The following is a 54995-nucleotide window of genomic DNA, read 5'->3' as shown; positions in this document are numbered from 1 at the left end:
AAGCGCCCGCGACAGCAAGATGGCGGGTTGATCCCTCCAGAAGGCCGTGTGAAATAAAAGGACAGGCATCGTTCCTGCAAAATGCAACGATGCCGCACAGCGTTTCCCTCATCAACACCATTGCCGCCGGCCTCGGCCTGGCGCTGGTGTTCGGTTTCCTGGCTGCCAAGCTGCGGTTGCCGGCGCTCGTGGGCTACCTCCTGGCGGGCGTGATCATCGGCCCGTTCACTCCCGGCTTCGTGGCCGATGCGGGCATCGCCGCGCAGCTCGCCGAAATCGGCGTCATGTTGCTGATGTTCGGCGTCGGCCTTCACTTTTCCCTCGACGACCTCCTGGCCGTGCGCAAGATCGCGCTGCCCGGCGCACTGGCGCAGATCGCCGTCGCCACGCTCCTCGGCGGCGGCCTTGCGATGTGGTGGGGCTGGAGCCCCGGCGCCGCGCTCGTGTTCGGCCTTGCGCTCTCGGTGGCCAGCACGGTCGTGCTGCTGCGTGCGCTCGAGAGCCTGGGCATCCTCGATTCGTTCACCGGCCGCATCGCCATCGGCTGGCTCGTCGTCGAAGACCTCGCCATGGTGCTCGTGCTGGTGCTCATGCCCCCGCTGGCCGGCGCGCTCGGCGGCACCCCCGACAACGGCGGCGGCCCCGCGGACCCGCTCTGGCAAACCCTCGGCCTCACGCTGCTGCAGGTCGGCGGCTTCGTCGCGCTGATGCTGGTGGTGGGGCGGCGCGTGTTCCCGTGGATCCTCTGGCAGGTCACGCGCACCGGCTCGCGCGAGCTCTTCACGCTGTGCGTGGTGGCCGCGGCCGTGAGCATCGCCTTTGCCTCGGCGGCGCTCTTCGGCGTGTCGTTCGCGCTCGGTGCCTTCTTTGCCGGCATGGTCATGCGCGAATCGCAGTTCAGCCACCGGGCGGCGCAGGAGTCCCTGCCGCTGCGCGATGCCTTCGCCGTGCTGTTCTTCGTGTCGGTGGGCATGCTGTTCGACCCCTCGGTGCTCATCGACCGCCCCCTGCAGGTGCTCGCGGTGGTGGGGGTGATCGTGCTGGGCAAGTCGCTCGCGGCCTGCGCGCTGGTGCTGGTGTTCCGCTACCCGCTGGCCACGGCGCTCACGGTGAGCGCGAGCCTGGCGCAGATCGGCGAGTTCTCTTTCATCCTGGCGGGGCTGGGCGTGTCGCTCGGCCTCTTGCCGGTCGAGGGGCAGAGCCTGGTGCTCGCGGGCGCGCTCATCTCCATTGCGACCAATCCGCTGTGGTTCAGCCTCATCGCACCGATGCAGAAGTGGCTCCACGCCCATTCCTCGTTCGCCCGCAAGCTCGAATCGCGCAGCGACCCGCTGGCCGAACTGCCGATGACCACCGAGGCGAAGTACCTCTCCAAGCAGGTGGTGCTGGTCGGCTATGGCCGCGTCGGGCGCCGCATCGCGGCCGAGCTGGATGCGAACGACATTCCTTATGTGGTGGCCGAGCAGAACCGCGAGCTGGTCGAGAAGCTGCGCGAGGCCGGCATCGCTGCCGTGTGGGGCGATGCGGCGGACCCGGCGGTGCTGATCCAGGCGCACATCGCGCGCGCCCGCGTGCTGGTGGTGGCCACGCCCGACACCCTGAACGTGCGCCAGATGATCGAGACCGCGCGCACGCTCAACCCGGCGATCCAGACCGTGATCCGCAGCCACAACGAGCAGGAAGCCAAGCTGCTCACGCAGGAAACGGCCGTGACGGTGTTTCTCGGCGAGCACGAACTCGCCCAGGCCATGGCGCGCGACGTGGTGCAGCGCGCGGTATCGATGGCCGTGCCGGCTTGAGCGCCGGCAGCGTCGTTTCAGAGATCTTCGATGACCAGCGTGCGGTAGCGCTGCGCGATGGAGTAGGGCACGGTACGCACCAGTTCCATCATCTGGTTCGCGGCCGCTTCGTCCTTCGTCCTGACCAGAAGGCCCGTGTGGCCGTCGCGCGCCAGCTTGGTGTAGGCGCGCACCGTGGCGGCATCGGTCCCGGCGGAGGGCAGGGGGTTGTCCGAGTCCTTGGCGGTAGGGCTGATTTCCTCCAGCACCGTCTCGGCGGAGATCAGGTAGACCTCGTCGCCGCTCACGCCTTTCTCGATCAGCCGGTGGCCGATGCGGTCGGCGTCCTCGGCGCTCGGGAACATCACCATCGAATAGCCGGTCGGATAGAACGCGCCGCCGATGCTGGCGCGCATGCGGGGCTCCAGAGTGAAGTGCTTCATGTTGCCTCCTGGTTCTTTCTTGAGGAAGGTCCCTGCAGTCAACATTAGTTCGCGCCACCGGCAAGCTCTGTAGGAGAAGCCCGGAAGGTGTCAACCGCGCTCTTCGTCCATTCATTGACACAGACACGCCGAATGAACCGTCTTTCCATGTCCCCGTCCCGAAACATCGCGCTCACCGTCCACGAACTGGAAGCGGGCGAGTTCTATTGGGTGCTCATGGAGGAAACGCAAGAAGAGGCGGCCCATGACGGCGATGCGGAGGGCCGCCAGCGCCATGTCTACGTGCCGCTGGAGGCGGCGCACGACCCCTACGCCAGCTATTCGAACGCGCTGGTGGCCGGTGTCGCCGTGATGCGGCGACTCTTCGGTTCGGAAGGGAAAATCGCCTGAGATCCCGGGGATGCCGGGGGGCCGGCCTCGCCAGAGGCGCTCCCTATAATTCCGGCCGTCGAGTTTTGTAATCTTTTATTAGCAGACTCGCACGGTTCGAAGGTGCCCCGCATGCCATTCCATGGCCTGGGGGTTAAACGGGAAGCAGGTGCGCTGCGTCTTCACGGACGCATCCATTCCTGCGCTGCCCCCGCAACGGTCAGCGGATCTGGAAAACCTCGCGTCGATCTCTTCTCGAGCATCGGCAGCCACTGCGCTTCGGCGTGGGAAGGCGAGGGTTTCGGCTCCGATGCGCACGCACAGTGCCATCGGAGCGCTCCGCAAGCCCGGATACCGGCCTTCGCAACCGCCGTCGGACGCCGCGGGAGTGCGGGTCCGGGCATGCCGCCTCGCCCCCTGCGAACCGGCCTGCCCTCAGCCGCCTCCCTCGACGTCCTCATTCGGTCAGGAGCCTGCGGGGACGCAGGTCGGAGGAGAAGTCACATGGGTCAAGCATCGCCGGGGCGCGATCGCACGGGTGCGCCTTTGCCGCATTTGCTGCAACTGGATCGGGCACGTCTTTCGCGTCTTTCCCTGGGCTTGGGACTGGCTTTCGGCGCAGGCGGCGCGCTGGCCCAGCCGGCCGGCGCGGCAAATGGCGGCAGCAACAGCCTCGCACCCGTGCAGGTCGAGGCCAGCCGCCACACGCCGCTCGCGATGGACGAGCCGACCCAGACCGGCAGCCGCCTGGGCCTCACGCCGCTGGAGACGCCCGCGAGCATCGAGGTGCTGACCGGCGACGCGATCCGCGCACGCGGCGATGCCTCCGTGATCGACGCCGTGACCCGCGCCACCGGCATCACGGCCGATTCCAGCCCCGGCAATGGCGGCACTTCGATGGCGGCACGCGGCTTCTCGGGCCACAGCTCGGTGATGCAGCTCTTCGACGGCACGCGCCTCTACGTGGGCGCCGGCACCGTCACCTTCCCGTTCGACACCTGGTCCATCGATCGCATCGAAGTGCTGCGCGGCGCGGCCTCGGTGATGTACGGCGACGGTGCGATCGGCGGCGCGATCAACACCGTGCCCAAGAAGCCCACGCGCGGCTCGATCGAGAACGAGGCGCTGGTCTCCTTCGGCTCGGACGCCACGCGCCAGATCGCCTTTGGCAGCGGCGGCGCCATCAACGACCGCCTCTCCTACCGGCTCGACGTGAGCCACCGGCATTCCAACGGCTTCATGGCGCGCGGCGAATCCGAGAGCCTTGCGATCGGCGCGGCGGTGCGGCTCGATGTTTCGCCCGAGCTGAACATCACGCTCTCGCACGACGAGGGCCGCCAGTCGCCCGAGCGCTACTTCGGCGTGCCGCTGATCAACGGCCGGCTCGACCGCCGCAGCCTCGGCCTGAACTACAACCTCGACGACGCCCGGCTCAAGTACCGCGACAGCTGGACCCGCCTCGATGCGGTCTGGACGCCCAGCAGCGCCGTTACCGTGCGCAACCAGCTCTATCGCCTCGAGACGAAGCGCCACTGGCGCGACAGCGAGACCTACGCCTACATGCCCGACAGCGGCCTTGTCGGCCGCGACGACTACATCGAGATCGGCCACCACCAGGAGCAGGTCGGCAACCGCAGCGACATCGCCTGGCGCCACGACCTGTTCGGCATGGCCAACCAGGTGCTCGCGGGTTTCGACGTCAACCGCATCGACTTCCTGGGTTCGAGCGACACGCCCTACGGCGGTTACTCCGAGGTGGACCCGTTCTTCTTCGCGCCGGGCCGCTACACGTCGCCGCAGCCTTTCCTTCCGCGCTACCGTGCGCAGGCCCGCACCTACGCCTTCTTCGCCGAAGACCGGCTCGCGATCAACGAGCGCTGGTCGGTGGTGGCGGGCCTGCGCTGGGACCATGCGCGGGTCAGCCGCGTCGACCTGACCCGGCCGGCCAACAACTTCGAACGCACCTTCGTCTACGGCACCGGCCGGGTGGGGGTGGTGTATGCGCCCGATGCGATGCAGTCGTTCTACGGGCAGATCGCGCGCGCCGCCGATCCGCTGGGTTCGCTGCTCACCACCTCGACCTCGCAGTCGCAGTTCGATCTGGCCACTGGCCGCCAGGTCGAGGTGGGCTACAAGCGCCAGCTCGCCGACAACCGCGGGGCCTGGTCGATCGCGGCCTACAAGATCCAGAAGCGCAAGCTGCTGTCGCGCGATGCGAGCGACCCGACGGTCTCGCAGCAGATCGGCCAGCAGTCGTCGCAGGGCATCGAGGCGACGTTGGACCTCGCGCTGACGCGCACGCTGCGGCTGGAAGCCAACGCCGCCCGGCTGCGCGCGCGGTATGACGACTTCAACGAGCGTGTCGGCAACAGGCTGATTTCGCGCGCGGGCAACACGCCCAAAGAGGTGCCCGAGGCCTCGGCCAATGTCTGGCTCCACTGGCGCTTTCTGCCGCAGTGGGAGGCCGGGCTGGGCCTGCGCCATGTCGGTTCGCGCCAGGTCGACGATGCCAACACGCGCAAGATCGGTTCCTACACCGTGGCCGACGCTTCGGTCAGCTGGCAGGCCAACCCGTCGCTGAAGCTCGCGCTGCGCGCCTTCAACCTCGGCGACCGCAAATACCCGGTCTCGTTCTCGAACGGCGGCAACCAGTGGCTGCTGGGCCGGCCGCGCTCGTTCGAAGTCTCGGCGCTGGTGAAGTTCTGAGTACCCAGGCGCCCATGTCCCCCACGAAACCGCACCACCAAGGCGTCTGGCGCCGCGCCTGGCCGCGGATTCGCCACGGGCTCTACTGGACGCACCGGTGGCTGGGCATCGGCGGCTGCCTGCTGTTCGTGATGTGGTTCGTCACCGGTGTGGTGATGATGTACGTGGGCTATCCCTCGCTCACCGAGCAGGAACGGCTCGCGGGCCTGGCGCCGCTGAAGTTCGAGCAGGCGGTCGTCGGGCCGTCGGCGGCGCTCGATGCCTTGCCGGCTGCCGTGCGTGCGCAGCCGCCACGGCGCATCGCGCTGGAGATGCAGCAGGGCACGCCCGACGCCGGTCCCGTCTGGCGGATCGTCGATGCGCGCGGGGAGCGCTTCGCGGTGTCGGCGCAAGACGGCCAGCTGATGGGGCCGATCGACGCCGCGCGCGCCGAAGCCATCGCCCGTGCTTTCTCGGGCCAGAACGGCGCGCATTGGGCCGAAACGCTCGAGCGCGACCAGTGGACGGTGCCGCAGGGCCTGAACCCGTTGCGCCCGCTGCACCGCATCGAAGTGGGCGACGCGGACGGCACCGAGCTCTACATCTCCTCGCGCACCGGCGAGGTGGTGCGCGACACCACGCGCTCCGAGCGCTTCTGGAATTGGCTCGGCTCGGTGCCGCACTGGATCTACTTCACGCCGATTCGCGCCGATCCGCCGCTGTGGCACGACGTGGTGGTGTGGCTGTCGGCCGCCTGCATCGTCTCGGCGGTGACGGGCATCGTGATCGGCATCCTGCGCATCCGCCTGCGCCGGCGTTTTCGCAACGGCGCGGTCACGCCCTACACCGGTTGGATGGCCTGGCACCACATCGCCGGGTTGATCGGCGGCTTCTTCGTGCTGACCTGGATCGTGAGCGGCTGGCTGTCGATGAACCCGAACGGCTGGTTCCAGCGCAGTCCGGTCGATGCGGCGGCGATGGCACGCTACACCGGCGCGGGCGCGTCGCCGGTTTCGTGGCCGCTGGCGGTGCGGCCCGTGGCGGAGAACGCAGACGCACCGCGCGAGGCGCTTCTGCTGTGGTTCGACGGCAAGCCGTTCTGGCAATTGCGCGATGCACGGGCGCGCACGCGCGTGGTCGATGCCGCCACCGGCGTGCCCGCCGGCATTGGCCGCGACGACATCGTGCGTGCCGCCGCGCGCCTGCGCCCCGGTGCTCCCATTGCAGAGGCAACGCTGCAGACGCGCGAGGATTTCCACTGGTACGGGCATCACCGCGACCGCATCGTGCCCGTGTGGCGCATCGCGTTCGGTGATGCCGCGCACAGCTGGGTCTACATCGATCCCGCGAGCGGACAGGTCGCGGGCAGCAGCAACCGCAACACCCGGCTCAACCGCTGGCTCTTCAATGCGGCCCACAGCCTCGACTTCCCGTGGCTCATCCAGCACCGCCCCGCCTGGGACATCGTCGTCTGGCTGCTGTCGATCATCGGCACCGTCGCCTCGGCGAGCGGGGTGGTGATCGGCTGGCGGCGGCTGCGGCCCAAGCCCAAGGCGTCGCCCGTGCCGGCAGCGCAACGCGCGCTCCAGCGGCCGTGACGGCGCTTGCGTGATCCACCCCATCCACCAACAATCAACTTTCGCACTGCGGTGCACAACAGGAGGTGCTCGATGCACATCGAACCAGGTCTAGTCGACGGATCCAAGATTTTCCTCAGCTATGCGACGGCCGCCGCCGCGCTGGCCTACACGGGCAAGGTCGCCTTCGACACCGTCGTGAAAGACGGCATCGTCGCCCTGGCACTGCGCTCGGCCATTGCCGTGGCGCTGGTGTTCTGCTTCTTCGAAGTGCTGCCGCACCATCCCGTGGGCGTCTCCGAGGTGCACCTGATCCTCGGCACGACGCTGCTGCTGGTGTTCGGGTTGGCGCCCGCGGCGCTGGGCCTTGCGGGCGGACTGCTGATCCAGAGCCTGTTCTTCGAGCCGCAGGACCTGCCGCAGTTCGGCATGAACGTCACCACCTTGCTGGTGCCCCTGTTCGCGACGGCCGCATTGGCACGGCGGATCATTCCCGAGAACGTGGCCTATGTGGACCTGAGCTACCAGCAGGCCTTCAAGCTGTCGGTGGCCTACCAGGGCGGCATCGTGGTCTGGGTCGGCTTCTGGGCGCTGTACGGGCGCGGCACGGGCCTCGAGAACCTGAGCCAGATCGCCAGCTTCGGCGCCGCCTACATGACCGTGGTGCTGGTCGAGCCGCTGGTCGACCTGGGCGTGCTGGCCGCTGCCAAGGGCTGGCGTCGTCTGCAGGGCACGGTCTTCGTCGAGCGCCGCCTGTACGGCGGCGTTTGAGCCGAATCCCTCCATCGTCCCGCGCCCGCGCCGGCCGCGCCCCGCGGCGCGCTGCGGCGTGCCGTCATCCATCTCAGCGCCCAGGCGCCTGAAAGCACCCATTCATGACACAGAGCAACGCCAAGATCCCCGTCACCATCGTCACGGGCTTCCTCGGCAGCGGCAAGACCACGCTGCTGCGCCACATCCTCGGCAACGCCGAAGGCCGCCGCATTGCGGTGATCGTCAACGAGTTCGGCGAGCTCGGCATCGACGGCGAGATCCTCCGCGGCTGCGGCATCGGCTGCGACGACGAGGGCAACGAGCGCGAAGGCGCGCTCTACGAGCTGGCCAACGGCTGCGTCTGCTGCACCGTGCAGGAAGAGTTCCTGCCCGTGATGCTGCAGCTGGCCGAGCGTCGCGGCGACATCGACGCGGTGATCATCGAGACCTCGGGCCTGGCGCTCCCCAAGCCGCTGGTGCAGGCCTTCCAGTGGCCGGACATCGCGAACATCTTCACCGTCGATTCGGTGGTCACCGTGGTCGACGGCCCGGCCGCCGCCTCGGGCCAGTTCGCCGAGAACCCCGAAGCCGTCGACGCCGCCCGCCGCGCCGACCCCAACCTCGACCACGAATCGCCGCTGCACGAACTGTTCGAAGACCAGCTCTCGGCCGCCGACCTCGTGGTGCTCAACAAGACCGATCTGATGAACGACGCCGCGCGCGCCCAGGTCGAGGCACTGGTGCGCGAAGAGCTGCCGCCCGAGGTGAAGATCGTCGCCGCCACCGAAGGCAAGCTGCCGCTCGCGCTGCTGCTGGGCCAGGGCCGGGCGGCCGAAACCACGATCCACCTGCGCGAAAGCCACCACGACCACGAGGAAGACCACGACCACGACGAGTTCGACTCGCTCGTGATCGACCTGCCGCCCGTGGACCGCGAGGGCCTCCTGGCCGCGCTCGCCGCGCTGGTCGAGCAGCACACCATCTACCGCGTGAAGGGCTTCGTCGCGATTCCGGGCAAGCCGATGCGCCTGCTGGTGCAGGGCGTGGGCCGCCGCTTCGACCACCACTTCGACCGCCGCTGGCGCGACGGCGAAGCGCAGCGCACGCGCCTCGTGTTCATCGGCGAAGACCTCGACGAAGGCGCGCTGCGCAAGGCGATCGAAGGCCTGGCCGCTGTTCCTGCCTGACAGCCTGACCGCATGCACCTGCTGAGCACCCAGCCCGGTCGCTTCGTCGAAGACGACAGCGTCGTCACCCGGCTCGACCAGACGCCGGGCGACATCGTGGTGCTCAGTTCGGCCGACACCACGCTCGCGCTGCTCGCCGCTGCGCGCACCGCGCTGGCGGCCACCGACCCCGGCTACCCGTCGCTGCGGCTGGCCAACCTCATGTACCTGCGCCAGCCGGCCTCGCTCGACCTGTATGTGGACGAGGTGCTGCAGCATGCGCGCGTGGTGGTGGTCGATCACCTCGGGGCCGAATCGGCCTGGGCCTACGGGTTGCAGCAACTGGAGAAGCTGGCCAGGCGCAAGGACCAGCAGCTCGCGATGTTCTCGGGCGACCTGCAGGAAGACGAAGACCTGCTCGCACGCAGCACGGTGCCGCGTGCGGTCAGCCGCCGACTCTGGCAGTACATGCGATCCGGTGGCGCGGGCAATGCGATGCAGTTCCTGCGCGCGGTGGCCTTTCATGGCCTCGGGCACGGCGAGGCGCCGCTGCCGCCGCGCAGCCTGCCGCAGGTGGCGCTGCATGTGCCGCGCGGCATGGACGCGGCGCACACGGTCGCCGGCATCGATGACCTGCGCGCCGGCTGGCATGCGGATGCGCCGGTGGTGGCGCTGGTGTTCTACCGGTCGCACCTGCTGTCGGGCAACACCGCGGCCTTCGACGCGCTCGCGGCCGCGCTGCATGCCGAAGGACTGAACCCGTTGCCGGTCGCGCTCGATTCGCTGAAGGATCCGCTGTGCCTCTCCGCATTTCGCGGCCTCTGCAGCGAACACGACGTGCAGCTCGTGCTCAACACCACCGCCTTCGCGGCACTCGGGCAGGGCGCGCAGGACGACGCAGGCGAAGCCGTCGCGCTGGCCGGCGATGCGCCGGTGCTGCAGGTGATCGTGAGCGGCGGCAACCGCGAAGACTGGCTGGCCGACAGCCAGGGCCTGCGCCCGCGCGACATCGCGATGCAGATTGCCTTGCCCGAGATGGACGGCCGCATCATCACGCGCGCCGTGAGCTTCAAGGGGCTGTCGCACCGCTGCGAGCTCACGCAGACGGAGGTGGTGAACTACCAGCCCGAGCCGGATCGCATCGCTTTCGTGGCCGAACTGGCGCGGCGCTGGTGCCGCCTCCGCAGCCTGCCGGCGGCGGACAAGCGCATCGCGCTGATCCTTGCGAACTACCCCGGCAGCGAAGGCCGCATCGGCAGCGGCGTGGGGCTCGACACACCGGCATCGGTGATCGCCATCCTGCGTTCGATGCAGGCCGAGGGCTACGCGCTCGGCGATGCGATCCCGGCCGACGGCGATGCGCTGATGCAAACGCTGCAGGAAGGCATCGCGAACGATCCCGCCCTGTGGTCCGCACGTCCCGCCTGGCAGAGCTACGCGCTTGTCGACTACCGCGCGCGGCTCGCGGCCCTGCCCGAGGGCATGGCCGAAGCCATCGATGCGCGCTGGGGCACGCCCGAGCAGGATCCGATGCTGCGCCAGGGCCGATTCATGATCGCCGGCCTCCGGCTGGGCCGCGTGTTCGTCGGCATCCAGCCCGCACGCGCACTCGGCACGCTGGGCGCTGCGGACTACGCGAGCTACCACGACGCCGAACTCGTGCCGCCGCACAGCTACCTCGCCTTCTATTTCTGGCTGCGCGATGCCTTTGCCATCGACGCGGTCGTGCATGTGGGCAAGCACGGCAACCTCGAATGGCTGCCGGGCAAGAGCATCGCGCTCGCGCAGACCTGCTGGCCCGATGCGATCCTCGGGCCGCTGCCCAACGTCTATCCCTTCATCGTCAACGACCCGGGCGAGGGCGCGCAGGCCAAGCGCCGCACGCAGGCGGTGATCGTCGACCACCTGATGCCGCCGCTCACGCGCGCCGAGAACCACGGGCCGCTGCAGGACCTGGAGCGGCAGGTGGACGAGTACTACGACGCGCTGCTGGTCGATGCGCGGCGCGCGAAGGTGCTGCGCGCGCAGATCCTCACGGCCGTGCGTGCGCAGCATCTGGTCGAGGAACTGGGCATGCCGGGCGCGGAAGACGATGCGGTGCTCGCGCGCGTCGATGCGTACCTGTGCGAGCTGAAGGAGACGCAGATTCGCGACGGACTGCATGTGTTCGGCGCTTCGCCCGAGGCGCGGTTGCGGCGCGACACGCTGCTCGCGCTCGCGCGCTATCCGTCCGCGGACGGCATGGGCGCGAATGCCGGGCTGCTGGGCGCGCTGGCGCAGGACCTGTTGCCGGGCGATGCCTTCGACCCGCTCGATATCGACGCGGCCAAGCCGTGGCAAGGCGCACGTCCGGCGCTGCTGCAATCGGTGAGCGCCGATGCGTGGCGGCATCACGGCGACACGCGCGAGCGGCTGGAGCTTCTTGCACAGCGCTTGCTGGAAGAGGACGCTTGCCCGCCCGACCTGCCACATGCGGCAGCCGTGATGGGCCGCATCGAGCGAAGCCTCGCGCCTGCACTCGATGCCTGCGGCGCGCAGGAACTGCATCAGCTTTCACGCGCACTGCAAGGCCGTTTCGTGCCACCCGGCCCGAGCGGTTCGCCCTCGCGCGGTCGGCCCGATGTGCTGCCGACCGGTCGCAACTTCTATGCGGTCGATACCCGCGCCATCCCCACGCCCACGGCTTGGATGCTCGGCCTCAAGTCCGCCGCGCAGTTGGTCGAGCGCCATCTGCAGGAGCACGGCGACTATCCGGTGGCGCTGGGCCTGTCGGTCTGGGGCACGGCCACGATGCGCACCGGCGGCGACGACCTCGCGCAGGCCTTCGCGCTGATCGGCGTGCGGCCCAAGTGGGCGCCGGGCAGCCAGCGCGTGGTCGATTTCGAGGTGCTGCCGACGGTGGGCCTCGGGCGTCCGCGCATCGACGTGACGCTGCGCATCTCGGGGTTCTTTCGCGATGCCTTTCCCAATGCCGTGCAGATGTTCGACGCCGCTGTGCAGGCCGTCGCGGCGCAGGAAGACGAAGACGCCGAGCGCAACCCGATCCGCGCGCGCATCCTTCGCGAGGCCGCCGCGCTCGAAGCGGAAGGCGTGACCGCCGAAGAAGCGCGCACCCAGGCCGGCTGGCGCGTGTTCGGCTCGGCGCCCGGCAGCTACGGCTCGGGCCTGCAGCCGCTCTTCGACCATGGCGACTGGCAGACCGACAACGACCTCTCCAACGCCTACGTCGGTGGCAGCGCGCACGCCTACGGCCAGGGCAGCGACGGCGTGCCCGCGGCCGATGCGCTGGTGCGGCGCCTGCGCACGATGAATGTCGTCATGCAGAACCAGGACAGCCGCGAGCACGACCTGCTCGACTCCAACGACTACTACCAGTTCCAGGGCGGCATGGCCGCCGCCGTGCGCCACCTGAGCGGCCAGCAGCCCGCGATGTACCACGGCGACCACGGCAACCCGCAGGCGCCGCGCGTGCGCACGCTGAAGGAAGAAATCAGCCGCGTGATCCGCGCGCGCGTGGTCAACCCCAAGTGGATCGATGGCGTCAAGCGCCACGGCTACAAGGGCGCCTTCGAGATGGCCGCGACGGTGGACTACCTCTTCGGCTTCGACGCCACCGCGCGCGTGGTCGGCGACCACCAGTACGCGATGGTGGCCGATGCCTACGTGCTCGATGTCGACACCCGTGATTTCGTGAACCAACACAATCCGCGTGCGCTGCACGACATGCTGAGCCGCTTGCTCGAAGCCATGCAGCGCGGCCTCTGGCAGTCGCCCGGCGACTACCAGGTCCAGTTAGAAAACCTGCTGCTCGACCACGAGCAGCAGATGGAAGGAACCCTCCGATGACCACTGCCGCCCCGATGCCGGTGCCTTTTCCCTTCGCCGCGATCACGGGCCAGCCGCAACTGCGCCAGGCGTTGCTGCTGGCCGCGGTCGATCCCGGCCTCGGCGGCGTGCTGATCGAAGGTCCGCGCGGCACGGCCAAGACCACGGCGGCGCGCGCGCTGGCCGAGTTGCTGCCCGGCGCGCCCTTCGTCACGCTGCCGCTGGGCGCGAGCCTCGAGAGCCTGGTGGGCACGCTGGACCTCGGGCAGGCGCTGGCGGGCCATGAGATCAAGTTCGCGCCCGGCCTGCTGGCGCGCGCGAACGGTGGCGTGCTGTATGTGGACGAAATCAACCTGCTGCCCGATGCGCTGATCGATTCGCTGCTCGATGCGGCGGCGAGCGGCGTCAACGTGGTCGAGCGCGATGGCATCTCGCACCGCCATGCCGCGCGCTTCGTGCTCGTGGGCACCATGAACCCGGAGGAGGGCACGCTGCGCCCGCAACTGCTCGACCGCTTCGGCCTCTGCGTGCAGCTGCACAACATCGAGGATGCCGCCCAACGGCAGGCCATCGTGCGCGCGCGGCTCGCGTTCGACACCGATCCGCAGGGCTTTCGCGCGAAGCATGCAGGGGCCGAGGCTGCGCTTGCGGCCGCGCTCATCAAGGCGCGTGCCATCGTCGCGGATGCATCCGCGCTGCCCTACGGCGATGACGTGCACGAAGCCGTCGGCGCGCTGTGCATCGCGTCGCAGGTCGACGGGCTGCGCGCCGATCTCGTGATGCTGCGCTCGGCGCGCGCGCTTGCTGCCTGGGAGGGCGCGGCGGATATCACGCCCGACCATGTGCAGCGCGTGGCCGAAGCCGTGCTGCTGCATCGCCGCAAGCCGCAAGCGGAAGGCGCTGCGTCGGCGCCTGCAACCCCCAACGCCCAGCGCGCGCCGGACACAAGCGGCACCGGCCATCACAACGCAGGCGACCAGGATTGGGGCGCCATGCCTCCCGAGCCCGTGGGCATCGAACGCGTCAAGCCGCTGCGCCCGCTGATCCCTTCGCACACCGCCCAGCAGGCCACCCCAAAAAAAGCCTGAGCCTCCGGAACGCCGCACCCGCTGGCGCACGCCAGGGCGACTGGAGGCAGGGCAGGCAAAGGGACGCGTGGCACGGTGCCGCATCGCAGGGTGCCGCACTCGACTGGCCGCGCACGCTCGCGAATCGCGGCGCCGATACGCTGCGCGCGGAGCACCTGCGCCGCCGCCCGCTGCAGGCCCGCAGCGGCGCGCTGCATTGCTTCTTGCTCGACTGTTCCGCCTCGATGCGCAACGACGGCAACCTCGCGCGCGCCAAGGGCCTGCTGCTGTCGTTGATGGAAGAGGCCTACCAGCGGCGCGACCATGTGGCGCTGCTGTGCTTTGCCGGCGAGGTGGTCGAGCTGCGCCTGCCGCCGCGCCGCGCCAGCGCCTGGAACGACGACTGGATCGCGCCCATCGCCGCCGGTGGCGGCACGCCGCTCGCGCTCGGCGTGCAGCGCGCCGAGCAGTTGCTGGCGCACAGCGCGGCACGCCAGCGCTGGCTGTGGCTCCTCACCGATGGCCGCAGCAGCGAGCGCCCCGCGCGGCCCGAAGCGGCCGACTTTGCCTGCGTGGTCGATTTCGAAGCGGCGCGCGTGCCGCTGCACCGTGCGCAGCAACTCGCAGCGCATTGGCAGGCGCGCTACCTTTTTGCCCCAGGGCGTTCCGAGTGAACCGCGGGTGTTCGCGGCGCCTTTCAGCCCGCGCGGCATAGGGCCGGGCACCCCCGACACGAGGCGTTTCGGGTACCTTCGCGGCATGCGCATCAAACCCTGCTTCCTCGCCCTTGCATGGGCCCTGGCCATGCCCGCCTTCGCACAGACGACGCCGCCCGAACCGCTGGACGCGGCCGATTGCAAGGCGCAGGAAGCGGTGCTCGAGCGCGACATGGCGCTCGCCCGCTCCCGCGGCCAGATGCTGCGCCGGCGCGAACTCGGCGAGGAACTGGCCGCGCTCCAGATGCGCTGCGTGGCGCTGCCGCCCGCGCAGGGCCGCGCGGCGCGCATCGAGAAACTGGAGCAGGAAATCCGCACGCTGCGCGCGGAACTCGAGCGGGCCGAGGAGCAATTGCGCAGCCTGAAGGCCGAGGCACCCTGAGAGGCTGAGCGGTCACGCCGAATTGCCTCTCTGCCTCTCTGCCCTTTCAGCTCACCACGGCAGGTCGCTGAACGGTGATGGCCGGGTGGGCGCGGCGTCTGGCGCGGCGTCTTTTTCCCCTGTGTTGTCCACGGGGGCCAGCATCGTCCCGCGGCAACTCGGCGAGCCGCAATGGCAGGGGTACTTCGAGGGCGGCGAGCCGTCATCCGCCGTCAGCGAATAGTCGATGAACAACTCGTCGCCCGCATTCACGGGCACGAGCGTCTGGAACTTCAGCACCAGCTCTCCGGCTTCGTCGTATTCCTCGACGGCCTCGCAGTTCGGCTCGCAGGCGTGGTTCAGGTGCCGGGTGCCGTTGCCGCCCTTGGCGCCGTCGATGGTCTCGTGGTTCGACAGCGTGAACAGGTAGGTGAGCTGGTCGTCCCAGGCCTTGGCGGCAATTTCCTGCTTCGTGTAGCGCCGGCCCTCGTAGAGGCCGAGAAACGCCTCCGCGGGCAGGTCGCGGGTGGCGAAGGCGCCCAGGCCGTGCACGCCGCTGGGGCCGACGCGGATGAACGGAGTGGAGGAGGTGGTGGATTGCTTGTGACGGGATTTCATGGGCGCAATGGGGTGGGGCGGGCGCTCAACGCGGCGGATTGCCGAGCGAGGCGAGGCAGTTCACGATGGCGTCGGCCGCTTCGTCCAGCCGCGGGCCGGGCCGCATCATCAGATCGAAGCGCGCCGAGGCGAAGCTGCAGACGCGCCCGCGCTGGATGGCGCTCATGGCCGACCAGCCGGGCCGCGAAGCCATCGCGGAAATCTCGCCGAGTGCCGAGACCATCAGCACATCCGGATCGGCGCGGACCACGAATTCGGGGCTCATCTTGGGAAACGGCCCGAGCGTGCCCGGCACCGCGTTGGCGAGGCCCAGGCGCGCGAGGGTCTCGCCGATGAAGGAGCTTTCGCTCGCCGCCGCCATGCCGCCGTGTACCTCGAAATAGACGCGCCGCCCCTGCCAGCCCAGCGGCACGCGGGCCCGCGCGGCGTTGAGCCGCGCATCGAGCGTGCGCCAGACCGCCTCGCCCGCGCCGGGCTTGCCGGTGGCGCGCGCCACGGTTTCCATCACCCGCCGCATGTCTGCATGCGTCTTGGCATCGAGCGCCAGAACCTTGATGCCCAGCCGTTCCAGCGGCTCGGCGACGCGGCTGCGCGGGCGCACCAGTACCAGGTCGGGCTTGAGCGCAACGATGCGCTCGATGTTCGCGTCGTCCATGCCGCCGACCTGCGGCAGGCGCTTGACCGACGCGGGCCAGTTGGCGTGGCGGTCGACACCGACCAGCCGGTCGCAGGCATCGAGCGCGCAGACCGTCTCGGTGAGCGAGGGCATCAGCGAGACGATGCGCTTTGCCGGCGCCTGCAGTTCGAGCGTGCTGCCGCGGTCGTCTTCGAGGCGGATGCCGGCGGCGTGGGCGGCCGAGCCGACGCCCAGCGCCACGAAGGCCGCGGCCCTGGCGATGTGGCGAACGGTGGTGGCGGCGTTGAAAAGCGGCTGGCGCCGGGGCAGAGCGTTGGAAGTCATCGAAGCGGGCGTGGTCGGCCCGCTATTGTCGCGGCGTCTGCATGCGCAGGAGCCGCGCCGCTTCTTCCGCGCGCGCATCGTCCACCTCGCGCAGCACATTGCTCAGGTCGACCGGGCCGCTCTCGCGCACGAAGGTGCCGGCGAGTTCCGTTTCGGGCCGCAGCAGGCCGCGCTCGTAGAGCTGCCAGATCTCGTCGCCGTAGTGCGTCTTCAGCAGTGCGGGCTCGTACTGGCCGAAGAAGTTGCGCAGGTTCTCCACGTCGCGCAGCAGCATGCGCTTGGCGTGGTTGTTGCCGGCCGCGTCCACCGCCTGCGGCAGATCGATGATCACCGGGCCGTCTTCGGCCAGCAGCACGTTGAACTCCGAGAGGTCGCCATGCACCACGCCCGCGCACAGCATGCGCATCACTTCGCGCAGCAGGCTCGCATGGTGGCGCCGCGCATCTTCGGGCGAGAAGGCGACGTCGTTCAGGCGCGGGGCGGCGTCGCCGTTGGCATCGGTCACCAGGTCCATGAGCAGCACGCCTTCCAGGAAGTTGTGCGGCGTCGGCACGCGCACGCCGGCCGCAGCCAGGCGATAGAGCGCATCGACCTCGGCGCTCTGCCAGATGGCCTCGGTCACCTTGCGGCCGAACTTGGTGCCCTTGGCCATGGCACGGGCCTCGCGCGTGTTCTTGACGCGGCGGTTCTCGGTGTAGTCGACGGCCTGGCGGAAGCTGCGCTTGTCGGCCTCCTTGTAGACCTTGGCGCAGCGCGTTTCCTCGCCGCAGCGCACGACATACACCATGGCTTCCTTGCCGCTCATGAGCTGGCGTACGACGGTGTCGATCAGGCCTTCGTCCACGAGGGTCTGCAGTCTCTGGGGTGTCTTCATGCGCGCGCCTCCCGCGAAGCCGGCGAACGGGTCGAGAGGAAGGTCCTCAGGCTTTCCGTGCCGATCTGGTAGGCCGCATCATGCCTGTGCGGGGCAAAGCCGAGCTGGCGGTTGATGGCCAGCATGGGCGCGTTGACCTCCGCGTTCTGCGTGACGGCCATCACCACCCCGAGGTGGCGCTCGCGCACCAGCTGCAGCATCACCGCCTTCACGCCCTTGGCCAGGCCCTTGCCGCGCCAATGGCGGGCCACGGCGGTGAGCCGCTGGAACATGCGGTCGGGGTAGAGCTGGTTCCAGCTCGCATCGCACACCGCGGCCACCCCGTCGCCATCGAGCAGCAGCACCAGGAAGTGCTCGCCGCCGCGGCGATCGATCTCGGCATACCAGGCGCGAAAGTCTTCGAGCTCGAAGCGCATGGGCGGGCGCGCGAGGCCGGTGGTGGGCGCGTCTTCGAGCAGTGCAGAGAGCGGCGCCATCAGCGTGGCAAGGCGCTCGAAGGGCACGCGGCCTGCGTGGATTTCCAGGCGCAGTCCGTGCGAAGGCGCGAGCGCTTCGGCGCGCCAGCGGGCGAGCGCATCGTCGTCGAGGTCGGCGAAGGCCATGCGGTTCTCCATGCTGCGGTGCTTTTCGGCTGCACCGGTGGCAGCAAGGAAGGCGTGGCCTTCGGGCAGGTGGACGTTGAAGGTCGCCGTGGTCTTGCCCTCTGCGTCCATCAACGCCAGCAACTCGCACAGCAAGAGGCTGGCGATACCTTGGCGTCTGCTGGACTGCCGCACACCACCCGAGACGTTGACGAAGGGCGCATGGGCCTCGTAGTCGGGGGTGCCTTCGCGGCGCACGCCCATGTAAAGGCCGCCGACGAGGTTGCCGTGCGCATCCCGCGCAAGGATGTGATGCACCACATGCAGCGGCGTGTATTGGCGCATGTTCTGCGCGGTGTGGGCGTCGTCGGGCCGCGGTTCGCCCGGATGGTCTTCTGTGTGGCGCAGGCGCCAGTAGGCGAGGGCCTGCGCCCATTCTTCGGCGGTTGCCCGCTGCGGATCGAAAACGGAAATCGAAAGCGGCCGCGCATCGGCGGCACGGGATTCAAGCATGGTTGGCCTTGATTCGAAAAAGGAACGGATCGCGCGCGGCACGTACAGGCGTGCCAGCGGCGGCGTTTGAATCGGGCGGTTTGTCGCGGCAGAACGCCGCGAGGATCGAACCGGCTTTTATGCCTTCAGGGGCATGTGCTGCGCGAGGGGCGCGTCAGCAGCAGTTCTGGAACGACCCGACCACAAACCGTACGGGGGAGGGGGCATGAATAGCAGTGTCTTCCATCGCGCACCTCCGGTCTGTGTTGTGGATCGAGGCGTCGAATGTACCGATGTTCGCGCGGGCTGTGAAGTGCAATGCGTGGCCATGCGCCTGCGGCAGAATCCAAAAACCAACACACAGGGAGTGCCATGAACCCGAAGAAGATTTTCGACGCTGCGCGCGAGGCCGATGTGAAGACCGTGCGCGCATGCATCGAGGCCGGGGCCGACATGAACGCGGTGAACAAACAGGGCTTCACCGCACTGCAGTGCGCGGCGATGGGCTCCAACGAGACCGAAACCGAACCGAATCTCGCGGTGCTCCGGCTGTTGCTCGAAGCCGGTAGCCCGCTCGAATACACCGGCACCGACGGCCGCACCGCGCTGTACCTGGCGGCCGAGTTCGCGCCAACGGTGGATGCGGTCCAGCTGTTGCTCGATGCGGGCGCCAAGGCCGACATCAGCGACAGCCACGGCAACCACATCACCGAGAACGCGATGATGGAAGAGGTGGTCGAGCTGCTCGCCGGCGTCACCGGCAAGCCGATTCCAGAGCCGCCCCCGCCCGAACCCGATCCCGTGAAGATGACGACCGCGCAATGGCGTGCCGCCAAGGCGAGGATCGACGAGGTTTTCGACGCGTTGACGAAGGCGGGGCTCGTCGCGCTGCAGGACGCGGGGCAGACGCAGTCCGACGGTTTTTCCGATTGCTCCCAGGCTTTCCGCGAGCGCGGCGGCAAGAAAGCTGGCCTGCATGGCTTCTGCTTCTACACGCGGCAGGACCTGAACCGCGCGAAAAGCAGCAGCCAGTTGTCGCTCGCGTTCTGGGGCGCGCCGAAGGGCGCCGATGCCGACATGCAGCGCGTCGGTGAACTCGTCGTCGATCACTTTCGCAAGGCGGGCTTCGAGGTTCGGTGGAGCGGGGCAGCGTCGATGCGGCCGGAGGTCGATCTGCGGCATGTGAGTTCGCAGGCCGAGTCGGTTGCCAAGGCGACGTCTTCAACTGTCCCGGTCGAACATGCTGCCGGCGGACAAGCATCGCAATCGAGCTTTCTCTATTTCACGGGCCAGGGGTCCGACAAGGTTTACCAGGTCCACCTGCGCCCGAAGGACGACGGCTGGGTGGTCGACTACGGCAACGGACGCCGCGGCGGAACGCTCGCCACCGGCACCAAGACCAGCAGCCCGGTCGCCTTCGAAGCCGCGCTGAAGATCTACGAGAAGGTCGTGAAGGAAAAAACCTCCAAGGGCTATACGCCGGACCAGTCGGGCGCGCTCTACACCTCGAGCGACCTCGCCGGCCGCGTCAGCGGCGAGTTGCCGCAACTGCCCACGCTGATCCTCGAAGAGCAGGTGGTGCGCTACCTCGACGACGCGAGTTGGGGCCTGCAGGAAAAAGCCGATGGCGAGAACCGCATCCTGCTGATCGAGGGCGAGACGGTGCGCGGCACCAATCGCCGTGGGCTCTTCGTCGACATTCCACAGGCGTGGACCGGTGCGGCCGGTGCCGCATCGGCGGGCCGCACCGTCATCGCGGGCGAGCATGTGGGCGATGTCTTCAAGGCTTTCGACCTGCTGGAGCTCGATGGCCAGGACCTGCGCAGCGCACCTTTCATCGAACGCTTCGGCCATCTGCAGAAGGCCGCCGCGCGCCTGCCGTGGATGGTGGTGCTCGATCTCGAAACCACCGCCGAAGGCAAGCGCAGCCGCGCCGCGCAGTTGCTGGCGGCGCACGGCGAAGGCTATGTGCTCAAGGCGCTCGCCGCGCCATTCGCGGCGGGCCGCAGCACCACCAGCCTGAAGTTCAAGTTCAACCAGAGCGCGACCTGCCAGGTGATTCGCGTCAACGCGCAGCGCTCGGTGGCCGTGGGGCTGCGCGACGAAGCGGGCGCGATGGTCGACATGGGCAACGTGACCGTGCCGCCCAACGAAGCGCTGCCGGCTGCGGGCACGCTGGTCGAGGTGCGCTATCTGTACCGCTATGCGGGTGGCAAGTTCGAGCAGCCGGTCTACAAGGGGCAGCGGCCGGACATGACCGCTGACGAAGCCGTGCTCTCGCAGGTCACGCGGATCAAGGACCGCAGCGCGGCGATGGATGACGAGGTGGCCTGAACCGTGAACGTTCTGGCGATCGGCCCCTTGCGTGGTCGGCGGCTTTTCGCCTTCATTTTTTGCTCAAGCGCTCAGTAACCGACGCCACGCACGCCGCCAGCCGCGCGGATGGACTCACCCGTCACCCAGTGGGAATCCTGGGAGGCCAGGAACACCGCGACCGGTGCGATGTCTTCCGGCTCGCCGAAGCGGCCGAGCGGCGTGCCCGCTACAAGCTTCGCGCCGAAGTCGCCGGCGAAATTGCCGTCCGTGGCGGGCGTGTTCGTGTGGCCGGGCAAGATCGAATTGACGCGGATGCGCCGCGGGCCCAACTCGCGAGCGAGCGCGAACGTCATCGTGTCGACGGCACCCTTGGTTGCCGCATACACGCTGGAAGCCAGGTAGGGGTCGGTGCTCAGGATCGAGCTGATGTTGATGATGCTGCCGCCGTCCTTGCCGAAATGCTTCACCGCTTCGCGGGTTGCCAGCAGATACCCCAGGACGTTCACGTTGAAATGCTTGTGGAACGCCTCCTCGGTCAGGTCGACCACCATCTGGAACACCGCCACGCCTGCGTTGTTCACCAGCACGTCCAGCCGCCCGTGGTCGGCCATGAGCCTGTCGAACAGGCGGACCACGTCTGCCGAATTGCTCATGTCCGCCTGGACGGCCACAGCCTTGCCGCCAGCGCCCTCGATCGACGCGACGATGGCATCGGCGCCGCTCTTGCTGGTCGCGTAGTTCACGACCACGGTCGCACCTTCGGCGGCCAGCGCCTTGGCAATGCCTGCTCCGATGCCGCTCGATGCGCCGGTGACAAGGGCGACTTTCTGCTTGAGTTTCATGATCTTGCTTCTTTCAGGTTGAGAGTTTTGCGACGGCAGGCCGTGAGCCCTGGATCGTTGGGCACCAGGCCCGCCGCTGCGTTCGAGTATTCGGTTGCCCCGACCTTCGCGGTCGCCGGTTCTTCTCTCATCCTTGCCTATTCTTCTCACGATGCTTGTGCCGCGCGCGGCGTTCACCCATGATGCGAAGGATGGACAACGCAATGGCCGAGCTGCGCAGGTTTGTGATGCGCGCGGAAAACAAATGGACCGACATCGGCTTGCCGCGGGTGGCCATCGTTCGCGCCGAGGCGTGTGCCGACCAGGTGTATCAGCCCATGCTGCATATGGTGCTGCAGGGCTCCAAGACACTGTCGATCGGCGATCGCATGCTGAGTTTCGAGGCGGGCTCGTACTTCGTCGTGCCCGTGGACGTTCCCGCCACCGGCCAGATCCGGCCCGGCGGACCCGGCTTGCCTTATCTCGCCATCAGCCTGACGCTGGACCCTGCGGTCATCGCCAGCCTGACCGTCGGCGACAACACACGGAACGAGCAGGCAAGCGCGGTCTGCTTCTCGGCTGTGCAAGCCCCCCTGGAGATGATCGACGCATGGCTGCGCATGTTGCGGCTCAGCGATCGCCCGCATGAAATCGCGACCCTCGCGCCGATGATCGAACGCGAGATTCTCTTTCGTGCACTGCAGGGGCCACTGGGCGACCAACTGCGTGAGATCGCGCGTCCCGATGGACGGCTTGCCCAGATCCGGCGCGCCATCCAGTGGATACGGGACCACTACGCCGAACCATTCCTCGTGGAGAGTCTGGCGGCGATGGCCGACATGAGCGTCCCGTCTTTCTATCGTCACTTCCGTGCGGTGACATCCATGACGCCGATCCAATACCAGAAGCGCCTACGCCTGCTCAGGGCACGATGGTTGCTGCTGTTCGAGCCGCGGGATGCCGCTTCGGTCGCCTTCACCGTGGGGTACGAAAGCCCTTCGCAGTTCACCCGCGAGTACGCGCGCATGTTCGGCCTGCCGCCCGTTCGCGATATCGCCAGGTTCAAGGCGCCGGCGATGCCGAACGGCGCGGGTCCTGCAGAGCCTTTTCTTCAAGCGGCCTGAGCCGCCGACGCCGCCGCGCGAGGCGCATACGTGGAGAGCAGCCGCTCCGAGTCGCGCGCCGGGGGCAACCCGAAGGCGCGGGCGTACTCGCGGCTGAACTGGGTCGCGCTCTCGTAGCCGACCTCCAGAGCGGCCGAGGTCACGCTCTTGCCGCCAACCACCAGCAGTGTGCGGGCTTGCAGCAGGCGGATCCGCTTCTGGTACTGCAGCGGGCTGAGCGAGGTGACTGCCTTGAAATGCCGATGAAACGCCGACTCGCTCATCGCGGCCCTTTCAGCGAGGGCTTCGATCCGCAAGGGTTCCGCGAAATCGCGGCGGATCCACTGGATCGCCAGGCTGACTCGCGCCATGGCACTGTCGGGTCGTGCGATCTCGCGCAGCATCCTGCCCTGTGAACCTCGCAGCACCCGGTAAAGAATCTCCCGTTCATAGGCCGGTGCCAACGCGGGGATGTCGTCGGGGTGGTTCATCAGTCGCAGCATGCGGACCCATGCATCCATCAGCGGTGGCGTCACTGCCGCAACCGAGAAGCCGCTCCCGGCCTTCTCGGGCTCGGCAAGTTTGGGCAGGTCCGCGAGCAACGCCGCGATCACCGCAGGCTGCAGCGTCAGGGCCACGGCCAGGTATGGCTCGCCGGATGCGGCCGGCCACACCGTGCCGACGGCGGGCAGGTCGACCGACATGACGAAGTAGTTGGCCGGACAGTAGTGCAAGGTCTGGTCGCCCACGGTCATCGACTTGCTCCCTCTCAGGATCAAGTTGACCATCGGGTCGTAGACCGCCGCCAGTTCGTGCTCGGGGATCTTGCCCTGCACCATCGCGACTCGAGGAATGCCGGTCTCCGTCATGCGGTTCTGTGCCTTGGCAGCAAGGGCCCTGAGCTCGGCGAGTTGTTCTTCCATGCGATGCATCAGACCGCATCGCACGCGGTCGCGCAAGCGCAAAAGCAGTTTTAGGCAGGCTTGAGCCAGAAACGGGCAGGCGCGGAAGCGGTGTGCGACCTATCGTTCGGTCACTGTCAACCAACCTGAGAAACACATGAGCAAGCACACCGACATCGTCGTCATCACCGGCGCAAGCCGCGGCCTCGGCGCCAGCACCGCCATTCAGGCTGCCAAACGTGGCATGGGCGTCATCGTCACCTACAACAGCCACTCCGCCGGTGCCGACGCCGTGGTGCAGCAGATCGAGGCCGGCGGCGGCAAGGCCGTGGCGCTGGAACTGGATGTCGCCAAGGTCGCGTCGTTCGCGGGCTTTCGCGACAAGGTCGCAACCGCGCTCGCAACGACCTGGGACCGCGACCGCTTCGATGCATTGGTCAACAACGCAGGCTATGGCCAGTTCAACGCGATCGAGGCCGTCACCGAAGCCGAGTTCGATGGCCTGCTGGGCGTGCACCTCAAGGGCCCGTTCTTCCTGACGCAGGCGCTTTTGCCACTGATGGCCGATGGGGGCCAGATCGTCAACATGACCAGCGCGACCACCCGCGTGGCGACGCCGGGGGCAGCGCCATATGCGGCCTTCAAGGGCGGCCTCGAAGTGCTGACGCGCTACATGGCCAAGGAGTTCGGCCCGCGCGGCATCCGTGCGAACTCGGTCTCTCCGGGCGCGATTCGCACCGACATGACCAGCGGCGCCTTCGACCAGATGCCCGAGTTCGAGACGACGCTCGCCGGGCAGACCGCCCTCGGCCGGATCGGTGCACCGGACGACGTCGGCCGCGTGATCGCCGGCCTCCTGTCCGCGGACAATGGCTGGATCAACGCGCAGAACATCGAAGTCGCTGGCGGCTACAACATCTGATCGGATACCCCATGCTCGACCATGTCTTCGTTTCAGTGAGCGACGTGCAGCGCTCGATCGACTTCTACACGGCCGCCCTGGCGCCGCTCGGCATCACGCGCCAGCATGACTACGACGGCAAGGATGGGCCCCCGGGCCACCCTGACCTCAAGGGCTTCGGAGCGAAGGGGCGGGTGTTCTTCTGGCTGCGCGAGGGCGTCGTCGACGGACGAGCCGTTCACATCGGCTTCATCGCATCGAGCAAGCTCGAAGTCGAAGCGGCCCATGCCGCAGCCATGGCGGCGGGCGCTTCCGACAACGGCCCACCGAGCGCACGGCTCTACTACGACCCGCGCTACTACGCCGCCAATGTGTTCGACCCGGACGGCTACAGCCTCGAGTTCGTCTACAAGAGCTGGCAGCACGCGTGAGCCGTCTCCTCATCTATGGCGCTGCCGGCTACACGGGCAGCATGGTGGCCAGGCAGGCGAGGGCTGCGGGGCTGGACTTCGTCATCGCCGGCCGCGACGGAGCAAAACTGGCAGGGCTCGCGCTGGAACTGGGCGTGCCGTACAGCACCTTCCAGGTCGATGCCGACGATGTCGGCGACGCACTGCGCGGCGTCTGCGTTCTGCTCAATTGCGCCGGGCCCTTCGCTCGCACCGCAGAGCCTCTGATGCGCGCCTGCATCCGGGCGGGCATCCACTACCTCGACATCACCGCCGAGATCAATGTCTACCGGTTGGCAGAACGCCTCGGCGCCGAGGCTGCGAAGGCTGGAACGATGCTGATGCCGGGCGTCGGGTGGGATGTGGTCCCGACCGACTGTCTCGCGATGCATCTCGGCCGGCGTGTCGCGGAGCCGCAATCCCTGCGTATCGCATTGCAGGTCGCCGGATCGATGTCCCGCGGCTCGGCTGTGAGTGCAGGCGAGATCGTTGGCGCCGGTCTCATGACGCGGGTGGCCGGTGCACTGGTGCCAAGCCCGGATGCACAGCCCGAGCTGTTCGACTTCGGCCGAGGGCCTGTCGTCTGTGCGCCGCTTTCCTTCGGCGACCTGGTCACCGCGTGGCATTCGACCCGCATTCCCAACATCGCGATGTTCGTGAACGTGACAGGTGGCGCTTTCCCTGAAGGCGATCTGTCGTTGCTTCCGGATGGTCCAAGTGCCGCGGATCGCGAGGCCGAACCTGCCCGTGCGGTCGCAGAGGTCACGGGTGCTGATGGCGCAACGGTGCGAGCGGTGATCGAGACGGTCAACGGCTATTCGTACACGCCGATGATCGCCGTCGAGGCGGCCCGTCGCGTCCTGGGCGGCGAACATTCGCCTGGATTCGAGACGCCTGCCCGGTTGTTTGGCGCGGGATTCGCCGAGACCGTCGAGGGCACGAGGCTCATCGATCTTGGTGAGCTGCCGCGATAGACACGTCTTCAGCCATGGCATCGGGAGCAAGTGCCCGAGGCCGAGTCGATATCGAAGCGCTCAAACGGAAGTATCTCCAGTCGCTTCAGCGCGTGCCGAGCGCCGCGCGCAGCTTCGTCGCAAGCTGCTGCGCCTGCGCAGCAGAGCCTATGTTGGTGAACCCCATCAGCAGCCCTTCATCGCGAAAGCTCGCCGTGCCACGCGCCGAAAGCGGCTGGCAATTCAAACCCGCGCGTTGCGCGCGGCGGGCGAGTTCGGTATCGCGCTCGCGGTGTTTGTCGAAGCGCGCGATGAGATGCATGCCGCCGCTCTTCAAGTCGATGCGCACGTCGTCGCCAAAGGCCTTCAGCAGCGCGGCCGCGAGCATGCCGCGGCGCCGTGCATAGAGGAGCCGCATCTTCTTCAGGTGGCGCGGGAAATAGCCGCCGCGCATGAAGTCCGCGACGACGGCCTGCGTGATCTGCGGGCTGCCGTTGGAGCCGGTCTTCGCGGCTTCGGCGAAGGCGGCGCAGAGCGATTCGGGCGCTACCAGGTAGCCCAGCGCCAGGCCCGGATACAGCACCTTCGAGAAGCTGCCCGCATACAGCACACGATCGTGACCATCGAGGCTCTTGAGCGCGGGCAGCGGCGGGCCGGCGTAGCGGTACTCGCCGTCGTAGTCGTCCTCGACGATCCAGGCCTTGTTCCGCGAGGCCCATTCGAGCAGCTGCAGCCGCCGCGCGAGCGACATTGAAACGCCGAGCGGCGCCTGGTGCGACGGCGTGACGATGGCCATGCGCGCGGCGGCCGCCTTGCGCATGCCGCGTGCCACGACCATGCCTTCGTCGTCCACCGGAACGGGCACTGCGCGCAGGCCCTTGCTGCGCAGCACTTCCTGCGTGGGCGGATAGCCCGGGTCTTCGACCCACACCGCATCGCCCTTGTCGAGCAGCGTGCGCGCGATGAGCGAGAGCGAGGCGCGATACCCCCCGGTCACGAAGACCTGCGAAGGCTTGCACGACACACCACGCGACACCAGCAGATAGGCCGCGATGGCCGCGCGCAGCGGCGCATGGCCCGAGGGGTTGCCGTAGAACATGTCGGCCGCGGTCGCTGCCCTCGCGCGGCGGGCGGTCAGGCGTGCCCAGAGCTTGCGCGGGAACGCGTCGAGCGCCGGAATGCCCAGTTGCAGCGGCGGCGGGGGCGCGGCATCGGCGAGCACTTCGCCATTGGAGGGGGCTTCGCTCCGCCGGCGTTCGCGCCGCGCCGGCCGCTGCGCAGGCAGCGAGGGAGAGACCACCGTGCCCGCCTGTCCCTGCGACGAGAAATAGCCTTCGCCCATGAGCAGGTTGTAGGCCGTCTCGATGGTGCCGCGCGACACGCCCAGCTCGCTTGCCAGGTCGCGCGCCGATGCCACGCGGTCGCCCGGGTGGAGCACGCCCTGCTCGATGGCGGTTCTGAAGCGCGCGTAGATCTGCCGGTACAGCGGCGTCGGCGTGCTGCGGTCGATCTCCAGGAGGGCGGCGGAGGAAGAGGTTTTTTCTTGAATCATGGCCTTGTCATTTCGACGAATCTTGCCTCTTTTTGATGGGACATCAAAAACCTAGGATTGACCCATCGACCAGAACATTCAGCAAGAAAAGGACATGCGATGCGCGAGAAGATATTCGTGGCGGGTGCGGCCGGTGCCATTGGCTCCGCGCTGGTTCCTCTGTTGACCGAAGCCGGCTACGACGTGTACGGCAGCACCCGCCACGCCAACCGCGCGGAGGCGCTCGAAGCCCGGGGCGTGACGCCGATCGTCGTCGATGTGTTCGACGCCGAGGCGCTTCGCGCGGCGCTGGTTCGCGTGAGGCCCGAAATCGTGGTTCACCAGCTCACCGATCTGCCGCCCGATCTCGATCCGGCGAAGATGGCCGAGGCGGCGCATCGCAACGCCCGTGTGCGTACCGAAGGCACGCGCAACCTCGTGACCGCGGCAATGGCGGCAGGCAGCCGCCGGCTGGTCGCGCAGAGCATCGCCTGGGCTTACGCGCCGGGACACAGGCCGCACGTCGAAGACGATCCGCTCGACCTTGAAGCCGACGGCATCCGCCGCGTGAGCGTGGGCGGCGTGGTGGCACTGGAGCGCGGCGTGCTGGGGGCTGTCGGCATCAAGGCCACGGTGCTGCGCTACGGGCAGATCTACGGGCCGGGTACGTCGACGGCCGTTCCCAAGGGCGCGAGCCCGGTCCACGTGGAAGCCGCGGCCTGGGCAGCTGTGATGGCGCTACGGCATGCGCAGGGCGGCGTCTTCAACATCGCCGAGGACAACGCCGAAGTCAGCAGCGAGAAGGCCAAGCGCGAGCTGGGCTGGTATGCATCGCTGCGGCTGCCCAAGGGGCTGGCGGCATGAAGACGGCGCGGCTTCTCCATCGCAGCCAGATCGGGGCCGGCATCGCCGCGCTGTCCGTGGTGTTGGCGACGGGCTGGGCATTGATGCCGCACGGCAGCAAGCAGGACGCCGTGCAATGGCTCGACGATGTGTGCAGCGCGGTGAGCCGGCCGATGTTCTCGTCCGCGCCGGCGCCCGCGGGTTCGGGCGAAGCGGCACGGCCCGCGACCTCGACGAAGGTGATCTCGTGCGAAGCGCTGCCGCATGTGCCGGGCAAGTCGGTGACCACGGTCATCGTCGACTTTCCGCCGCTCGCCTATTCGCCGGCGCACCGGCATCCGGGCTCGGTGACGGCGATCATCCTCGACGGCACGATCCGCTCGCAACTGGGCGGCGGGCCGGTCGGCACGTACAAGACCGGCGAGACCTTCTTCGAACCGCCGGGCACGCTGCATGTCTTCGCGGAGAACCCCGATCCGGTGAAGCCCGCGAAGCTGGTGGCGGTGTTCGTGACCGACGAGAACTGCGGGCCGCTGCTGCTGCCGCCTTGAGCGTGCTCATGTTCCGAGCCGGCCATTGCCGGTTGACGCCTGAAGGGCGATTCGAGGGGCGGGGGGCGCGCCGGCACGGCAGATGTTTTCGTCGCGTGCGCACAGCTTCGAACCGTCGTCAAACGTCCCGCGCATTCGCCCTCGGCAAAGGGATGGAACCTGTTTGCATCGAGCCTGCGGCGACTAGAGTTCGTCGATGGCTCTTACCTACATCTATCTCGCGGTCGCCATCGTCGTCGAAGTGCTGGCGACCAGCTTCCTCAAAGCCTCCGAGAGTTTCACCCGGTTGTGGCCCAGCGTGGCCACGGTGGTGGGCTATGCGGTGTCGTTCTACTTCCTGTCGCTCGCATTGCGCGTGCTGCCGACGGGCATTGCGTATGCGATCTGGTCGGGCGTGGGCATCGTGCTCATTTCGGTGGTGAGCTGGCTGTGGTTCGGCCAGTCGCTGGACGGGCCCGCGATTGCGGGGCTGGGGCTGATCATCGCGGGCGTCGTGGTGGTCAATGTGTTCTCGAAATCGGTGGGGCACTGAATGGACACGGCGAACCTTTTGCCCCCGATCCCGCTTGGCAAGACCTGGATTCGCGCGAGCGAAGGCGAGTCCGGCGATGCCGTGTACCGGCGCAGCGATGGCGCTGCGTTCGCGAAGGTTTCACTCGGCGAGGGCGCGGCGCAACTCGATGAAGAACGCCGTCGCACCGAGTGGCTCGCACCGTTCGATCTCGGGTCGCCGGCGGTGCTGGACTGGCATGCGTCGAGCGATGGCGCATGCCTCGTCACGCGTGCCGTGGCGGGTGTGCCGGCCAGCGATCTTTCCGCGTCCGATTTGCTGAAGGCGTGGCCGTCCATCGCCGGGCGGGTGAAGGCGCTGCACGAAATTCCGGTCGCCGGTTGCCCGTTCGTGCGCAGCCTTTCGGTGATGTTCGACCGCGCCGCCGATGTCGTCGCGCGGAATGCGGTGAACCCGGATTTCCTCGACCCCGAGCACCAGGCCATTCCGCCGCCGGTGCTGCTGGATCGCTTGCGCGCGCAACTGCCCACGCGGCTCGCGCAGGAGGCGCGCGACCTGGTGGTCTGCCATGGCGATGCGTGCATGCCGAACTTCATGGTCGATCCCGAGACGCTGCGCTGCACCGGCCTTGTCGACCTTGGACGGCTCGGAAGGGCGGACCGGTATGTCGACTTTTCGCTGCTGCTCGCCAACGCGCGCGAGACCTGGGCGAATGCCGACCAACCGCTCGCGGCGCGCAAGTCGCTCTTCGAAGCTCATCGCATTGCCACCCCCGACGACGAGCGCCTCGCCTTCTATCTGCACCTGGACCCGCTGACCTGGGGATGAGCGGGGTGGTGGCCGCGCAAGCCACGATTGTTTCCCAGCTGTGAACACCGCGGTTCTTTTTGTCGAGGGTTTTTACTTAGATGGCGGCGCACAATTCATCTCACGGACCAGCCACACAGTTGATTGATCCGAGTGAACAGGGCCCCGAGCGAGGTGGCCGCCCCCGGAGGGACGGTGACCCACCCAAGACCGGTTCGAAATCAACCAAGCAAGAACTTGAACTTGAACTGAACTGAAGGAAATCGAAATGAATGCCTCCAAGCTCCTCTCCGCCGTTGCTGTTGCCCTGATGGCCGTTGCCGGCGCCGCCCACGCTGAAACCTACGAAGGTGTGCAGCAAGTGAACTCCACCGTCAGCCGCGCCGATGTCGCCGGCCAGGCCGTGGTTGCCGCACGCAGCGCAAACCCGTACGCCACCGGCGCCAATGCGGGCCCTGCACAAGTGTTCGTCTCTTCGACCAGCCGCGCCGCCGTCCGTGCCGAAGCCGCTGTCGCCGCACGCAGCGAGAACCCGTATGCCGAAGGCGCCTCGTCGCGTGTTGCTCCGGTGCTGGCCAGCGGTGTAGACCGTGCCACGGTGCGTGCCGCAGCCCGCGCTGCCGCTCGTGGCGACGCACTGCCGCTGTAACTCACAGCGCCTCGCCTTCGATGGCGAGCGAACGTGCAAAAGCCGGGCCCTGCGAAAGCGGGGTCCGGCTTTTTTGTTTGTTGACCCAGGGGACGAAACCTAGGCGATGCGCTCTTCGATCGGCCCCACGCGGTCCGGATAAAAGGCCAGGTGGTCCTTGATCTGCGAGACCGAGTCGTACGGCGCTTCATAAGTCCACACCGCATTCACCGAGCGCTCGCCGCCTGCGGGAATGCTGTAGTAGTTGGCCTCGCCCTTGTAGGGGCAGTAGGTCGCGTGCTGCGTGCGCTCCAGCAGCGACATCTTCACGTCCTTGCGCGGGATGTAGTGCACCGTTCCGAAGTGCGACTCGCGCAGTGTCAGTGCCTCGCGCGTATCGGCGACGACACAACCGTCGACCGACACCACCACGCGGTGCGGATTGCGCGCGATGGTGATGGCATGGTCGGGGCCGGGGATCTTGATGGTTCGTTCTGGCGTGGCGAACATGAGGCAGGCTCCTTCGGTCAGATCGGGATGACGGCAAGAAATCGGCGGACCGGCATCTTGCTCCCATGTCGTGACGGTTTGAAGCCCCCTGAGAATCGGCCCAGTCCCGGAATGGTTAAAGGCCCGCCGCTCCCGTTGGTAACGAATGCCAAAGTTCCAAAATTTCGGCCTCGGCGGGTCTTTCCGCGTCAGGCTTCGGTGAGCCGGAGGCCCACCGAGCCCGCGATCACCAGGGCGATGCGGCCCTGGCTCACTCAGAACGGCGAATCGGGGAAGTAGTACTTCGCCGCGTTCTCCTTGGTCACCAGCACCGACGGAATGATCGTCGTCGCCGGCATCGTGCCGCCTTCCACGCGCGCCTTCGCCGTGAGGTTCATCGCGTCGGCGATCATGCTCGGCGCGTAGGTCACGTCGGCCGAGACGATCTTGTCGCCGTCCATCACCTTCTTGATGTAGCCCTTGGCGCCGGCGCCGCCCACCACCAGCTTCACGTCATCGCGCTTGGCCTGCTCGATGGCCTTCTGCACGCCCACGGCCATGTCGTCGTCGGAGGCCCACACCGCATCGATCTGCTTGAAGCGGGTGAGGTAGTCCTGCATGACCTTGAACGCATCGTCGCGGTTCCAGTTGCCGTGCTTGGCATCGAGCACCTTGATGCCGGGGTTGGCCTTCATCACTTCGTTGAAGGCATCGACGCGCTGGTTGTCGATCACCGTGGGAATGCCGCGCAGGATGACCACGTTGCCCTTGCCGCCCATCGTCTTGGCCATGTACTCGCCCGCCACCTTGCCGAAGCCCGGGTTGTCGCCGGCCACGTAGGCGCTCTGTGCGTTCGGGTCGGTCAGGCCCCGGTCGACCACGGTCACGAACACGCCCTTGGCCTTGACCTGCGCCACCGGCTTGGTGAGCGGCGCCGATTCGAAGGGCAGGATGACCAGCGTGTCGATCTTGTTGACCGTCTGCAGGTCCTGCACCTGGTTGGCCTGCTCGGTGGCCGAGCCCGCGGTCTTCACGAAGACCTTCATGCCGGGGTACTGCTTCTCCAGCTCGGCCTTGGTGCGATTGGCCCAGTACACGACGCCGCCGGTCCAGCCGTGCGTGGCGGCGGGCACCGAGACGCCCATCACCGTGGCCTTGTTCTGGGCCAGTGCGGGCATGCTGGCGAGGGCGCATACGGCCAGTGCGATGCCCGAAAAAAATCTTCTGTTCGTCATGGTCTCTTGTCTCCTTCGTTGTAGATAAAGCTAGCTCATGGGTTGCTGACTACTTCTTCGCCGTTGTCGTCGTCTCCAGGCCCAGCATCCGGCGAAGCTGCTGGGTATCGGTCTCGGCGCCCGCGAAGTCATCGAAGGCTTTCTCGGTCGTGCGGATGATGTGGCGGCGAATGAATTCCGCGCCCTCGGCCGCGCCGTCCTCGGGGTGCTTCAGGCAGCACTCCCACTCGAGCACGGCCCAGCTGTCGTAGTTGTATTGCGCCATCTTGGAGAAGATGGCGCCGAAGTCGATCTGCCCATCGCCCAGCGACCGGAAACGCCCCGCGCGGTTCACCCACGGCTGGAAGCCCGAGTACACGCCCTGTCGGCCCGTGGGGCGGAACTCCGCATCCTTGATGTGCAGCGCCTTGATGCGCGAGTGGTAGATGTCGATGAACTCGAGGTAGTCCAGCTGTTGCAGCAGGAAGTGCGACGGGTCGTAGTTGATGCAGCAGCGCGGATGGTTGTTCACGCGCTCCAGAAACATCTCGAAGGTCACGCCATCGAACAGGTCTTCGCCCGGATGCAGCTCGAAGCAGACGTTGCAGTCGGCGTCTTCGAACGCATCGAAGATCGGATGCCAGCGCTTGGCGAGTTCGTCGAACGCGGCCTCGATCAGTCCAGCCGGCCGCGGCGGCCACGGATAGAGGTACGGCCACGCCAGCGCCCCCGGAAAACTCACATTGCTCTTGAGCCCCAGGTTGCGCGAGGCCTTCGCGGCGAACAGCATCTGCTCCACCGCCCACGCCTGTCGCGCCACCGGGTTGCGCCGATAGGCTTCAGGCGCGAAGCCGTCGAAGGCTTCGTCGTACGCCGGATGCACCGCCACGAGCTGGCCCTGCAGGTGCGTGCCGAGTTCGGTGATCTCCACGCCGTTCTCGCGCGCCACGCCGGCCACTTCGTCGCAGTAGGTCTTCGATTCGGCGGCTTTCTTCAGGTCGAAGATGCGCGCATCCCACGAGGGAATCTGCACGCCCTTGAAGCCGAGGCTGCCGGCCCAGCGCGTGATCGAGTCCCACGAATCGAACGGTGCCGCGTCGCTCGCGAACTGCGCGAGATAGATGCCTGGGCCCTTGATGTTGGTTGCCATGTGCCGACGCTCCTGCAAAAAAAGTTCAGTGAAAGAAGGGCCGCACTGCCGCATTCACGGCAGGTTGTCCTTCAGGTAGATATCGATGCGGATGCGCTCCTGGTCCGCATGCACCGGCTCGCGCGTGAGGCGTGCAATGGCCAGCCGCAGGGCAGAGCGGATCTCGTGTCCCGCGTCCTGGTTGATGACCGCGGCCATCGTGCCGTCGAGCAGGTCGGCGCGCGCGGCCGGCGTGAGTTCATGGCCGACGAAGACGATCTTTCCCGCGCGCCCGCTCGCCTTGAGCGTGGCGGAGATGCCCGGGTTGCCCGCGCCCACGCTGTAGATCGCGACCAGCTTCGGGTGCGCGGCCAGCAGGCGCGCCGAGAGCTGCCGCGCGAGCTTGGGGTCGTCCTTGCCCTCCAGCGGTGGCAGCACGCGAAGGCCGGGATATTCGGCCGACATCACCTGGCTGAAGCCCAGGCTGCGCTCCGCATGGTCGCGCAGCGACAGGCTGCCGACGATCACGCCGACCTCGCCTTTCGTGCCGCCCGAGAACCGGCCGACCAGCGTGCCCGCGGTACGGCCGGCGGCCACGTTGTCGATGCCCACGAAGTGCTGGCGCTGTGACTTCGGCACGTCCGACACCAGCGTGATCACGCCCACGCCGTGGCCGACCAGCTTGTCGATGGCCGACTGCACCAGCGGGTGGTCGAGCGCCATCACCACGGCCGTGTCGCACTGGCCGCGCAGCGCAAGGATCCGGCGCGCGAGGCGCTGCGGCTCGAAGACGTCGACCTGGTGTGTCTGCGCGCTCACGCGGTGGTCTTCCATCCAGCCGCTGCTGCCCGCGATCTGCTCGCGCAGCATCTCGATGAAGGTGTTGTTGCCCGAAGGCAGAAGGAAGCTCACCCGGTGCGGGTGCGGCCGTGCGAGGCGGGCGGCCGCCGGGTCGGGGCGGTAGTTCAGCCGCTCGACGGCCTGGTGCACCTGGGCGATCGAGCGTGCATGCACGCCGGTACGCTTGTTGAGCACGCGGTCCACAGTGGCCAGGCTCACGTCGGCTTCGCGTGCCACGTCGCTGAGCGTGGCGCGGCTGGTCTGTGCGGCTTGTCGCTGCGGGGAGGATGGCATGGGCGGAGTTTGAGGTGCGTACCTCATTTTGATGTGGGGGGAAACCCGGGAAGGGGTTTGGGGCGGGGGTGTCGTGCTTCCTGGAGGGGGAGCGCTGGAAAGTCCGGCCGCCGGATGCCCACTTTTGGCGATACTTCGGCCCGTCACACCCAGATCCAGGAAAAAACATGGCCGATTATCCCCAGGACATCTACACAGAACCCGAACCCGATCCGCACACGCTCTCCAACCTCGGTCCGCTCACCGGCCTCGCCGGCATCTGGACCAGCGCCGGGGGCCACGACGTGGCGCCAGGAGAAGACGGCCCCGAAGCGGAGGCCTATGTCGAGCACGCCGAGTTCCAGCCCATCGATGCGCAGACCAACGGGCCGCAGATCTTCTACGGGCTGCGCTACCACGTGCGCATCGTCAAGCCCGATGAGGTCGAGAGCTTTCACGACCAGGTCGGCTACTGGCTCTGGGAGGCCGCCACCGGCACGGTGATCCAGACGCTGACGATTCCCCGCGGGCAGGCCGTGATGGCCATGGGGCACGCGGCGCCCGATGCGAAGTCGTTCAAGCTCGAGGCAGTGCGCGGCGCGGCGACCAACGGCATCCTCTCGAACCCGTTTCTGGAGCATGCGTTCAAGACGCTGCGCTACGACATCACCGTCACCATCCACGACAACGCGAGCTGGTCGTATGAGCAGGTCACGCTGCTCGATGTGCTCGGCAAGCCCGAACCCTTTCGGCATACCGACCGCAACACGCTGCACAAGATCGCGGAGCCCACGCCCAACCCGACCGCGCGCGCCGCATTGGCTCAGTTGGTCGCCGCTTCCACATCCGCGTGAAACTTCGCCGGGCACCACGCGGCGGCGCCGAAGCAGAGCAAGGCCTGCGCGTCGCTCGCCAGCGGTGACTGCGCCGACACGCCGAGGGCGAGGGCGAGGGCGAGGGCGAGGGCTGGTCGTGCAGCCCTTCTCGAACGGACTGCGTGGCTGCTTGCATCAAGTGGTCGTGTGGCCGTCCGCCGGATAGAACAAACACGCATACCTGCGAGGCCTTCATGCCGATACCCTTTGGGCATGGACCTGAAGCAACTGGAGTACTTCATCCGCGTGGCCGAGCTCGGCAGTTTCACCCGTGCGTCGATCGTGATCGACATCGCGCAGCCCGCATTGAGCCGCCAGGTGCGCAACCTGGAGGTCGAGCTGCGGCAGAACCTGCTGGTGCGCAACGGCCGCGGCGTGGTGGTCACCGATGCGGGCAAGCGCCTGCTGGAGCATGGCCGCGGCATCCTGCACCAGGTGGCGCGGGCGCACGAAGACATGAACCGCTCGCGCGAAGCGCTGGCCGGCCGCGTCGCCGTCGGGCTGCCGCCCAGCGTGGCCGGCGTGCTGACGGTGCCGCTGGTGCGCGCCGCGCGTGAGCGATTGCCCGAGGCGGCGCTCTCCATCACCGAGAACCTTTCAACGGCGATGCAGGAGTCGCTGGTCACCGGCCGGCTCGATATCGCGCTGCTCTACAACCCGCAGCCGTCGCCCGACGTGGACAGCGAGACGGTGCTGGAGGAAGACCTGTTCCTGGTCAGCGCCACCAAAGGCACCGGCCCCACGCGGCGCGGCGCCCCCATGCCGCTGCGCCAGCTGGCGGGCCAGCCGCTGGTGATTCCGACCCGGCCCAACGCCATCCGCATGCGGGTCGAGGCGGAGCTGGCGGCCATCGGATTGCGACCGCAGATCGCGCTGGAGATCGACGGCGTGCCCGCTATCCTCGCGCTCGTGGCCGATGGCGCAGGCCATGCGGTGCTGTCGCGCAATGCGGTCGCCAATGCGGGGCGGCCGCAGCGCTATGCCATCCGTCCCATCGTCGAGCCGAGCCTGCGAACGCGGCTCGCACTGGCCGCGAGTTCGCAGCGGCCGGTCACGCGCACGCAGCGCGCCATGGGCGAACTGCTGCGCGAGCTCGTGCAGCAGCACCTGGGCGGGCACGCGAAGGCTCAGAAGCGGTGACGCATGCCGACGCCGATGCTGCCCCGGCCGTCGAAGCCCGTGAGCCGGTCGCGCATGTAGACGGCGTAGAGGTCGGTGCGCTTCGACAGGAAATGGTCGTAGCCGATGGCCCAGGTCGTGCGATGCGTTTCGGTGGCCGGCTGCACCTTGCGCTGCGTGCGCGCAACCGATGCCAGGAAGCGGCCTGCGCCCACCGGAACCGCTGCGCCCAGTTGCGCGGTGGTGGCCGTGGTGCGGATGTCGGGCGTGCGGGTGCGCTGGAATTGGCCGTAGAGCTGCACCGCCTTCAAATCGTAGGAGGCGCCGACGAGCGCCGCGTCCTGCCGCAGGATGGCCGTGGTGAAGCCCGGGCCCACCTGCGCCTGCTGCGCCGACACCACGGCGGCGAAGGGGCCGGCCGCATAGTTGAGCGTGAGGTTCAGGTTGTGCACGCCGCTGCGGTTCGTCACTTCGCCCAGGCTGTAGAGCACGCTGGCGCGCAGGCCGGCGAGGGTGGGTGAGGTGTACTGCAGCGCGTTGCTCCACACGCTGTCGCCGATCACCGCACGGTTGTACGTCGGCTGCCAGGTGTGCAGCATGACAGGTGAGAACTGCAGCGAGGTGCCGAACGGATTGAACGCGCCGCTCGCCACGAACATCGGGTTGGTCTGCCGGCCCAGCGCCACCTGGCCGAAGCCGCCCGCGAGGCCGACCCAGGCATTGCGCGAGAAATAAGGGTCGGTGCTGTTGCGCCCCATGGTGCCGCTGTCGACCTGGAAGAAGCTCTCCAGCGCGAACTGCGCCTGGAGCCCGCCGCCCAGGCTCTCTGCACCGCGAATGCCCCAGAACGACGTGGTCATGCCGCCGCTGTTGAGCACCTTGGTTCGGCCGGGCTCGTCGCTGCGCCGCATCGAGCCGGCAAAGGCGTCGAGCAGGCCGTAGATCTGCGCGCTGGCCGCGGGCGCATCGGCCTGCGCCCATGCGGCCTGCGCCACGCTGCACAGCGCGAGGGCGGGTAGTAGTCGTCTCATGGCTTGTCTCCTCGTTGGTTGTTCTTGGAAGCAAAGGCGCGCACGGCTCCGCACGCCATGGCTGCGCCACTGCGTGAGGTTGGTGTCGGTTTGCGTGCGCGCCGCGGTGCGGGGCGCTCAGTCGTACCAGTAGAGGCGCGTCGGGTTGTCGACCAGCAGCTTCTTCAGCTGCACTGCGTCGTCGCAGAAAAGAGGCAGCAGGTCCACCAGCTTGCCGTCGTCTGGCATCTCGCGCACGTTGGGGTGCGGCCAGTCGGTGCCCCAGAGCACGCGGTCGGGAGCGGCGGCGATCAGCTGGCGCGCGAAGGGCACGGCATCCGCATACGGCTGCCCTTGCGCGGAGAGCGTTTGCGAAATGCGCTCCGCGCCGCTCACCTTGACCCACGCGCGCTCGTCGCGCATCAGGTCGAGCATCATCGCGCAGGCCTGCTGCCCGAGGCCGTGCGCGACCATCGTGCGGCCCATGTGGTCGATCACGAAGGGCACGGGCAGCGTGTCGAGAAACGCGCGGTAGGTGACGAGGTCTTCCGCATCAAGATGCAGCACCAGGTGCCAGCCCAGCGGCTTGATGCGCTCGGCCATGCGCAGCACGGTGGGCAGGTCGGGCGCGCCGCCCAGGTGCTGCACGAAGTTGAAGCGAACCGAGCGCACGCCGGCCTTGTGCAGTGCGGCGATTTCGGCATCGCTCACGCCCGCGCCCACCATCGCGACGCCGCGGTAGCTGTCGGGCGACTGCGCAATGGCGTCGAGCATCGCGCGGTTGTCGTGGCCGTGCACGCTGGCCTGCACCAGCACGACGCGCTCGATGCCCAGCAGTTCATGCAGCGCGCGCAGCTTGGCCGCAGGCGCATCGGGCGGCGTATAGCGGCGGTTGTCCGAATACGGAAACACGTCGCCGGGGCCGAACACGTGGCAATGCGCGTCGCAGGCGTCCGCCGGCAGGTGGAACGCGGGCGCGCTCGGATGGGGGTGAGGTGGGGCGATGGTTTTCATGGGGAGGTTCATTGCCTGGGAATGCCGGCGCGCTGGATCACGCCCGACCAGCGCCTGATTTCGCTCTCCAGCAGCCGGGCTTGTTCCTGTGGTGTGCTGCCGCGCGGCTCCACGCCCAGGTTCTGCAGCCGCTTCTTCACTTCGGGCGAAGCCAGTGCGGCGAGCGCTTCGGTGTTCAATCGCGCGATCACCTCGGGTGGCGTCGCGGCGGGCGCGGCCAGCGCGTTCCACGAGGCGACCTGGACGCCTGGCGTGCCGCTCTCCGCGACGGTCGGCACATCGGGCAGGCCGCTCGCGCGCTTCTCGCCCATCACCGCCAGCGCACGCAGCGCCTTGCCTTCGATCTGCGAGAGCACCGGCGGAAGAATCTCCACCGCCACGTCGACCTGGTTGCCGCGCAGTGCGGTCACCACCGCCGGCGTGCCGTTGAAGGGCACGACCTGCGCATCGATGCCGAGCGAGGTCTTGAGCAACTCGCCCGCCAGGTGCTGCGTGCTGCCGACGTTGATGGTGCCGATGTTGAGCTTGCCGGGGTTCGCCTTGGCGTAGGCCACCAGCTCGGCCAGGCTCTTGAACTTGCCATTTCCCGGCGCGAGGATCGCCATGTCGAAGTAGCCGAGCATCGAGACCGGTGCGAAGTCTTTCACCGTGTCGTAGGGCAGCGACTTGAAGAGGCCCACACTCACTGCGTTGGCGTTGGACATCAGGAGCAGCGTGTGGCCATCGGCCGGCGCCTTGGCGACGGTGTCCGATGCCACCACGCCGCCGGCACCGGGCTTGTTGTCGACGACGATGCTCTGGCCCATCGATTCGGACATCTTCTGTGCCACGCTGCGCGCGACCAGGTCGGCCACGCCGCCTGCGCCGAAGGGCACCACCAGGCGGATGGGGCGGGAGGAAAGCGGCCGGGGCGCTGCGAAGGCAGCGGGGCTGGCAGCCAAGGTCAGCATCAGGCCGACGAAGCTGCGGCGGGAATGTCTCATGGGTCTCCTGGGAAGGTCTGTAGGGCAATCCGTGCGGTCTTGCGCCGCGATGCCGAACTATTCCCGCTGGCCCGCCCTGGGGCAATAGCGTGTGCGCACTGGGAGATATAGCGTTCCGGCATGGCGCCGGACCGTGCCCGTGCCCGCAGGTTCAGTCCAATCGCAGGGACCCGAGCCGCGCGACCACGAGGTCATGCAGCGTCTGCGCCGCCACCGACAGGCTGCCCTCTCGCCGCTGCACCAGGTACAGCGTGCGCGTGAGCGCAGGCAGCGGCAGCGGCCGGGTCACCAGCGTCTCGCGCCGGAAGTGAAAGAGCGTGAGCGCAGGCACCACGCTGATGCCGAGCCCGGCTTCCACCAACCCCATCACCGTGGCCAGGTGCTCCACCTCGAACACCGCGTTCAGCCGCAGCGGGTGCAGCGCCGCGTCGAGCGCCTGCCGCACGCTGCTGTTGCGGGCCATCTGGATGAAGGGCCACGGCGCGATCTTCTTGACCGAGAGGCGCGGCTCGTGCGCGAGCGGATGGTCGGCGCGGCACACGAGGTGAAAGCGGTCGGTGCAGAGCTTGCGCGCACGCAGGTCGCTGTCTGCCGCGGCGCCCGAGGCCGCGAGCGCGAAGTCGGCCTGGCCGCTGCGCACCAGCGCGACGCAGGCGTCGGACAGCGCATCGTCCAGGTCGATGCGGATGCCGGGCCAGGCCTGCATGAACTCCGCGAACACCGTGGGCAGCCAGCCTGCCGCGAGCGAGGGCAAGGCCGCGATGCGCACGCGGCCCTTGCGGCGCTCCACGTGATCGGCCAGGTCGTCCATGGCACTGCCCATGTCGTCGAGCAGGCGGCGCGCTGAGCTCTCGAAGAGCCGGCCTTCGGGCGTGAGCTGCACGCTGCGCGTGTCGCGGTCGAAGAGGCGCGTGCCGATGGCGTCTTCGAGCGTGCGGATCAGCGCGCTGAACGCGGGCTGCGACAAGTGGCTGGTCTGCGCCGCGCGCGTGAAGTTGCGGTGCTCGGCCAGCGCGAGAAAGGCACGCAGTTGCCGCGTGGAGAGATCGGGCGTCTTTCTCATGTCTCTGGCCTTCTTATTTGAAATGCAGATCAATTGATCCGGATTTTCGATTTTACGGATCACAACCCTTTGCCTACATTGCACCTCGATGAATGCCCAATCACTGCCTCCTTTGCTGATCGGCTGCGCGGCTGGTTTCTCCGGCGACCGTACCGATGCGGCCGGGCCGGTGGTCGATACGTTGATCGCGCGGCTCGCCGGTGGGCCGTCCGGGCAGCGCGCCTTCCTGATCTTCGAGACGCTGGCCGAGCGCACGCTGGCACTTGCGCAACTGCGCCGACGCGACAACCCCGAGGCCGGTTATGAGCCGCTGCTCGATGCGATGCTGCGGCCCGTGCTGGCGCGCTGCCTCGCGCTCGGCATCCGCATCGTGAGCAACTTCGGCGCGGCCAATCCGCGTGCCGCGGCGCGGCACATCGCCCGCATGGCACGCGAGCTCGGAGCAGAGGCGCCGCGCATCGCCGTGGTGGAGGGCGACGATCTCTCGGGCCTCGAACACCGGGCGCTCCTGAAAGACGCGCTCGGCCCGCAGATCGAGGGCTTGCGCGTCGTCAGCGCCAACGCATACATCGGCGCCGAGCCCATCGCCGCCGCGCTCGATGCGGGCGCACAGATCGTCGTGTGCGGCCGCGTGGCGGACCCGTCGCTCACCGTGGGCCCGGCCATGTCGCACTTCGGCTGGCGCGCCGACGACTGGCACCGCCTCGGCCGCGCGACCATGGCGGGCCATCTGCTCGAATGCGGCGCGCAGGTCTGCGGCGGCTATTTCGCGGACCCCGGTTACAAGGACGTTCCCGGGCTCGAAGCGGTTGGCTTCCCGATTGCCGAGATCGACGCTGACGGCCACTGCATCATCGGCAAGGCCGACGCCACCGGCGGCCTCGTGAGCGACGCCACGGTGAAGGAGCAATTGCTCTACGAGGTACACGACCCGGCCGCCTACCTGACGCCCGACGTGATCGCCGACATCGCCGAAGCCGAGGTGCGCGCGCTGCCCGGGAAAGACCGCGTCGAACTCTCCGGCGTGCGCGGCCATGCGCGGCCGAGCCACTACAAGGTCAACGTCTGCCACGAAGGCGGCTGGCTGGCGGAGGGCGAAATCTCCTACGCAGGCCCACGCGCCGAAGCCCGTGCCCGGCTCGCGGCGGACGTGCTGCGCAAGCGGCTCGACGGCCTCGCGCTGCGCGTCGACCTGATCGGCGCGCTGAGCATCCTCGGCGACGACGCCGGCCGCGCGCTCGCCGACACGCCCGACGCCGGTTTGCGCGACGTGCGCCTGCGCGTCGCCGCCACGCACACCGACCGCGCACAGGCCGAGCGCCTGGCGCGCGAAGTGATGGCGCTCTACACCTGTGGCCCTGCCGGTGGCGGCGGCGTTCGGACCGCGCTCACGCCGCGTCTCAACACGCTCTCATGCCTGCTGCCGCGCGATGCGGTGCCGGTTCGGTTCGAACTGCTCGATGCAAAGGCGCTCGCATGAACACGGCCGACATGATCGAAGTCCCTCTCTACCGCGCCGCCCACGGCCGCACCGGCGACAAGGGCGACCGCTCCAACATCAGCGTGATCGCCTGGCGCGCCGAGTTCTATCCGCTGCTGCTCGAACAGCTCACGCCAGAGCGCGTGGCCGCGCAATTCCGCCATCGCACGCCATCGCAGGTGCAGCGTTTCGTGTTGCCCAGGCTGCACGCGATGAATTTCGTGCTCGATGCGGTGCTCGACGGCGGCGTGAACGATGCGCTGAACCTCGATGCGCACGGCAAGGCGCTCTCGTTCCTGCTGCTCGACATGCCGATCCAGATCCCTCGCGCGCTCGAACCCTTGCTTGCAGGGCCGTAGCGGTGCCGCCCATTTTTTTCCTACTCATCCATCCGGAGACAAAACAATGAAACGATTTCCCCTCGCCGTACTGACAACGGCACTCGCGCTGGCCCCGTTGCTGGGCCAAGCACAGGCCTTCCCCGAAAAATCCATCACCTTCGTCGTGCCGTTCGCGGCCGGCACCGCCACCGACCAGATCGCTCGCGCGCTCGGCAACAGCATCACGGCCGAGACCAAGCAGCCCGTCATCATCGACAACAAGGCGGGCGCGAGTGGCTTCATCGCCTCGCAGAACGTGGCCAAGGCGCCGGCCGATGGCTACACGGTGCTCATCACCACCAACACCACACACGCCGCCAACGAACACCTGTTCAAGAAGCTGCCCTATGACCCGGTGAAAGACTTCGCGCCCATCGCCGCGCTCGGCAAGGGCGGGCAGATCATGGTGGTGAACCCCTCGTTTCCCGCGAAGACCGTGGCCGAGTTCGTTGCGCTCGCGAAGAAGGAGCCGGGCAAGTACAGCTTCGGCAGCGGCAGTTCGTCCAGTCGCATGGCGGGCGAGTTGCTGCAGCAGATGGCCGACATCAAGCTCCTGCATGTGCCCTACAAGAGCAACACGCTGGCCGTGACCGATCTGCTCGGCGGGCAGATCCACATGATGATCACCGACACCGCCACGGGCCTGCCGCAGGTCAAGGGTGGCAAGCTGCGCGCGCTGGGCATGTCGAGCGCCAGCCGCTCGCCGCTCGCGCCCGACGTGCCCACCATCGCCGAGGCCGGCGTGAAGGGCTACGAGATGGGCTACTGGTTCGCGGCCTACGCGCCCGCGAAGACGCCGCCCGCCGTCGTCAAGCGTTTGAACGAACTGCTCGTGAAGGCCGCGAAGAGCGAGTCGGCGAAGACCGCCTTCTACGAACCGACCGGCACCGAGGTGTTCACCACCTCGCCCGAGGAACTGGCGAAGTTCCAGGCCGGCGAATCGCAGAAGTGGGGCCGCATCGTGAAGGCCGCCGGCATCGAAGCCGAGTGATGCGCACGCCGTAGCGGAGAACGGCGCCGCAGAAGACAGAACACCACAACAGGAGACAAACCATGAAACGCTGGAGCCTTGCGGCTGCCACGGTGGCTTCGGCCGCCCTTTTTCTGAGTGCCTGCGGCGGGAGCGGCGGTGGAGGCGGGGGCTTCGTGCTGCCGCCCGCCACCGGCACGCCGCCGCCCGCTGCGCAACCCCCGGCCGCCACCGCGCCGAAATTCAAGCTCGCCATCAGCAAGACCGAAGACGTGCCCGGCACCTTCGGCGCAGCGGGAACCTACGAGAAGATCAGCGGCACCTTCACCGGCGAGGTCGATCCGAAGGACGCGCGCAACGCGATCATTCAGGACCTGCAGCTCGCACCGCTCAACGCCAACGGCAAGGTCGAGTACACGTCGGACTTCGTGCTCTTCAAGCCCAAGGACATGAGCAAGGCCAGCGGCGTGCTGCGTTATGACGCGCCGAACCGCGGGAACATCGTGAACCTCGACCCGTACTTCGCCTCGCGCGGCTACGTGTTCCTCACGGCGGCCTGGCAAGGCGATGTGCCCGCAGCCGCCGGCAAGCTCACGCTCAACGTGCCGGTCGCGAAGAGTCCAGATGGCAGCACCATCACCGGCACCTACCGCGCCGAGCTGCTGCCTACCGTGGCGACGAACGACTCGCTGCCGCTGCCCGGCGGCCCCTTCAACGCAGCGATGCAGGCCTACGCCACCGCGAGCCTGGACAACACCAAGCCTGGCTACGTGCTCACGCGCCGCATCAACGAGGGCGACGCGCGCCAGCTCATTCCCGCAAGCGACTGGAAGTTCGCGAAGTGCGGTGCCGGTACGCCGTTCCCAGGCACGCCCGACGAGACCAACGTGTGCCTCAAGGACAAATGGGACCCGGCCTACATGTATGAGCTGGTCTACATCGCGAAAGACCCCAAGGTCATGGGCCTCGGCCTTGCCGCGCTGCGCGACATGATCACCTTCTTCCATCGCGACGCGAGCGATGCGGCAGGCACGCCCAACCCGGTGGCCACGGCCATCAAGAACACCATCGCCTCCGGTGTCTCGCAATGCGGCAACTTCATGAAGACCTTCGTGCACCTGGGCTTCAACGAAGACCGCGCGGGGCAGAAGGTGTTCGACGGCGTGTTCGCGCAGATCGCTGCGCGGCAGACCAACATCAACATGCGCTTTTCCATTCCCGGTGGCGGCGGCGGTGTGCGCACCGATCACACGGCCTTCGGCCAGGCCGGCACGCGCGGCCTCTCGAAGGACTACGTGGACGACGTGGCCCAGCGCCGCGGCGGCATCCTCTCGCGCTGCGAGGCGAGCGGCACCTGCCCCAAGCTCTTCATTGGCTTCAGCGGCACGGAGTTCTACGTGCTGCAGGGTTCGCCGCTGCTGACCGACGCGTGGGGCACCACCGACCTCGTGCAGCCGGCCAACGCGCGCGTCTACTACTACGCGAGCACGCACCATCTGCTGGGCCTTGCATCGCTGCCGGGTGCGAACGCCGGCGCGCTCTACGCGACCAATGCGAACGCGAGCGTGATACCCGTTGTGCGCGCGCTGTACCAGAACCTGGAGGAGTGGGTCGTGAACGGCACCACGCCGCCCGACAGCCAGGTGCCCAAGCTGGCGGACGCCACGCTGGTGCGCCCGGCGCAGGTGAAGTTCCCGGCCATTCCGGGCGCGAACTACACGGGCTTGGTCAACACCTATTCGCTGCTCGACTGGGGGCCGAACTATCGACCGCAGGACGAGACCGGCATTGCCACCCAGGTGCCGCCCGCGTACCTCGGCCGTGACTACGCGATCCTCGTGCCGCAGGTCGATGCGGACGGCAACGACATCGCCGGCATCCGCAGCCTCGACGTGGCCGTGCCCATCGGCACCAACACCGGCTGGAACTACACGAACAAGCCCGGCACCATCGACCAGGCAGGGCTCTTCGGTGCGTACTTTCCGTTCGTGAAGACGGCCGCGCAGCGCGCCGGCACCACCGACCCGCGGCTCTCGCTGCAGGAGCGCTACACCGATCAGGCGGGCTACGTCGCGGCCGTGACGAACGCAGCCAACGACCTGGTGGCCAGGCGCTTCATGCTGCGCGTCGATGCCGACGCGGCGATTGCGAATGCCAACGCCAACCCCGTGCTGCCCTAGGGCCTGTTCACACCAATTCTCATCGCTGATGGCTTGCGGCTGTGCCAACAGGCCAGGCCCTCGCTAGAGCCGATCGAACGGTTTTCGATCCAGCAGACAGTCGATGAACGCACCGAGGAGGGCTGGTCGATGCTGCCTGTTCGGATAGTAGAGAAACAGCCCCGGGCGCGAAATCGACCAGTCCGCGAGGACCTGGACCAGCCGCCCCTGGGCCAGAAGCTCACCCACGCCATCTCGCTCAAAGTGATAGGCAATGCCCAGGCCGTTCAGCGCAGCAGCGACGCCGATGTCGGCATGATTGGTGACGACGGGACCTTCTACCGCCACTTCGAGTCGCTGCCCTCGTTTCTTGAACTCCCAGCGATAGTGCCTGCCGTCCATCTGGAGCCGCCAGTTGATGCATGCGTGGTTATGCAAATCGGCGGGTGACTTGGGCGTTCCTCGACGCGCGAGGTAGTTCGGGGACGCCACCGCAATCATGTCCAGGTCTGGCGTGAGGCGGACGGCAACCATGTCTTTTTCAAGCCGGTTCCCCACGCGGATGCCCGCGTCGAAGCGGCCAACGACGATATCGGCCAGCGCGTCGTCGACCACGATGTCGAGAACCACGTCGGGGTGTGCTTGATGGAAGCGCGAGAGCCGGGGCGCGATGATGGTTCTCGCTGCGATCCCCAGCGTGTTGATACGCAGCGTGCCGCTCATCTGTCCTGTCGCCTCGCTGGCTTCAGCGACTGCGGCAGCCATCTCCCGGAACAGCGGAGCTATGCGCGCGTACAGGAGCTGGCCACTTGCCGACGGCGCGACGCTTCGAGTCGTGCGATTCAGAAGACGTGCGCCGATGCGGCCTTCGAGCTGACGGATGGTCTGGCTGAGTGCCGAAGGCGACAGGCCCAGATGCTCTGCGGCCCGCGCGAAGCTTTGACGCTCAACGACGGCCACGAAGGCTTTCAGCTCGGCAAATTCGGATCCACGCATTATGTATTCGTTGCTACACAGCCAATCCAGATTCTAGGATATTCACTAAATTCACTCCGGCGCGCATCCTGAGGACTTCATTGATCCCATGGAGCCGACAACGTGAACACCTTGACCCTTCCCGAGCCAATTGCCGCGTACTTCGCGGCGGAACACAACCCTGAAGCCTTGGCACATTGCTTCACCGCGCAAGCCGTCATGAAGGACGACGGTCACACCTATACAGGCGTCAACGCCATCAAGGCCTTCATGGCCGAGGCTTCGGCCAAGTACAGCGCGACGAGCGTGCCGTTCGCCATCGAGCGGGAGGACGGCTTCCAACTCGTCCGCGCCAACGTCACCGGCAACTTCCCAGGCAGCCCGATCGTCCTGTCCTACCGCTTTCGCCTTGAACGCGGGCTGATCGCATCGCTGGAGGTCACGGCATGAGCTTCGACCTGCACCTGAATGGCCTGCGGGCAGTGGTCACCGGCGGCACGCTGGGCCTTGGCGCTGCAGTCGTGAAAACCCTCGCAGAGGCCGGCGCTCGGGTGGCGACATCCGCGCGCACTGTGCCAGCGCAGCCTTTGGAGGGGATCACCTACGTGGCTGCCGACCTGTCGACGGCGGAGGGCACGAGTCACTTTGCTCAGGCCATCCTGCAGGATTGGGGCGGCGCCGACATCTTGATCAACGTGCTCGGCGGCTCAAGAACTCCCGGTGGCGGCTTTGCTGCGATCAGTGATGAGCACTGGTTCGCCGAGCTGAACCTGAACCTGATGCCTGCCGTACGTCTGGACCGTGCGCTGCTTCCAGCGATGCTGGCTCAAGGCTCGGGTGTCATCATCCACGTCAGCTCCATCCAGCGCGTGCTGCCGCTGCCCGAGTCCACCACAGCCTATGCCGCGGCCAAGGGGGCCCTCACGACCTACAGCAAGTCTCTGGCAAGAGAGGTGACGCCAAAGGGAGTTCGCGTGCTGAGCGTTGCGCCGGGCTGGATCGAGACCGAGGCTTCGGTAGCGTTTGCGCAGCGGATGGCTGCAGATGCCGGAACAGATTACGAGGGCGGCAAGAAAATCGTCATGGATTGGCTGGGAGGAATTCCAGTGGGCCGCCCCGCCAAACCAGAGGAGGTTGCCGATTTGATTGCTTTCCTGGCGTCGCCGCGATCCGCTTCGATCGCAGGGGCCGAGTATCGGATCGACGGCGGCACGGTTCCTACCCTGTAGCCTGCAGCCGCGCTCCAGGCTTGTAGGGTCCGGTAGTGTTGGCAGGCCTCAATCAATCCGCGATGTGCGCCGCGAACCCGGTGCGACCCGGCGCGATGTCGGGCCGCAAGGTGAGGGCGGGGATTTCGTAGTCGCCCGCGTTCTGCGGGCGGAACGCGATGGGCGCCGTCGTCCACAGCGCATCCAGACGATCACCGAGCTCCTCGGTGATCCGCGCATAGCCCGCATCGTCGACCTTGCCCGTGCGGTGCACCACGAACGGCGGCAGCACCTCGAAGCCCGGGTAGTAGAGGATGCCGTGGTGAATGGGAAACAGCAGGTCGTCCATCGGCCCGTTGATCCCGCGCGCGCTGTAGTGCGGCGCCCAGCCGCCGGTGGTGACCACGAGCATCGCGCGCTTGCCCGCCAGCGTGCCTTCGCCGAAGCGATCGCCCCAGTGCGTGTCGGAATGCTCGCCGATGCCGTAGGCAAAGCCATAGGCATACACCCGCTCTACCCACCCCTTGAGGATGGCGGGCATCGAGTACCACCAGAGCGGAAACTGGAAGATCACCGCATCGGCCCACAGCAGCTTGGCCTGCTCGGTGGCAATGTCGTCGGGCTGCGTGCCGTCCTGGAAGGCGCGCAGCGAATCGAGCACCGGATCGAAATGCGCGCCGGGCTCGACATGCGAAAAGTCGGCCGCATCGAGCGGCGCCTTCCATTGCATCGCGTAGAGATCGGACACGCGCACGTCGTGCCCGGCGTGCGTGAGGTGCTCCACCATGAAATCTTTCAGCGAGCCGTTCAGCGAACGGGCTTCGGGGTGGGCGTGGACGAGGAGGACTTTCACGGTTGGATTGCCTGTGGAATGAAGAACATGCCCGCAGGTTAGGAGCGGTGGCGATATATTGGAAATGAATAGTTCGAATTCCAGCCATTGCCATGAACAATTTCAACCGTCTCGACCTCAACCTGCTGATCACGCTCGATGTGCTGCTCGCAGAGCGCAACGTCACCCGCGCCGCCGAGCGCCTGAACCTCTCGCAGCCCTCGGTGAGTGTGCAGCTCGCCAAACTGCGCGAGGCGTTCAATGACCCGCTGTTGGTGCCGGCGCAACGCGGCATGCGGCCCACGGCGCGTGCCGACGAACTGCGCGAGCCGCTGCGCGAAGCACTGGAGTCACTGGGCCGCGCGGTAGCGCCGACCAAGCCCTTCGACCCCGCCGAGGCGACCACCACCTGGCGCGTGGCTGCGGCCGACTATGCCGAGTCGGCGATCCTGCTGCCGGCGCTGGCCGGGCTGCGCAAGGCGGCGCCGAACACCCGGCTGGCCGTGGTGGAGGCGGTGCCGTCGCGCATGGCACGACAGCTGGAGCATGGGGAGATCGATCTGTTCTTTCACACCAGCGTGGGCGCGCCGGCTGGGCTGCATCGGCGGGTGCTGTTCAACGAGCGCTACGTGCTGGCGGGGAGGGCGGGGCATCCGCGGCTGAAGCGAAAGCCGACGCTCGCGCAGTTCTGTGCGATGGAGCATGTGGTGGTGTCGATGAGCGGCGGCGGCTTCGTCGGGCCGACCGACGATGCGCTGGCGCAGATGGGAATGGCGCGTCGCGTGGCGCTGTCGGTGCCGCACTTTCTTTTCATGATGTCGGTGCTGGCCGAGACCGACATGGTGGCGATGCTGCCCGAGCGATTGGCGCGCCGCGCGCCAGGGCTGCGGGTGGTGGAGGCACCGCTGGAGGTGCCGGGGTATGAGATGGCGATGCTGTGGCATGAAAGGCGGCATCGGGATGCGGGGCATCGGTGGGTGAGGGAGTGGATTGCGGCACGATGTGGAAGACCTCTACGGTCGCGGCACAATTCGTCTCCCACTTTTTCATCCAGCAATGAACCTGCCGACTTTTGACCGCGATGCCGCACGGGCATTGATCAAAGAGAAAGCCGACGCACCTTTCTCGGCATTCGATATTGGCGACCGCGCGCATCGCCGGCAGGACCGACAGCTCCACGCCGAGGCCGCCTTGCTTTTCTGCCTTGCGGCCGAACGAGCGGATGCCGAGCATCGTGCGAATCAGTCCAAACCGAATCAGGCGATGAACCACCTCGTGCGCGCGGGCATCGCATTCAATCGTGCGGCCGAGATCGAGACCGCAGAGCCGCTGCTGCGCCAGGCCATTGCCTTCGATTGGGCCGGGCAAGGGCTTCTGAATGACAAGCACATGGTGGAGTGGGCCTTCTTCCAGCTGCTGCTGAACGCCCGGCACGAGGCCGACCGCTTTGCGCATCTGTTCGACGAAGCCGTATCGCGGTGCGACGAAGTCGGCAGGGACTACACAGTGATCCATCCGCACCAGGAAGAACTGCTGGAGATCGCCATTGGCATGGGGCATCGGTCTATCGTCGAGCGACTTGCCGGGAAGATCGCCGATCGACGCCCGGGCAAAAAGGCGACCAAGGAATTGTTGGCGCGGGCCAAGGCATTCCTCGCCGGCGCCACTTGATTGCTGCGCGAGCGAATCGATGAACGATCGCCTCTTGCCTTTTCCTCCCATAAGTGACCTGGATTCATCCTCTTCGGCGTCGAGGCCATCTTTCCGTTCCCGGCTCCTGGCAAGCCTGTGCGCGTTGTTCATGCTGTCGGGGTGCGGGGACGAAGCCGATCCAAGTCCGAAGGTTGAGGGCACGAAGACCACGATCCAACTGCGCGATCGGCACTCAGCCTATGCGGGAAATTCCAGGGACTGGAGCGTCTTCATGGACTGCTGGCGCAAGTCTTCGTTTGAGTTGTATTCGACGAAGCCAGAGGCCGCGAGAGGTCTGCGTCATCTGATGGTCCTCGGGCAGCAAACACCTGGCGGCCCACCGGGCCCAACCGAGACCGAACTGAAGACGGGTCTCGCTCAGCTTGAAGCTCGACTGAAGATGGAGCTCCCGAAGTCGTACAAGGATTTCTGGATCGCATACAAGTCACAGGCGCTCGCACCGTCAGGATTCGATCCGCACAACCGCTCTCGATTCGTGGGAATGCTGGAACTGGACGATGTAGGTTTGTTCAAGGACCTGGAGCCCGATTACTGGGCGCTCATGCAGACCGTGCCAATTCACTCCGGCGACCATGAGTACTTCTCTTATGGCGTCGCTCAGGACTCGATATCCGGGCGCACGAGCGACTATGGTCGTGCGATCCTCATCGGAAAGTATGCGGATGACAGCACTGCGTTGATCTTGCTTCATCCGCACGTCAGAACGAGCGACGGAGAAATGCAGGCATCCTTGAACGAACATGCGGGCGAGTTTCGTGCCCCGTCGTTTGCCGAGCTGATGCGTCAGTTGAGCATCTTGGAAACTGTTGATGTGAAACACGTGCCGCCCTATTCGCAGAAGATGCTGGCAGATCGCTGCGCCGCAAGGCTACCCATGAAGAATGTCTGGTGGGACTGACCACAAGACAGGGGACGCGCCGCTCAGCCCGCTACCGTGACCCCGTGGCGTTCAAGAACGGCCAGCAGCGCCGGAACATCGGGCGGTCCCGCTGGAACCTCGTGGTCGACGGCGGTGAACATCTGGGCGGCCAACGCGCCTTGTCCGGTGATCTCCAGCATCCTGCCGCCACCTTTGCCGTACTGAAAGCCGTGCACCGTTCCGCGCGGCACGTGCACGAGTGTTCCGGGATGGCACGCGTGGACGCGCCCGTCGCAGTGAAAGTCGATCTCGCCGTCGAGGACGTAGAAGGATTCGTCCCAATCGTGGCTGTGCGGCGGCGGGCCGGTTCCCTCGCTGCCCTGTTGAAAGGTGATCCCATAGCTCTGGGTTGCCGCATTCGACGCCAGAACGGTGACTTGCGTGCCAAGCACATTCAGAGGAACTTCGCGCTGATCGCGCGTCAGGACAAAGTACGGAATCGTCATGTTCCATCCTCCAGGTCGGGAGTGCGATTTTGCGCGCCGCACGGAAGGGGCACAAGCCGCCATTGCCCGAAGCGCATTCACAAGAAGATTCCGCGCTTCTCGCCTGTCTGCCCCGGAGCATGACGCCGCAGATATCGATGGCTCGTCGTTCGACGACGGCATTCGCTTCGCAGCAGTTCGCGGCGTTCACCGAAAGTGACTGCCTTAACAACCGGTCATCTTCTGCCTGGCGCAAGCGATCGATAGGATTTTCGGCTTCCTATCCCTCGAGACAACAATCAATGAAGAAGCGCCTCCTTGCGATCGCGATCTCGGCCATCGCCGCACTCCCAGCCTTCGCCGAGTATCCCGACAAGCCGATCACGCTCGTGGTGCCGTTCGCCGCCGGCGGGCCGACCGACAAGGTGGCGCGCGACTTCGCGGAGGCGCTGCGCAAGCAATTGGGCAATGTCGCCATCGCCGTGGACAACAGCGGTGGCGCCGGCGGCACGCTCGGTGCGGCCAAGGCGGCACGCGCACCCAACGACGGCTACACGCTGCTGCTGCACCACGTGAGCATGGCGACCTCGCCCGCGCTGTACCGCAAGCTCCCCTACGACACACTGAACGGCTTCGAGTACCTGGGCCTCATCAACGAGGTGCCGATGACCGTCATCAGCAAGAAGACGCTGCCCGCCACCAACTTCGCCGAGCTGCGCAAATGGCTCGAAACCAACGCGAGCAAGACCAACCTGGCCAACGCCGGCATCGGCTCGGCCTCGCACCTGTGCGGGCTGATGCTGCAGAACGCGCTGAAGATCGAGGTGCAGACCATCCCCTACAAGGGCACCGCGCCGGCGATGACCGACCTCATCGGCGGCCAGGTCGACGTCATGTGCGACCAGACCACCAACACCACCGCGCAGATCGAAGGCAACATGGTGAAGGCCTATGCGGTGACGACGCAGAAGCGCCTGACCACGCCCGCGCTGGCCGCGCTGCCAACGCTCGACGAGAGCGGCCTGAAGGGCTTCAACGTCAGCATCTGGCATGGCCTCTTCGCGCCCAAGGGAACGCCCAAGGCGGTCACCGACAAGCTCAACGCGGCACTGAAGGTGGCGCTGAAGGATCCCGCCTTCGTCAAAAGCCAGGAAGGGCTCGGCGCGGTGATCATCAGCGACGCACGGGTCAACGGGCCGGAGCACAAGAAGTTCGTCGCCGCCGAAATCGAGAAGTGGGGATCTGTCATCAAGGCGGCAGGGCAGTACGCGGAGTGAGCATGACCACTGCCACGACAAACCCAAACCCGTACCGCTGGCGCCTGCGGCTGATCGCGCTGGCGGCACTGGCGCCGATCGCAGGCGTCGCCGCGGCCGCCTCGCCGAAGTTCTCGGTCGAGCTCGTGGGCGGCCGCATCAAGGGCGACGACACGCTGAAGGTGCGCCAGGGCGACCAGGTGCAGGTGAGCGTGGTGAGCGACCAGCCCCTGGTGCTGCATCTGCACGGCTACGACATCGAGACGAAGGTCGCGCCGCCCGCGCCCGCGCTGCTGGCCTTCAAGGCCGACCTGGCGGGCCGTTTCCCTGTGCACGAGCATCGCCACGGGCCGGGCAATCACCGCGCGGTGATGTTCATCGAAGTTCATCCGTAGGCACGCTCTGAACTCCTTTCGATCCGGGTTCGGTTTCGCCGTCGCGTGCGTGACCGGCCGCGCAAACGCGCATGGCTTCGGCCAGCGCTTCGACCTGCCGCTGCCGCTGTGGCTCTGGCTCACGGGGGCCGGCGCGACCCTCGTGCTGACCTTTGCGGCGCTGGCGTTGTTCGCGCGGCGGCGCGGCTTGGGTGCGGCGTTCCTTCGCAGCATCGACCTGCTGCGGTTCGCGCCGTTGCTCCGCATCGCGCATCCGCTCGCGGTCGTGCTGCGCATCTTCAGCTGCGCGGTATTCGTGCTGACGCTGGCGACCGGTTTCTTCGGCAACGAAGACGCGTATGCGAACCTGATCGTCACGATGGTCTGGGTGCTGTGGTGGGTGGGCATGGCTTTCTTCTGCGCGCTCATCGGCGACCTGTGGGAAGTCGTCAACCCCTTGCCCACGCTGTATCGCGCGGTCGCCCGCCTGACCGGCAGGCGCGAATCGCTGGCGCTGCCGTGGCCCGCGTGGTTGGGCGCGTGGCCGTCGGTCGTTCTGTTCTTCGCCTTCGCGTGGGCCGAACTGGTCTGGCAGGACAAGGACGTTCCCCGCGCGCTCGCCTCCGGTCTGCTGGCCTATGCGGCTTTGAGCTGGTGCGGCATGCTGCTGTTCGGTGTGGAGGCATGGTGCAGCAAGGGCGACGCTTTCGCGATGGCGTTCCGCGTGCTGAGCCGCTTCGCACCGCTCGAGATGCGCAGCTCGACGCCGACCGAGCCCGCGCGCCTGCGCCTGCGGCCCTACGGCGCAGGCTTGCTGACGGAGGGGGCGGTGCCCAATTCGGTCGCCGTGTTCGTGCTCTTGATGCTCGCCACGGTCACCTTCGACGGCTTCCACGAGACGCCGCTGATGGACAGCCTCGGCACCGCCGCGCAGACTGCGCGCCCGGTGGCCGAGGCGCTGTTCATGCTCTCCTCCGCAACGGGCATGGACGAGACGCAGTGGCTGAACACCGTGGTGCTGCTGCTGTTCCCGTTGGCCTTCGTGCTGATCTTTCGCGGCGTGAGCGCGTGGATGCTGCGCCTGGCCGGCAGCTCGACGCACGCGGACCTGAACGCGATGGTCTGGAGCCTGGTGCCGATCGCCGTGGCCTACCACCTCGCGCACTATGCATCGCTGCTGCTGACGACGGGGCAGTTCATCGTCCCGCTCGCGTCGGACCCGTTCGGCTGGGGCTGGAACCTGTTCGGCACGCGCGGGCAGGCCGTCAACCTGGGCATCGTCAGCCCGGCCGTCTATTGGTACACAGCCGTCACGCTGATCGTCGTCGGCCATGTGCTGGCGGTCATCGTCGCGCATGTCGAGGCGACGCGTCGCTTCGCGAGCCACCGCGCGGCACTGCTGAGCCAGTTGCCGATGCTCGTGCTCATGGTGGCCTATACGAGCCTGAGCCTCTGGATCATGGCGCAGCCCATCGTGGGCTGATCGCCGTCTCCGACATCACCTGATCTATCGCGGCGCTGACGCGGCTGCTGCTCGGCATCCGGCGCGCGCTGCCGAAGTCGAACTCCACAGGCACATCGACCATGTCCTTGCACTTGAGTGTCGGATGCGAGCCATCGACTGCACGAGCGGTCGTGATTGTTGAGCCGCATGCCGTTGATCGGGGGAAGGGGCATCCGCGGCACTGAGCGTTCGCAGCGAGTTCCCGGTCA

54 protein-coding genes and 1 riboswitch (1 of these 55 cut by a window edge) are annotated in these 54995 nt (G+C 67.4%); of the genes, 35 read left to right on the top strand and 19 right to left on the bottom strand.

The features are described from left to right. Together J2W23_RS07800 and ybaL are read left to right on the top strand one after the other, a co-directional pair. Positions 1 to 31 carry the 3' portion of a dicarboxylate/amino acid:cation symporter gene (locus J2W23_RS07800; protein ID WP_176656641.1) on the top strand. It extends 1313 nt beyond the left edge of the window, so the window shows 31 of its 1344 coding nt (coding positions 1314–1344); its start codon lies beyond the left edge, outside the window; its stop codon occupies positions 29 to 31. A gap of 58 nt (positions 32 to 89) precedes the next feature. Continuing rightward, positions 90 to 1799: a YbaL family putative K(+) efflux transporter gene (gene ybaL, locus J2W23_RS07795; protein WP_307648304.1), complete on the top strand. Its 1710-nt coding sequence runs from the start codon at positions 90 to 92 to the stop codon at positions 1797 to 1799. A gap of 17 nt (positions 1800 to 1816) precedes the next feature. Here the strand turns inward: ybaL and J2W23_RS07790 are convergent, their stop codons facing one another. Further along, positions 1817 to 2221 carry a hypothetical protein gene (locus J2W23_RS07790; protein ID WP_307648303.1) on the bottom strand — a complete coding sequence of 135 codons (405 nt, stop codon included), beginning with the start codon at positions 2219 to 2221 and terminating at the stop codon, positions 1817 to 1819. Between the two features lie 132 nt (positions 2222 to 2353). Between J2W23_RS07790 and J2W23_RS07785 the strand changes: the two genes are divergently transcribed. The 9 genes from J2W23_RS07785 to J2W23_RS07745 all read left to right on the top strand — a co-directional run bounded on the left by J2W23_RS07785 (position 2354) and on the right by J2W23_RS07745 (position 14761). Beyond that, positions 2354 to 2611, top strand: coding sequence for a hypothetical protein (locus J2W23_RS07785; protein WP_307648302.1), 258 nt, complete (start codon positions 2354 to 2356; stop codon positions 2609 to 2611). A gap of 84 nt (positions 2612 to 2695) precedes the next feature. Continuing rightward, a riboswitch (cobalamin riboswitch) is annotated at positions 2696 to 2967 on the top strand. A gap of 127 nt (positions 2968 to 3094) precedes the next feature. Then, a complete protein-coding gene (locus tag J2W23_RS07780; protein WP_307648301.1) occupies positions 3095 to 5296 on the top strand; it encodes a TonB-dependent receptor in 2202 nt (733 codons plus the stop codon). Positions 5297 to 5310: 14 nt separating this feature from the next. Beyond that, positions 5311 to 6873: a PepSY domain-containing protein gene (locus tag J2W23_RS07775; protein ID WP_307648300.1), complete on the top strand. Its 1563-nt coding sequence runs from the start codon at positions 5311 to 5313 to the stop codon at positions 6871 to 6873. 72 nt (positions 6874 to 6945) lie between these two features. Further along, positions 6946 to 7623 carry an energy-coupling factor ABC transporter permease gene (locus J2W23_RS07770; RefSeq protein WP_307648299.1) on the top strand — a complete coding sequence of 226 codons (678 nt, stop codon included), beginning with the start codon at positions 6946 to 6948 and terminating at the stop codon, positions 7621 to 7623. A 104-nt stretch (positions 7624 to 7727) separates the two neighbouring features. Further along, positions 7728 to 8792, top strand: a complete 1065-nt coding sequence (gene cobW, locus J2W23_RS07765) for a cobalamin biosynthesis protein CobW (RefSeq protein ID WP_307648298.1) — start codon at positions 7728 to 7730, stop codon at positions 8790 to 8792. Positions 8793 to 8804: 12 nt separating this feature from the next. Continuing rightward, on the top strand, positions 8805 to 12617 hold the full coding sequence (gene cobN, locus J2W23_RS07760) for a cobaltochelatase subunit CobN (RefSeq protein WP_307648297.1): 3813 nt from the start codon (positions 8805 to 8807) through the stop codon (positions 12615 to 12617). Further along, positions 12614 to 13684 carry an ATP-binding protein gene (locus J2W23_RS07755; RefSeq protein ID WP_307648295.1) on the top strand — a complete coding sequence of 357 codons (1071 nt, stop codon included), beginning with the start codon at positions 12614 to 12616 and terminating at the stop codon, positions 13682 to 13684. The genes cobN and J2W23_RS07755 overlap by 4 nt, the downstream gene beginning before the upstream one ends. Before the next feature lie 203 nt (positions 13685 to 13887). Then, positions 13888 to 14337, top strand: a complete 450-nt coding sequence (locus J2W23_RS07750) for a vWA domain-containing protein (protein WP_307648294.1) — start codon at positions 13888 to 13890, stop codon at positions 14335 to 14337. Positions 14338 to 14422: 85 nt separating this feature from the next. Further along, positions 14423 to 14761, top strand: a complete 339-nt coding sequence (locus J2W23_RS07745) for a DUF1090 family protein (protein WP_307648293.1) — start codon at positions 14423 to 14425, stop codon at positions 14759 to 14761. Between the two features lie 51 nt (positions 14762 to 14812). Here J2W23_RS07745 and J2W23_RS07740 read toward each other — a convergent pair whose 3' ends face one another. Genes J2W23_RS07740 through J2W23_RS07725 form a run of 4 tightly spaced genes read right to left on the bottom strand, consistent with a single transcriptional unit; the run spans position 14813 to position 18287 of the window. Then, positions 14813 to 15358 (bottom strand): SET domain-containing protein, encoded by a 546-nt coding sequence (locus J2W23_RS07740; protein ID WP_307648292.1) that lies wholly within the window; start codon positions 15356 to 15358, stop codon positions 14813 to 14815. Between the two features lie 25 nt (positions 15359 to 15383). Beyond that, positions 15384 to 16319: an ABC transporter substrate-binding protein gene (locus tag J2W23_RS07735; protein WP_176656652.1), complete on the bottom strand. Its 936-nt coding sequence runs from the start codon at positions 16317 to 16319 to the stop codon at positions 15384 to 15386. 22 nt (positions 16320 to 16341) lie between these two features. Then, positions 16342 to 17193, bottom strand: coding sequence for a PA4780 family RIO1-like protein kinase (locus J2W23_RS07730; protein ID WP_176656653.1), 852 nt, complete (start codon positions 17191 to 17193; stop codon positions 16342 to 16344). Next, positions 17190 to 18287 carry an N-acetyltransferase gene (locus tag J2W23_RS07725; RefSeq protein WP_307648291.1) on the bottom strand — a complete coding sequence of 366 codons (1098 nt, stop codon included), beginning with the start codon at positions 18285 to 18287 and terminating at the stop codon, positions 17190 to 17192. The genes J2W23_RS07730 and J2W23_RS07725 overlap by 4 nt, the downstream gene beginning before the upstream one ends. A 351-nt stretch (positions 18288 to 18638) precedes the next feature. Between J2W23_RS07725 and J2W23_RS07720 the strand changes: the two genes are divergently transcribed. Next, entirely contained in the window at positions 18639 to 20600 is a 1962-nt protein-coding gene (locus tag J2W23_RS07720) for a DUF6891 domain-containing protein (RefSeq protein WP_307648290.1), read from the top strand. Positions 20601 to 20671: 71 nt separating this feature from the next. Here the strand turns inward: J2W23_RS07720 and J2W23_RS07715 are convergent, their stop codons facing one another. After that, positions 20672 to 21424: an SDR family NAD(P)-dependent oxidoreductase gene (locus J2W23_RS07715; protein WP_373423897.1), complete on the bottom strand. Its 753-nt coding sequence runs from the start codon at positions 21422 to 21424 to the stop codon at positions 20672 to 20674. A gap of 203 nt (positions 21425 to 21627) precedes the next feature. Between J2W23_RS07715 and J2W23_RS07710 the strand changes: the two genes are divergently transcribed. Beyond that, positions 21628 to 22527, top strand: a complete 900-nt coding sequence (locus J2W23_RS07710) for an AraC family transcriptional regulator (RefSeq protein ID WP_176656657.1) — start codon at positions 21628 to 21630, stop codon at positions 22525 to 22527. Here J2W23_RS07710 and J2W23_RS07705 read toward each other — a convergent pair. Further along, positions 22515 to 23429, bottom strand: a complete 915-nt coding sequence (locus tag J2W23_RS07705) for an AraC family transcriptional regulator (RefSeq protein WP_307648289.1) — start codon at positions 23427 to 23429, stop codon at positions 22515 to 22517. The genes J2W23_RS07710 and J2W23_RS07705 overlap by 13 nt on opposite strands. A gap of 136 nt (positions 23430 to 23565) precedes the next feature. Between J2W23_RS07705 and J2W23_RS07700 the strand changes: the two genes are divergently transcribed. The 3 genes from J2W23_RS07700 to J2W23_RS07690 are packed head-to-tail and all read left to right on the top strand — an operon-like array spanning position 23566 to position 25732. Further along, positions 23566 to 24330: an SDR family NAD(P)-dependent oxidoreductase gene (locus J2W23_RS07700; protein WP_307648288.1), complete on the top strand. Its 765-nt coding sequence runs from the start codon at positions 23566 to 23568 to the stop codon at positions 24328 to 24330. Positions 24331 to 24341: 11 nt separating this feature from the next. Further along, a complete protein-coding gene (locus J2W23_RS07695) occupies positions 24342 to 24740 on the top strand; it encodes a VOC family protein (protein ID WP_307648287.1) in 399 nt (132 codons plus the stop codon). Continuing rightward, positions 24737 to 25732 carry a saccharopine dehydrogenase family protein gene (locus J2W23_RS07690; protein ID WP_176656661.1) on the top strand — a complete coding sequence of 332 codons (996 nt, stop codon included), beginning with the start codon at positions 24737 to 24739 and terminating at the stop codon, positions 25730 to 25732. Before J2W23_RS07695 ends, J2W23_RS07690 begins: the two co-directional genes overlap by 4 nt. An 85-nt stretch (positions 25733 to 25817) precedes the next feature. On the opposite strand, the gene pdxR is transcribed toward J2W23_RS07690, so the two are convergent. Further along, the gene (gene pdxR, locus J2W23_RS07685) at positions 25818 to 27263 is read right to left on the bottom strand and encodes a MocR-like pyridoxine biosynthesis transcription factor PdxR (RefSeq protein ID WP_307648286.1); all 1446 of its coding nucleotides are present in this window, start codon (positions 27261 to 27263) and stop codon (positions 25818 to 25820) included. Positions 27264 to 27362: 99 nt separating this feature from the next. Here pdxR and J2W23_RS07680 point away from each other — a divergent pair, with 99 nt between their 5' ends. The 5 genes from J2W23_RS07680 to J2W23_RS07660 all read left to right on the top strand — a co-directional run bounded on the left by J2W23_RS07680 (position 27363) and on the right by J2W23_RS07660 (position 30603). Beyond that, positions 27363 to 28106: an NAD-dependent epimerase/dehydratase family protein gene (locus J2W23_RS07680; RefSeq protein ID WP_307648285.1), complete on the top strand. Its 744-nt coding sequence runs from the start codon at positions 27363 to 27365 to the stop codon at positions 28104 to 28106. Beyond that, positions 28103 to 28636, top strand: a complete 534-nt coding sequence (locus tag J2W23_RS07675) for a cupin domain-containing protein (protein WP_307648284.1) — start codon at positions 28103 to 28105, stop codon at positions 28634 to 28636. Before J2W23_RS07680 ends, J2W23_RS07675 begins: the two co-directional genes overlap by 4 nt. A gap of 196 nt (positions 28637 to 28832) precedes the next feature. After that, complete coding sequence (locus J2W23_RS07670; protein WP_307648283.1) at positions 28833 to 29168, top strand: SMR family transporter; 336 nt, start codon at positions 28833 to 28835, stop codon at positions 29166 to 29168. Further along, positions 29169 to 29975, top strand: a complete 807-nt coding sequence (locus tag J2W23_RS07665) for an APH(3'') family aminoglycoside O-phosphotransferase (RefSeq protein ID WP_307648282.1) — start codon at positions 29169 to 29171, stop codon at positions 29973 to 29975. A 247-nt stretch (positions 29976 to 30222) separates the two neighbouring features. Beyond that, complete coding sequence (locus tag J2W23_RS07660; RefSeq protein ID WP_176656667.1) at positions 30223 to 30603, top strand: helicase SNF2; 381 nt, start codon at positions 30223 to 30225, stop codon at positions 30601 to 30603. 99 nt (positions 30604 to 30702) lie between these two features. Here J2W23_RS07660 and J2W23_RS07655 read toward each other — a convergent pair whose 3' ends face one another. The 4 genes from J2W23_RS07655 to J2W23_RS07640 all read right to left on the bottom strand — a co-directional run bounded on the left by J2W23_RS07655 (position 30703) and on the right by J2W23_RS07640 (position 34548). Beyond that, positions 30703 to 31092 (bottom strand): DUF427 domain-containing protein, encoded by a 390-nt coding sequence (locus tag J2W23_RS07655; protein ID WP_307648281.1) that lies wholly within the window; start codon positions 31090 to 31092, stop codon positions 30703 to 30705. Positions 31093 to 31346: 254 nt separating this feature from the next. After that, on the bottom strand, positions 31347 to 32306 hold the full coding sequence (locus J2W23_RS07650) for an ABC transporter substrate-binding protein (protein WP_307648280.1): 960 nt from the start codon (positions 32304 to 32306) through the stop codon (positions 31347 to 31349). 49 nt (positions 32307 to 32355) lie between these two features. Then, a complete protein-coding gene (locus J2W23_RS07645) occupies positions 32356 to 33435 on the bottom strand; it encodes a sugar phosphate isomerase/epimerase family protein (RefSeq protein WP_307648279.1) in 1080 nt (359 codons plus the stop codon). Between the two features lie 54 nt (positions 33436 to 33489). Continuing rightward, the gene (locus tag J2W23_RS07640; protein ID WP_176656671.1) at positions 33490 to 34548 is read right to left on the bottom strand and encodes a LacI family DNA-binding transcriptional regulator; all 1059 of its coding nucleotides are present in this window, start codon (positions 34546 to 34548) and stop codon (positions 33490 to 33492) included. A 167-nt stretch (positions 34549 to 34715) separates the two neighbouring features. On the opposite strand from J2W23_RS07640, the gene J2W23_RS07635 reads away from it, so the two are divergent. Then, positions 34716 to 35381 (top strand): FABP family protein, encoded by a 666-nt coding sequence (locus J2W23_RS07635; protein ID WP_307648278.1) that lies wholly within the window; start codon positions 34716 to 34718, stop codon positions 35379 to 35381. A gap of 234 nt (positions 35382 to 35615) precedes the next feature. Next, complete coding sequence (locus J2W23_RS07630) at positions 35616 to 36542, top strand: LysR substrate-binding domain-containing protein (protein ID WP_307648277.1); 927 nt, start codon at positions 35616 to 35618, stop codon at positions 36540 to 36542. Here the strand turns inward: J2W23_RS07630 and J2W23_RS07625 are convergent. The 4 genes from J2W23_RS07625 to J2W23_RS07610 form a co-directional block, all read right to left on the bottom strand. Then, complete coding sequence (locus tag J2W23_RS07625; RefSeq protein ID WP_307648276.1) at positions 36530 to 37552, bottom strand: porin; 1023 nt, start codon at positions 37550 to 37552, stop codon at positions 36530 to 36532. The genes J2W23_RS07630 and J2W23_RS07625 overlap by 13 nt on opposite strands. A gap of 117 nt (positions 37553 to 37669) precedes the next feature. Then, the gene (locus J2W23_RS07620; protein WP_307648275.1) at positions 37670 to 38545 is read right to left on the bottom strand and encodes an amidohydrolase family protein; all 876 of its coding nucleotides are present in this window, start codon (positions 38543 to 38545) and stop codon (positions 37670 to 37672) included. An 8-nt stretch (positions 38546 to 38553) separates the two neighbouring features. Next, positions 38554 to 39528 carry a tripartite tricarboxylate transporter substrate binding protein gene (locus J2W23_RS07615; protein ID WP_373423896.1) on the bottom strand — a complete coding sequence of 325 codons (975 nt, stop codon included), beginning with the start codon at positions 39526 to 39528 and terminating at the stop codon, positions 38554 to 38556. A 151-nt stretch (positions 39529 to 39679) separates the two neighbouring features. Further along, positions 39680 to 40591, bottom strand: coding sequence for a LysR family transcriptional regulator (locus J2W23_RS07610; RefSeq protein ID WP_307648274.1), 912 nt, complete (start codon positions 40589 to 40591; stop codon positions 39680 to 39682). Positions 40592 to 40679: 88 nt separating this feature from the next. Between J2W23_RS07610 and J2W23_RS07605 the strand changes: the two genes are divergently transcribed. The 4 genes from J2W23_RS07605 (at position 40680) to J2W23_RS07590 (ending at position 45601) form a co-directional block, all read left to right on the top strand. Beyond that, positions 40680 to 42071, top strand: coding sequence for an acyclic terpene utilization AtuA family protein (locus J2W23_RS07605; RefSeq protein ID WP_307648273.1), 1392 nt, complete (start codon positions 40680 to 40682; stop codon positions 42069 to 42071). After that, the gene (locus tag J2W23_RS07600) at positions 42068 to 42430 is read left to right on the top strand and encodes an AtuA-related protein (RefSeq protein ID WP_307648272.1); all 363 of its coding nucleotides are present in this window, start codon (positions 42068 to 42070) and stop codon (positions 42428 to 42430) included. The genes J2W23_RS07605 and J2W23_RS07600 overlap by 4 nt, the downstream gene beginning before the upstream one ends. Before the next feature lie 46 nt (positions 42431 to 42476). Next, positions 42477 to 43442, top strand: coding sequence for a Bug family tripartite tricarboxylate transporter substrate binding protein (locus J2W23_RS07595; protein ID WP_307648271.1), 966 nt, complete (start codon positions 42477 to 42479; stop codon positions 43440 to 43442). Positions 43443 to 43504: 62 nt separating this feature from the next. Next, the gene (locus J2W23_RS07590; protein WP_307648270.1) at positions 43505 to 45601 is read left to right on the top strand and encodes an alpha/beta hydrolase domain-containing protein; all 2097 of its coding nucleotides are present in this window, start codon (positions 43505 to 43507) and stop codon (positions 45599 to 45601) included. A gap of 63 nt (positions 45602 to 45664) precedes the next feature. On the opposite strand, the gene J2W23_RS07585 is transcribed toward J2W23_RS07590, so the two are convergent. Then, on the bottom strand, positions 45665 to 46576 hold the full coding sequence (locus tag J2W23_RS07585; RefSeq protein ID WP_307648269.1) for a LysR family transcriptional regulator: 912 nt from the start codon (positions 46574 to 46576) through the stop codon (positions 45665 to 45667). A gap of 102 nt (positions 46577 to 46678) precedes the next feature. Between J2W23_RS07585 and J2W23_RS07580 the strand changes: the two genes are divergently transcribed. Beyond that, on the top strand, positions 46679 to 47005 hold the full coding sequence (locus J2W23_RS07580; protein WP_176656683.1) for a nuclear transport factor 2 family protein: 327 nt from the start codon (positions 46679 to 46681) through the stop codon (positions 47003 to 47005). Then, entirely contained in the window at positions 47002 to 47784 is a 783-nt protein-coding gene (locus J2W23_RS07575; RefSeq protein WP_307648268.1) for an SDR family oxidoreductase, read from the top strand. The genes J2W23_RS07580 and J2W23_RS07575 overlap by 4 nt, the downstream gene beginning before the upstream one ends. 52 nt (positions 47785 to 47836) lie before the next feature. Here J2W23_RS07575 and J2W23_RS07570 read toward each other — a convergent pair whose 3' ends face one another. Beyond that, positions 47837 to 48616, bottom strand: a complete 780-nt coding sequence (locus J2W23_RS07570; protein WP_307648267.1) for an NAD(P)H-dependent oxidoreductase — start codon at positions 48614 to 48616, stop codon at positions 47837 to 47839. 92 nt (positions 48617 to 48708) lie between these two features. Between J2W23_RS07570 and J2W23_RS07565 the strand changes: the two genes are divergently transcribed. From J2W23_RS07565 to J2W23_RS07555, 3 genes are read left to right on the top strand one after another with little or no spacing between them, the layout of a single operon-like run. Next, positions 48709 to 49671 carry a LysR family transcriptional regulator gene (locus J2W23_RS07565; RefSeq protein WP_307648266.1) on the top strand — a complete coding sequence of 321 codons (963 nt, stop codon included), beginning with the start codon at positions 48709 to 48711 and terminating at the stop codon, positions 49669 to 49671. After that, the gene (locus J2W23_RS07560) at positions 49652 to 50266 is read left to right on the top strand and encodes a hypothetical protein (protein ID WP_307648265.1); all 615 of its coding nucleotides are present in this window, start codon (positions 49652 to 49654) and stop codon (positions 50264 to 50266) included. Before J2W23_RS07565 ends, J2W23_RS07560 begins: the two co-directional genes overlap by 20 nt. Positions 50267 to 50285: 19 nt before the next feature. Continuing rightward, positions 50286 to 51206: an SMI1/KNR4 family protein gene (locus tag J2W23_RS07555; protein ID WP_307648264.1), complete on the top strand. Its 921-nt coding sequence runs from the start codon at positions 50286 to 50288 to the stop codon at positions 51204 to 51206. Between the two features lie 23 nt (positions 51207 to 51229). Here the strand turns inward: J2W23_RS07555 and J2W23_RS07550 are convergent, their stop codons facing one another. Then, positions 51230 to 51673, bottom strand: coding sequence for a cupin domain-containing protein (locus J2W23_RS07550; RefSeq protein ID WP_307648263.1), 444 nt, complete (start codon positions 51671 to 51673; stop codon positions 51230 to 51232). A 281-nt stretch (positions 51674 to 51954) separates the two neighbouring features. Between J2W23_RS07550 and J2W23_RS07545 the strand changes: the two genes are divergently transcribed. From J2W23_RS07545 to J2W23_RS07535, 3 genes are read left to right on the top strand one after another with little or no spacing between them, the layout of a single operon-like run. Further along, positions 51955 to 52929 (top strand): tripartite tricarboxylate transporter substrate-binding protein, encoded by a 975-nt coding sequence (locus J2W23_RS07545; protein ID WP_176656689.1) that lies wholly within the window; start codon positions 51955 to 51957, stop codon positions 52927 to 52929. 2 nt (positions 52930 to 52931) lie between these two features. Then, positions 52932 to 53303, top strand: a complete 372-nt coding sequence (locus J2W23_RS07540) for a hypothetical protein (protein ID WP_307648262.1) — start codon at positions 52932 to 52934, stop codon at positions 53301 to 53303. Between the two features lie 49 nt (positions 53304 to 53352). Further along, positions 53353 to 54765: a hypothetical protein gene (locus J2W23_RS07535; protein ID WP_307648261.1), complete on the top strand. Its 1413-nt coding sequence runs from the start codon at positions 53353 to 53355 to the stop codon at positions 54763 to 54765. The last annotated feature ends 230 nt before the right edge of the window (positions 54766 to 54995 follow it).

The sequence above is a fragment of the Variovorax boronicumulans genome, from assembly GCF_030812215.1.
Lineage (GTDB): Bacteria > Pseudomonadota > Gammaproteobacteria > Burkholderiales > Burkholderiaceae_C > Variovorax > Variovorax boronicumulans_C.
This window is presented reverse-complemented; position numbering and strand designations above follow the sequence as displayed.

Coding starts and splice junctions, on each gene's coding strand:
- J2W23_RS07755 (WP_307648295.1), top strand. CDS start 12,614: ATGACCACTGCCGCCCCGATGCCGGTGCCTTTTCCCTTCGCCGCGATC.
- J2W23_RS07645 (WP_307648279.1), bottom strand. CDS start 33,435: ATGGCAACCAACATCAAGGGCCCAGGCATCTATCTCGCGCAGTTCGCG.
- J2W23_RS07615 (WP_373423896.1), bottom strand. CDS start 39,528: ATGAGACATTCCCGCCGCAGCTTCGTCGGCCTGATGCTGACCTTGGCT.
- J2W23_RS07560 (WP_307648265.1), top strand. CDS start 49,652: ATGAACCTGCCGACTTTTGACCGCGATGCCGCACGGGCATTGATCAAA.
- cobW (WP_307648298.1), top strand. CDS start 7,728: ATGACACAGAGCAACGCCAAGATCCCCGTCACCATCGTCACGGGCTTC.
- J2W23_RS07790 (WP_307648303.1), bottom strand. CDS start 2,221: ATGAAGCACTTCACTCTGGAGCCCCGCATGCGCGCCAGCATCGGCGGC.
- J2W23_RS07590 (WP_307648270.1), top strand. CDS start 43,505: ATGAAACGCTGGAGCCTTGCGGCTGCCACGGTGGCTTCGGCCGCCCTT.
- J2W23_RS07595 (WP_307648271.1), top strand. CDS start 42,477: ATGAAACGATTTCCCCTCGCCGTACTGACAACGGCACTCGCGCTGGCC.
- J2W23_RS07610 (WP_307648274.1), bottom strand. CDS start 40,591: ATGAGAAAGACGCCCGATCTCTCCACGCGGCAACTGCGTGCCTTTCTC.
- J2W23_RS07660 (WP_176656667.1), top strand. CDS start 30,223: ATGAATGCCTCCAAGCTCCTCTCCGCCGTTGCTGTTGCCCTGATGGCC.
- J2W23_RS07720 (WP_307648290.1), top strand. CDS start 18,639: ATGAACCCGAAGAAGATTTTCGACGCTGCGCGCGAGGCCGATGTGAAG.
- J2W23_RS07605 (WP_307648273.1), top strand. CDS start 40,680: ATGAATGCCCAATCACTGCCTCCTTTGCTGATCGGCTGCGCGGCTGGT.
- J2W23_RS07565 (WP_307648266.1), top strand. CDS start 48,709: ATGAACAATTTCAACCGTCTCGACCTCAACCTGCTGATCACGCTCGAT.
- J2W23_RS07630 (WP_307648277.1), top strand. CDS start 35,616: ATGGACCTGAAGCAACTGGAGTACTTCATCCGCGTGGCCGAGCTCGGC.
- J2W23_RS07780 (WP_307648301.1), top strand. CDS start 3,095: ATGGGTCAAGCATCGCCGGGGCGCGATCGCACGGGTGCGCCTTTGCCG.
- J2W23_RS07635 (WP_307648278.1), top strand. CDS start 34,716: ATGGCCGATTATCCCCAGGACATCTACACAGAACCCGAACCCGATCCG.
- J2W23_RS07555 (WP_307648264.1), top strand. CDS start 50,286: ATGAACGATCGCCTCTTGCCTTTTCCTCCCATAAGTGACCTGGATTCA.
- J2W23_RS07650 (WP_307648280.1), bottom strand. CDS start 32,306: ATGACGAACAGAAGATTTTTTTCGGGCATCGCACTGGCCGTATGCGCC.
- pdxR (WP_307648286.1), bottom strand. CDS start 27,263: ATGATTCAAGAAAAAACCTCTTCCTCCGCCGCCCTCCTGGAGATCGAC.
- J2W23_RS07700 (WP_307648288.1), top strand. CDS start 23,566: ATGAGCAAGCACACCGACATCGTCGTCATCACCGGCGCAAGCCGCGGC.
- J2W23_RS07770 (WP_307648299.1), top strand. CDS start 6,946: ATGCACATCGAACCAGGTCTAGTCGACGGATCCAAGATTTTCCTCAGC.
- J2W23_RS07785 (WP_307648302.1), top strand. CDS start 2,354: ATGAACCGTCTTTCCATGTCCCCGTCCCGAAACATCGCGCTCACCGTC.
- J2W23_RS07740 (WP_307648292.1), bottom strand. CDS start 15,358: ATGAAATCCCGTCACAAGCAATCCACCACCTCCTCCACTCCGTTCATC.
- J2W23_RS07735 (WP_176656652.1), bottom strand. CDS start 16,319: ATGACTTCCAACGCTCTGCCCCGGCGCCAGCCGCTTTTCAACGCCGCC.
- ybaL (WP_307648304.1), top strand. CDS start 90: ATGCCGCACAGCGTTTCCCTCATCAACACCATTGCCGCCGGCCTCGGC.
- J2W23_RS07550 (WP_307648263.1), bottom strand. CDS start 51,673: ATGACGATTCCGTACTTTGTCCTGACGCGCGATCAGCGCGAAGTTCCT.
- J2W23_RS07655 (WP_307648281.1), bottom strand. CDS start 31,092: ATGTTCGCCACGCCAGAACGAACCATCAAGATCCCCGGCCCCGACCAT.
- J2W23_RS07715 (WP_373423897.1), bottom strand. CDS start 21,424: ATGAAACTCAAGCAGAAAGTCGCCCTTGTCACCGGCGCATCGAGCGGC.
- J2W23_RS07710 (WP_176656657.1), top strand. CDS start 21,628: ATGGCCGAGCTGCGCAGGTTTGTGATGCGCGCGGAAAACAAATGGACC.
- J2W23_RS07730 (WP_176656653.1), bottom strand. CDS start 17,193: ATGAAGACACCCCAGAGACTGCAGACCCTCGTGGACGAAGGCCTGATC.
- J2W23_RS07545 (WP_176656689.1), top strand. CDS start 51,955: ATGAAGAAGCGCCTCCTTGCGATCGCGATCTCGGCCATCGCCGCACTC.
- J2W23_RS07600 (WP_307648272.1), top strand. CDS start 42,068: ATGAACACGGCCGACATGATCGAAGTCCCTCTCTACCGCGCCGCCCAC.
- J2W23_RS07665 (WP_307648282.1), top strand. CDS start 29,169: ATGGACACGGCGAACCTTTTGCCCCCGATCCCGCTTGGCAAGACCTGG.
- J2W23_RS07705 (WP_307648289.1), bottom strand. CDS start 23,429: ATGGAAGAACAACTCGCCGAGCTCAGGGCCCTTGCTGCCAAGGCACAG.
- J2W23_RS07575 (WP_307648268.1), top strand. CDS start 47,002: ATGAGCTTCGACCTGCACCTGAATGGCCTGCGGGCAGTGGTCACCGGC.
- J2W23_RS07680 (WP_307648285.1), top strand. CDS start 27,363: ATGCGCGAGAAGATATTCGTGGCGGGTGCGGCCGGTGCCATTGGCTCC.
- J2W23_RS07640 (WP_176656671.1), bottom strand. CDS start 34,548: ATGCCATCCTCCCCGCAGCGACAAGCCGCACAGACCAGCCGCGCCACG.
- J2W23_RS07670 (WP_307648283.1), top strand. CDS start 28,833: ATGGCTCTTACCTACATCTATCTCGCGGTCGCCATCGTCGTCGAAGTG.
- J2W23_RS07725 (WP_307648291.1), bottom strand. CDS start 18,287: ATGCTTGAATCCCGTGCCGCCGATGCGCGGCCGCTTTCGATTTCCGTT.
- J2W23_RS07620 (WP_307648275.1), bottom strand. CDS start 38,545: ATGAAAACCATCGCCCCACCTCACCCCCATCCGAGCGCGCCCGCGTTC.
- J2W23_RS07775 (WP_307648300.1), top strand. CDS start 5,311: ATGTCCCCCACGAAACCGCACCACCAAGGCGTCTGGCGCCGCGCCTGG.
- cobN (WP_307648297.1), top strand. CDS start 8,805: ATGCACCTGCTGAGCACCCAGCCCGGTCGCTTCGTCGAAGACGACAGC.
- J2W23_RS07695 (WP_307648287.1), top strand. CDS start 24,342: ATGCTCGACCATGTCTTCGTTTCAGTGAGCGACGTGCAGCGCTCGATC.
- J2W23_RS07625 (WP_307648276.1), bottom strand. CDS start 37,552: ATGAGACGACTACTACCCGCCCTCGCGCTGTGCAGCGTGGCGCAGGCC.
- J2W23_RS07540 (WP_307648262.1), top strand. CDS start 52,932: ATGACCACTGCCACGACAAACCCAAACCCGTACCGCTGGCGCCTGCGG.
- J2W23_RS07745 (WP_307648293.1), top strand. CDS start 14,423: ATGCGCATCAAACCCTGCTTCCTCGCCCTTGCATGGGCCCTGGCCATG.
- J2W23_RS07585 (WP_307648269.1), bottom strand. CDS start 46,576: ATGCGTGGATCCGAATTTGCCGAGCTGAAAGCCTTCGTGGCCGTCGTT.
- J2W23_RS07675 (WP_307648284.1), top strand. CDS start 28,103: ATGAAGACGGCGCGGCTTCTCCATCGCAGCCAGATCGGGGCCGGCATC.